The organism is Litchfieldia stipae (genome assembly GCF_014837155.1).
In the GTDB taxonomy this organism is placed as follows: domain Bacteria; phylum Bacillota; class Bacilli; order Bacillales; family Bacillaceae_L; genus Litchfieldia.
This window is the reverse complement of sequence record NZ_JACYHA010000028.1, coordinates 1-42,914: the sequence shown is the minus strand read 5'-3', so window position 1 is coordinate 42,914 and position 42,914 is coordinate 1. Positions and strand designations below refer to the sequence as shown.

The following is a 42,914-nucleotide window of genomic DNA, read 5'->3' as shown; positions in this document are numbered from 1 at the left end:
ATATAGAACAACTACTAAAGAAGGGTATCGTCAGTACATCTCCAATCCTACTCAATGTAAGGATTGCCCACTTCTATCTCAATGTACTCAGAGTCAAAATCATCAAAAACTCATCCAACGACATGTCTGGGAAGGGTATCTTGAGGAAGCTGAACACCTTCGACACACAGAAGAGAATAAAACTATTTATGCACGTCGTAAAGAAACGATTGAACGAGTATTTGCGGATGCGAAAGAAAAGCATGGTATGCGATGGACAACCTTAAGAGGTCTTAAAAAATTGTCCATGCAGGCGATGCTTACTTTTGCTGCCATGAATTTAAAGAAGATGGCAAACTGGACTTGGATTAGTCCAAAAATGGCATAAAAATTGACCCGGAGGGGTCTAATTCGAGAAAAGGTTAACGGAAAAATGCTTTAAAATGGAAAAAGGCAACCGAATTGGATCATTCGGAATGCCTTTTGTCTACAATCTGAGGCAAGTGTTGAATCACACTTGCCTTTTTACTTACCTATTATTCTATTTTATTAGCATACATTATTTTTTCACTCTTTGTAACTTATTAATAATCAATTCTTTACCGACCAGGTAGTACATCCATAGGATTGAGAAGTCTCCCGTCTTTATAAACTTCAAAATCAAGATGTATTCCTGTTGAACGCCCAGTTGTCCCCATGATACCTATTACATTTCCTTGTGAAACTGTATCTCCTGCCTGTACATTGTATGATGCTAAATGAGCGTATTGTGTCCTATATCCATTGTTGTGATCAATGATAACAGTATTCCCATACCCATTTCGCCATCCTGAGAATGTAATTTCCCCACTATCTGCTGCCAGGATGGAATAATCTGAAGGACCTGCTATATCAATCCCTTTATGGAATGCTCCCCAACGCATTCCTTGATATGATGTGATGACCCCACCGATGGTAGGCCAAATAAATGAGCTATTATTGGAAGAACTTTTCTTTATTTTGACAGAAGTCGATTTCGCTTGTTCAATTTTTACGGTATTTTCTATTAATTTACTTTTTTCATTCTGTAATACTTTTATCTCGTTTTGAATCTTTTCTTTATTTTCTTCCATTTGAACGATTGACCTTTCTTGCTCCTCCTTCTTAATCTTTAATTCCTTTTCCAAGTTTTGTAACTCGTTAAGCATTTCTTGTAACAATACAATTTTATTATTTAATTTAGAACGTGACTCTTCTAGAGCATCCCAATCAGCTTGATGGTTGCTAAGAATATCCTGGTCAGCTTCCATTATGATTGACACCGCTCTAGCCCTGTCAAGAAATTCATCAAAACTATTCGCACCAACCAAGACGTTAATATAACTTATCACTCCTCCAGATTCATGAAGTGTACGTATACGACTATTTACAATATCATTACGTTGTTCAATTTGTTCCTCCAATCTAGTAATCTCCTCCTGAAGGACCTTAACTTCCTCTTCCGTTTCTACTACTTGTTTCTTCCTACTTATTATTTTTTGTTGTACATCTGTTACAGATTTGTTTAATTTTTCAATTTCCTTCATCGCTTTCTTCTGTTTATCTTGTATCTTTCCGAGGTCGGTATTTGCTGCTTTTAATTTGTTTTCAATCTCTGCTCTTGTAAGTCCGCCACTTCCCTTATCGTTCACATTTGCTGATGCCGACACTTCGCTTATAAGGAATGAAGGAAATCCTCCCCCCACCCCTGCAGATAATATAAGTAACAAGGTTATAATCACTTTCTTCAAAGATATATTGCTCCTCTCAAATTTCGAACTCTATGTATTTTTTATTCTCTACTATTTTTCTTTAAAATGTACAAACCAAATTGATAGCCTATGTGAATTTATACTACTAAAGTTATCTTCCGCTATCCGTTTCCTCCCTTACTACCGATCTAAAGAAAAGATCTCATTTGAAATCCTTTTCTTTGTATTTCCTAAAATACTATCAAAATATGGAGAAATTTAGCGTTTTTTTTGTCAAAAATAGTAACAATTAGTAAAAATCAAGAGTGTGGTTACCATTCATATTAATCATTTTCGACTTCGATTTCTTTGCACTATTACATTCATTTAATAATTTGAATAATTTGTGAATACATCATTTCTCCACATTTGTAGTTTAAACTGAATTTGTATATAAAAAGGCACATTATCTAAGGGGAGGTTTATGATGGGTTGCTGTGGGGGACATTCCCACAAAAATGATAAAAACCACCAACATTCAAATAAGAATCATTCTAATACTGCTGCCTGGATCTGGATATTTACTGTTGGTGTCATGGCAGGACTTATTTATTTCATTAACTTTTAAATTAATAGCTCTGTTAAAGAATAATGTTGATTTTTCACAGAAATATAGCTGTTGATTGGAGCGAAAGGCGATGACTCCTGCGGGAGGTAGCGCTTTGTGGAGACCCCACAGGCGTAGCCGAGGAGGCTCCACATGTGCCCCGCGGAAAGCGAAGCCTTTTGCGGAAATCAACAGCGGTGTTTAACAGAGCAAAATTAATAAAAGGAGAATTAATATGACAAATTTACTTACTCGACCAAAAATCGCAAAAAATCTAACAGAATTAATAGGTAATACACCACTTGTTTTATTAAATAAGATTAGTGATGAGACAGGTGCCGAAGTTCTAGCGAAATTGGAATACTTTAATCCTCTTGGTAGTGTAAAAGACCGCATTGGGTTTGCAATGATAGACACTGCAGAACAACTAGGATTAATCACCAAAGATACGGTGATCATAGAGCCCACAAGTGGAAATACAGGAATTGCTCTCGCTTATGTCTCTGCAGTAAAAGGATACCAGTGTATGTTAGTGATGCCTGAAACAATGAGCGTAGAACGACGAAAACTCTTAAAAGCATTTGGAGCAAAACTAGTTCTTACAGATGGTGCTAAAGGAATGAAAGGAGCGATTGAAAAAGCTCAACAATTAGCAAGTGAATACCCGAATGCATTTATTCCACAACAATTTGATAATCCTGCAAATCCTGAGATTCATCGAAAAACCACTGCCGAAGAGATATGGAATGATACAGATGGATTAGTAGATATCCTTATAAGTGGGATAGGAACTGGCGGAACAATCACTGGGGTTTCCGAGGTATTAAAAGAAAGGAAATCAACATTCACATCAATAGCTGTTGAACCTGAGGCTTCACCAATACTCTCAGGTGGAAATCCTGGACCACATAAAATTCAAGGCATTGGCGCTGGATTTATTCCTTCTGTCTTAAATGAAGCTGTCTATGACGATGTGTATAAGATTTCTAACGAGGAAGCTTTCCAAGCATCTAGGGAAGTTGCGAGAGATGAGGGTATACTTGTTGGAATCTCTTCAGGAGCTGCAATCGCTGCAGCTAAAAGAGCAGCACATCTACCAGAAAACAACGGAAAAATGATTGTTGCAATTTTACCAGATACAGGTGAAAGATATTTATCTACAACACTGTTCGGGGAAGAATAAATAACTCAATAGAGGTAGCTGAATATCTGTACGTTTTCAGTTGCCTCTCTATTTTTTATTCATTCTACTAATAAAAAGGAAAAAGAAACGTTATCTGAGCAATTTCCTATTAATCATTCTCATCCATACAAGGAGTCACTAAGAATGACAAATTTCTTTGAAACCCTCATACAAGAATACTATGTTGACAAGGAATCAGTATATCATACATGGTTTATCAATAATGAAGAACGTTTAAAAGCTTTTCGAACAATTCGTAATGGGATAAAGGTTGTAATAGCAGACATTGAACAAGATCAATTTGGTGTTGATTTTAAAGGTTCTTCTTTAGAAACCGTTATCACTGCAATCTCTGAACAAAAACAACTATTCGAAGGCGCGGCTCATGCATTTTATTGGAAACCAAAATTAAGAATTCCGGATATTTATGAAAATACAGCTAATAAAAAAACATTTGGTCGTTTCTTAAAAAAATGCCTTCAATATTCCAATGAAAAACAACTTATTGACGAAATCCTAAAGCTTAACAATGAACAAATTAAAGGTCTCGGTCCAGCAGTCGCGAATATATTGTATTTTCTCCATCCCACTACCTTCCCCCCATTTAACACAGCTATTGTAAAAGGTTTTAATTTACTATTTAATCAAAAAGTCAAATTAGGGTCTTGGTTGGAGTATCTAAGAATGAGAGATGATATACTTGCTTTCAACTCAAAACACAGTACCATTTTATCTAAGGATCTTGGGGCTATTGGTGGGCTCTTATATGAAATTGGAGTTGGTAGAATCGTAATCAATGAAAATTTTAAAAATGTTTTAAACGATATCGAAAAGCGTGAAAAGACTAACTTAAAGAGGCATTTAGAGGTGATAAATGATAAGAAAGAGGATCATAGCCATACTGAAATGCAATTCTATCTAGCAAAGGTGGGGGTTGCAGTTGGTTATAAGGTATGGATTGCAAAAAATGACCATAATAGATGTTGGAATAATCATTTACTTGGGGAACTGTCGCTTAAAAATTTAGAGCTAGAGGGTGATATCTCTCCTGGGGTCAGAGAAACAATATCACTTATTGACGTACTTTGGATTAATGATAGCAATAAAATTGTATGTGCGTTCGAAGTTGAAAAAAGCACATCAATATACTCAGGTATCTTAAGGCTTTTTGACTTATCTCTTGTTATGGACAATGATTGCAGGTTTATTCTCATTGCACCTGATAAAAGGGAAAGGGAAATAAAAGCACAACTACTTAGACCTTCTTTCCAGCATAACCATATGTGTAGCATCGCCTATATACTTTTTTCTGACCTCCGTTGTGATTGTGAAGCAATGTGTAAATATGGTACAAACGCTAGTGTTATAGATAAAATCTCTAAGACTGTTGCTTCTCAATCCAGAGTAAAAAATTATGATTAACTAACTTTATATAAAAGCCGTGCTATTTTGCACGGCTTTGTGGTTCCCCTAACAATTTAATCCTTTACTGAAATTTCACTTGTAATTGTTAATCCCAATTTAGTTCTATTGGAGTATCACTCAATTTACCAATTTCCAATGTAACCTGTGAATCTTCGTTCTTTGGAAAAACCGCAATAAATTGGGGATGATGAGCATCCTTATTTTTAACTATCCATTCCGAAGGAGCTACTTTATTACCCTCTCCATTTACTAAGAATAACTCTTCTTCCAATGCTAAAGACAATAGATCTCCTGAATGTGTTTCTATTGAAATTTCAAACACTTCATTAGTTTCTAGATTATATTGACTGTCGTTTGTTGGATCCTCAGGAGATAAACGGAGTGCTTTTACAACAGCGAAATCCGCTTCGGCAATCCTTTTATTGTTATCTTCTGTTTTTTTATTACTATTGGTGTTATCAAATGAATATGTTATTTTTTTAAAATTGCTACTAACATAGTCCTCTAATGAAATTTCGTGTGGTTCATTCCCAACAGGAATACGTGTTACTTCTTCTTTCTTAATCGTATCAATTTTCACTACATCATTTGATTGCCTATTTGTTACATAGGCCCATTTTCCATCCTTCGAAAATGCTACATGATTCGCGTAGGAACCCGTAGGAATGGTCACTTTTGTGGTTAAGGTAGCCGTATCAACAACGGTCACATCATTTGAATTGTTATTTGACACCCAAAGCTCTTCCCCACTAGGTGAAACCGTCACCCCATGTGGACCATCCCCAGCCTTTATCGTCTTAACCGTTTGTAATAAGGTTGTATCAATAACTGATACAATGTCAGATTCTACATTTGCCACATACGCCCATTTTCCATCAGGAGATATTGCTACTTCATTTGGAACATCCCCTACTTTAATAGTTGCAATTAGTTGCTTCGTGTTTGTATCAATAACGGATACACTATTCGCATTTACATTCGCAGACCAGACTTGACTCCCATCAGGGCTAACTGCTACATGTGCTGGTGCATCACCAGTATTGATATCGGTGACTACTTCCATTTTCTTGGTATCAATAATTACCAACTTACCTCCTGTTTGGCCTAATCCTGGATTTAATGATACATACAGAAATTCACCATCTGGACTTAAGTCGATGCCATGTACCCCTTCCTCAAATTTTATTTCATCCAAAATTTCTTTTGTCTCGGTATCTATTACTATAACTGATTTCCCATCAAAACCTGTACCAGTATATAGAACCTTTCCATCTAAGCTAAGTGCGATTCCGTGTGATGCTTGTTCTGTTCCTAAGCTAATGGTATCAACAGTCTCAGCGGTTGAAGCATCGATGACGGAAATCGTTCCATCTCCTGCGTTAGGCACATAGAATAGGGCAGTTTCATCATCAGTTATTTGGTTAGATAAATCTTGCTTATTATCATTTGAACAAGCTGATATGACAATCAAACTTATTATTAAAATGATTCCCCATAATGTTTTCTTCATTGTAATCATCTCCATGTCAATCAAATTTTAATTTCCACTGTATATATCGTAGAATGAAAGATTGGAGAAACTGTGGAGAAAATTTGGAGATTTAGTTACATATCAAATAATAATCCTTTCAATTTTGTACCAATTTGAATTACATTATCCATCTTGAAATATTTCAACCTAGTATTTTTGCTTTTATCTTATTTCATGTTTCCTTTCAAAGATATCACTTTAGGATCTTACAGGTATTATATTATTAATGATTCACAATTTAGTTTTTGATAATATAATAAATAAAGGGGGGCTAAATATGTGTGTCTCTAATCATGCAATTGAACAAATGGCTTGGGATATCAGTAAAAGGATACACGATCATTCAATTTATAGAGTTGTAAGGATTGATTTTACAGGCGGGAAAAGTAAAGATATTCAGTACACGGAAGAGAATCCATTTATCATTAATTCAGGGGAGGACATACCCTTAATTACAAATTTACTTTTAGAAGGGGAAGATGGAACGTTTTACTCAGTTGAGCCTAATTTACATGGTGAAAGATTTGCAAAGGGAGAATTTTCTTATACAGAGTACACTGCCATACAAAAAGAAGAAAAATCAAAAGGGCTTATTTATGTCTCTATTTCTATAATTGCCTTTCTATTTGTTGGCTGGTCAATGGTTGAGTATTTAACTTAAATGTAATATCTCACTGTATTTTGCCTCTGAAAGGATTTATCCAACAAAATTTCCATAAACGTTGATTTCCCAATAAAAATAAAAGCGTGAATCCCATTAGTGAATTCACGCTAAAAACCTTCTGTGATATACTTTTTTGCACTCCGACTAGAAACCCGATAAACATAATCAAACTCTAATTTGTCCTATTGCTAGCATTTTATTAATCAGAACTTCTTGATAGCTCACTTTCTGTTACCCACTTATGATTGGTCACTTCTTCTCCTTCAGTAGTTGTAGTGAAATCAATCATATAAACCGTTGTTTTTTCTGCAAAATCTATCTCTGCTGTTGCTCCTTCCATCCCTTCCATATGGGCTGCATCAACAGTTACTTCTGTTCCAGGTTCTAATGGTTCTTCACCAGCTTCTGGAATTTCTTCGTGGATTACCCACTTGTGATTGGTTACTCTTTCTCCTCCAGTCGTAGGATTATAAGATATAGCATACGCTACTGTATCATAGGCACCTACTATTGTTGCTTCTGCACCCTCCATCCCTTCCATATGGGCTTCTTTAATGATCGCTTTGCTTCCAACCGGATAGGTAGGATTTTCTGCTTCTTTTAACCCCTCAGGAACTTCACCAGAACTAGAGTGGTCCATCCCTGAATGATCTGTACCTGAATGGTCCGTTTCCGTATTTTCATTTTGAGTTATTTCATCATTTGGAGAAGTACTATCATCTTCGTTTGCACATCCAACTATGACAAATATAGATATGAATGATAGTATTACCATTACAAATTTTTTATACATCACATTTCCACCTCATTATCGTAATTTCACCTCATTACTTTATCATGTTTAACAAAATTATCCAATAAGGAACCTTGTTTGAAAATCATTCTATTTATTTTTTAACCGATTATCATGACTATTATATATAAGTATTAACTATTTTAAAAAATAATCATGGCCTGTCTTTCCTCAACATATTATTTAGCAAGTATAAGGAGGGAGACATCATGACTGTTTTTTACTATTTTGTCATTTCATCAATTGCTATTGTTACACTATTAGGAGGATTGTTTGCCTATATAAAAAGAAAACAATTAAGAAATATGCAAGGCATGGTACTTACGATGACTATCGGAATGAATGTGGGATTAACTTCTGGAGTACTATTCGGTGTACTTTTACAGGGAAATTTGTATGTTTCAACACTATTATCCATCATGGTAGGGACAATAGCTAGTATTGTCTGTGGAATAAGTTTGGGATTGCTCCCCTCCATAGAAGGATTTATGTCTGGTTTAATGGGAGGTATGATGGGGGCAATGCTCGGTGAAATGGTAACGAAAGATCAAGCTGATACACTAGTAAAGATACTACTTACACTTACGGTGTGCTCATTATTCCTTTTTATAATATTACCTAGTTCAAAAGATTGTAGCAATACAATTTTAAAAAAACGTTGGTATTTAAAACCCATATCAGCATTTATTTTGATTTTCACCTTTTTTATTTTAGGAAACAACCTGAACAATGATTTAACTTCAACAAACTTGAACCATAGTCATGGAGATTCAAGTTCACAGCATGAAGAAGAAATTACATTACATGTAAGTGAATCAACCTTCTCCTATGCCCCTTCTAAAATAATAATGAAAGAAAATAAACCAATCACTTTAATCTTAAAAAATAGGGACTCCATTGACCATGCTATCGTGATTAAGGAATTGCCTTTTAACAACCTTTCAGAAAGTGATAGTCATTCCCATGATAAACATAACCAAGGAGAAATTCATCTACACACTCCATCAAATTCTGAAGGTGAGTTGACATTTACTCCTTTAAAACAGGGAATTTATACCTTCTATTGCACAGTTCCTGGTCATTCAGAAAGAGGGATGATTGGCCAGTTGGTTGTAGAGGGATAACAACATTAGCGATTTCAGTCAATATATTTTAAAGACAGCCAGTATCTATACCGGCTGTTTTTAATTAGGATTCTTCTTCTCTTGATAAAAAGCAGCTAAAATAGGTTTACAAAATCTGACTGCAGGAACTCAAAAACCTTTTCCATTTAAGGAATTCATAACATCGCTATCACATTACTTCATAATACTTATACCGTTCGGAATCTCCCCTACTTCAAAGGTATTGATTGCTTCATTTCGTTCAATATCAATTACCGTCACTGTATTTTCGAACATATTTGTTACATAAAGACGTTTATTATCGGAACTTATGACAACTCCATGAGCACCTTTACCTGTTTCAATTGTTGCTGTTACTGTCAAAGAATCTAAGTCCACTACATTTACCGAACTAGAAGGTACTTCAGCTGTTCCTTGGTTAGCAACATATGCATATTGATTATTTCCATCAATATAAACCTGTGCAGGACCTTTTCCAACTTCTACTGTTTCGACTTGATCTGTTTCTAAGTCTATAATCGCAAGCATATTTTCAACATGTAATGTTGTGACAAGTGTTTTTCCATCCGATGTAATAGCCGTTGTTACTGGTGTAGAACCAACTGTAATTTTTCTCTCTTCTTTCATCGTTTCGAGATCAATGACACTAATCGTATCTTCATTCATATTTGCAACATAGGCCTTTTTACTATCAGCCGAAATTCGAAGACCATGCGGACCCTTACCAGTTTCAATTGTATGAGTAACGGATAAACTCTCCATTTCAATTACTGAAACGTTATTATCTTCAGCATTTGTTACAACCGCGTATTTCCCATCCTCTGTAAAAACAAAGTGAGCTGGATGGTTTCCTACTTCAACTGTGCGTAAGAGTTCATTTGTCTCGATATCGAAGAATAGTGCTTGCCCTATTGCCCCTTCACTATGTGAATCACCGTGTGAATCTTCTTGATGTGAATCATCACCATGTGTATCATCACCATGTGTATCATCATGAGAGTCCCCGCCCCCAGGAATCACAGTTGCACCAAGCATTTTCCCATCTGGAGAAACCTGTACATTGTGTACAACACCATCTACTTCAATTGTGTTTTCTACCTCATCTGTAGATGCATTGATTTTCGAAATACTCCCACCTTCATTTGCAGTAAAATAATAGTTAATGTTATCTTCCTCTGAAACAACAGTCTCTGAAAGTACCTCAGATGTCTGTGTCTTCTCATTACCCTTTACAACATTGGTTGAACTTTGATCGGTTTCAGAATTACAACCAGCTATGATTGCACCAGCTATCAACATAGAAATTAAACTTAAAGATGTTTTTTTCATGAATTACTTCCTCCTTTTTTTGAATCTATCGCTATTATAAGAACCTATCCATTGACAAATATGTGATGAACTACACTTTTAATTTAGCTATGTTAAATATCTATGTTGATATTTGAACGTTAGGAACAGTTGTTCTATAATAGATAAAAAAGCGAGAGCGAGTTGTTAAAGAATGGCATTGAAGGACATCATCATAGAAATCCAAAAATTAAGTACAGCAGACCAATACCGTTTGAAAGAGTTTTTTGCTAAATCCTTAGCTTCCTATACTGCGAGTGAGCCTGTATTTAAAGAGGTTTCAGAGCGGAAGCATAAGGATGGATTTACTTGTCCTCATTGCCATTCCAATAACGCAGTTCGTTTTGGTAAATATAATGTGAAAATGGGTACTCGCACTTTGGAACGTCAACGATACCGCTGCAAAGATTGTGGGAAAACATTTACTGATGTAACGAATACTCCTCTTCACGGTACTCACCTTCCTCACAAGTGGTTAGAGTTCGTTCAGTGTATGATAGAGGGTTACTCACTTCGTAAATCGGCAGAACTCTTAGGAGTTCACTATGTAACTTTGTTCTACTGGAGACACAAGCTCCTTTCAGCCATAAAACAGATGGACTTTGACCAATTCGAGGGTATCGTGGAAATGGACGAGACTTATTTTCTATACTCGGAAAAAGGGAAACGCAAGGTGGAAGGTCGAAAAGCACGTAAACGTGGTGGTTCATCTTCGAAACGAGGCATTAGTAAAGAACAAGTTTGTGTTCTTGTTGCAAGAGACCGCCAGAAGGCAACATACTCGAAAGTTGTTGGTCAGGGTCGGATTGTAAAAGAAAAGTTGGACGAAGCTATCGGTTCAAAATTGTCTCCTACCAATGTTCTTTGTACAGATGCTTGGCGGGCATTTATGACTTATGCAAAGGAAAAAGGACTTGAACATTATAGATTTAAATCAGATGGCAAGGAACGTGTAAGAGGGGTTTATCACATTCAAAATGTGAATAGTTATCACAGTCGTTTAAAGGGCTGGATAAATCGGTTTAATGGAGTGGCAACAAAGTACCTCGACCATTATTTGAGTTGGTTTCAATTTCTAGACCAAATCAGACATCGAAATGACGACACAACGATAAGTAAGATGATTGTTGAGAGCTGCTTGTTCTCAACTGATGCGACCTATGATAAACTTAGATTATCAGGATTTTCCAAATAGAGGAAATTGATGAAGCGAAGATATAGAAAAAGGGGGAAAATGAATGATATTACACACAGATATTTTTGGGGATGGAGAACCAATAATCTTCCTGCATTCAGGTTTACAAACTGGAATGACTGATTTTGAAGAACAAAGAGATTACTTCCAAACAACCCATAAAGTAATTCTTCCTGACTTAAGGGGACACGGTAAATCTAAATCAAATGATGTTTCAAACTATTATTTGGAATCTGCCAATGACTTGGGCGAAACTTTACGTTACCTTGGGATCCCATCTGCTCATATAGTGGGATGCTCACTCGGTGCTCTTGTAGGGTTATTCTTTGCAAAAAAATTTCCCGACAAAGTAAAAACATTGACTATTTCAGGGGTTTTGCCAGAAAAACCTTCTAATTGGTCAGAAATTCAAAAAAACGAATATGAACGACAATCTTACATCCTTGAGAATGAGAATATGAAAAACTACTTTAATCAGCTACACGGTGAGGGATGGAAAGAATTTATACATATGGCAAGAAAAGAAGATTCTTATCCTTTTGAAGAAACATCAAACTTAGTAGGTTTAGGGATGCCTACATTATTTATGGTTGGTGAAGGAAATATAAATGAAACTAAGGGTGCTATTATTTATCCTGAAACAAATAAACTAATTCACGTTTCAATCATTCCTTTTGCTTCGCATTTAGTTCATTCCGAACAGCCACAAATATACAATGAAATACTAAAAGAATTCTTATCTAGAACAAACCGTGACTAGACTTTTACATAGAAATAGGGAACTCCAATTAAGGGGTTCCCTGTTTTATTGATAAAAACAACATTATTCTTTAACATAGCTTTTAATTTAAAAAGAGTCAACTTAGTAATATTGTGTGAAAATCCATTAAACCTGCACATATTACTATTAAAATATTACTTTTGGTTGTAACTCAAACTGAATTTATAGAAATTAGAAAGACCATGAGAAGTATCTAATAGAACATGTAGAGTTTAAACTTAACCGATTTTTAAAATCAGTACGATAACAAAAACAGCATGTTACTTTTTATAAAAACTCCATTATTTCTGCAAAATTATTTATTATTATCAACTTGATAAACTAGTAGGAGGGAAACTAATGAAACTAAAATTAACGTTAATTTTGGCAGCTACCCTGTTCATCCTAACTGCATGTTCCTCAAACCAAAGTGGAGAAATGAACAGTAAGGAACATGGGGATATGGATCAAGAAAATATAGGTGAAGAAATTGAATCAGAAGAACCAAAAGAGGGATTTGAAACGACATCTATTGAAACGTTAACAGGTAATGAAATCAACATTGTAGCGAAAGAAGTGTCTCATCAAATAAATAATGAAGTAACTATAAATGCTTGGACTTTCAACGGTTCTGTTCCTGGGTCGCAGATTCGTGTCAAGGAAGGTGAAAAGGTAAAGATTCATTTAAAAAATGAACTATCCGATCCTGTTACCATTCACTGGCACGGAATTCCTTTACCAAATGAAATGGACGGAATTCCAGGTGTCACACAAAATGCGGTTCAGCCTGGTGAGACGTTTACGTATGAATTCATAGCCACTCACCCTGGTACCTATATGTACCATACACATCAAGAGGCGGTTAATCAAATGGATAAAGGTCTCTATGGTTCTTTTATTGTAGAACCTAAGGAAGCAACATATGATAGAGATTTTACTCTTATGTTAGATGAATGGATAAGTAACTCAGAAGATGCTGAATCTATGAGTGGCGGTATGGATGGAATGGACCATAGCAATATGAGCAGTGACATGGACGGAATGGATCATAATGAAATGGGTTCAAGTGATTCAGAAGATCAAGAACATAGTGAAGGTATGGGTCATGACATGTCAATTTATGACATTTTTACGATCAATGGAAAAAGTGGAGATGCAATTGAACCTTTAAAAGTTAAAGAAGGAGAAACCGTTCGTTTACGACTAGCGAATGTCGGCTATATGTCCCACAATATGCACCTTCATGGTCATGAATTTAAAGTTGTAGCTATTGATGGGCAGGAGTTAAACGAACCAGAGGTAATCAAGGATCAGCTGATTTCAATTGCACCAGGTGAGCGCTATGACATTGAATTTACTGCAAATAATCCTGGAGAATGGTACCTTGAGTGTCACGGAGATATGGAAGGAACTGATGGAATGAAAGCATTGATTCAATACGAAGGAAATAGTGAATCGATTGACCAATCGGACCAAAGTGAAAGTTTACCAGTTTTTAATTTTACCAATTATGGTGGTTCAATAGCTGGAGAATTCACTTTAGATCAACAGTATGACATTGAATACTCGATGGATCTTAACGGAAATAATATGGAAAATGTTTGGACAATAAATGACAAATCCTTTCCTGATATTAGTGGACTTTCTGTCAAGGAAGGCGATTTAATTAAAGTTAAACTTACAAACAATTCTCCAATGGGCGTTGATCACCCGATGCATTTACATGGACATTTCTTCCAAGTTCTAAGCAAAAATGGTAAGCCATTAGAAGGTTCACCGATTATAAAGGATACACTAAATGTAAAATCTGGGGAAGAATATGTGGTCGCCTTTAAAGCAGATAATCCAGGGAATTGGTTGTTCCATTGTCATGACTTACATCATGCAACAGCAGGAATGGTAGACCTCATAAAGTATGAAGGATTCCAGCCAAACTTTACACCAGATCCAAATGCAAACAATAAGCCAGAGTGATCTCTTAGTCTTATATAGAGTTAAAAATGCGGCCTGAATATAGCCGCATTTTTTGTATCTTATCTAATTTAGATAGTATATACCCAATTTCCCCTTCATCATAACACTAAGCAAGTGAAAGTTATTGTGCCATTACTTTTTCTGCTGCCCAATAATACTCACTTATGACTTCTGCTAATGCCTCAGTTGTCCGTTCTAATTCTTCCATAGTATTATCAACTCCCCCAATTTCAATAATAATTGAATTTGAAGATAGATCTTGGTTATAGACCCCATTCCCTTGGTTTTTTCCTTTTTCAAAAATACCTCTTGAAAGACCATAGTATTTCTCTTCTATCGCTTCATTAATCTCTTTAGCAAAATTTAAGTTTTTTCATAATTATGATGATCAGTACCAATAATGAAAAAGAGCCTAGCGTAAGATTTACCATCTATTGAAATTGTTGTAACATCCTTTCTTTGAGAATCACGATTAATATCAAATATATAATTCAAATCTTTGTTTGTTGCCAAAGCAGAGGTAACAACTTCCCGAGACACCTTATATGAACTGTAATAGTTTAATCCTCTATTATTTTGCATTTTTACAACATCCGTAGTGTCAACCTCCACTCCTATCCCTTTACTTTCTAAGGCTTCTCCTAGCTTCTTTCCAACCATTGTTATATTGACCTTTGAATCATGGGCTCTGTCTGGATCTGTTTCACCTTCTAAATAAGGTAAAAAGGACTCTCTACTATGTAAATGATGAATGTAAACTACTTTTTTCCATTCGTTGAATTAATAAATAAGCATTCTCAGTTCCTATTAGATATAGTAGAAATTGCTCGAAATAATGAACCTTATTGTGCAGAAAAAGTATATCCTTTGGCACCTTTAGCAGCATAAGTTAATTACCTTATAACTGAACATATATCATCAAAAGTTGCTTTATTGAATGTTTACTTATTCATAGGATATCCAAGAAAGCAGGGAGTACTGGAATACTTAAACACATGGGCACAGACTCATTCCATTAGCAAAACCGGTCTCCACCCCTTGGATAGGCATGAGGAAGGAACGAGAGGGCAAAAGACCCCGTAGAGACATGGGAGGGAAAGCTTCCAGGGGCATCGTGTAGAATGCTTGCAGTATATGGAATAAGTGGAGTTATGATTCACTCCTCTATTCCCACATGCCTTCGTGTAGCCTTATTTCTATTACTTATTCCATATAAAGTCGTTATTCTTATATGTGGATTTGGAATCCTGCGAATAAGCGAGTATTTAAGAGTAAATTGAATCAAACTGAGGGAGCTTAAGTACATTCTTACAAAAAGTCACATGAAAATGTATACTTTTGTTGCACAGTAATGGTCTTCTATGTAATACAAAAGTTACTCCATAATCTTGCAGATTGTTGAGGATTACGCAAAAAGTGCAGAGACCCTTATTTAATCTCTGCATCATTACTATGAGTGGTTATCAGACATTTACGATGTAATAGTGTTTACCTTTTAAACTTGCCATTGTATTTATTATCTTATTACAGCAATAGAGTCAGGTCAAAATTATGAATTCAATATTTAACTGTCTAATTCATCAAGTTGTTTTGTTTTGTTTTAAAAAAATTCTTCATTATCACGGTAAGTAGTTTTTTTGATACTAATGTTACACACGACCTAAAGAATGTCGTGATTGCCCACTTTTTCAATAAGTTGGGCTATTTTTTTATTCACTTATTCTAAAGGTGAAAGTTCTTCTTCTGTGACCCACATATGATTTGTTATTTCTTCTCCAGTTTCATCATCAGTATAATCCACCATATAAACAGTTGTTTGTTCAGCAGTGTCAATGGTTGAGGTGGCATCATCCATTCCTTCCATATGTTCTGCATTTAAAACCACTTCATCACCTGGTTTATACGGTTCAACACCAGCATTTTTAAGTTCTTCGTAAACCACCCATTTATGATTTTCTACAGGTTCACCGCCATTTGTAGGAGTATATGTAACCGAATAAACTTTAGTATCAAAAGCTCCTGAAACAGTTGCTTCAGCTCCATTCATCCCTGGCATATGATCCGCATTTATAACAACTTTACTACCAACTGGATAGGTAGGATTTTCTGACTCCAAAATACCTTCTGGAATCTCTCCTGAACCTGAGTGATTCATACCTGAATGATCCATTCCATCCATAGAATCTGATTCCCCTTCATTTTCATCCATATTTTCAAGGGTATCAGATTCAGAGTCTGCATTTTCATTTGGAGCAGATTTATCATTACCAGCACATGCAGCTAAAAGGAATACCAGCAATAATGAAGCTAATCCTAGCAATACTTTTTTATTTTTCACTATTTTCATCCTCTCTAACTCATTTAGCCTATATTAATTATCAATAAAATGTGCAGATTTTATGCAAATATCTGGGACTTATTGAGTAATTTTCCCTAGTTTATTTACAAAAAAATGCAACTGTTTCAGATGCATGTAAGAATGAGTTTAATTTTTATGAAAATAACATGTATTTAAATCATAATGGTCAACATTATTATGATTAGTATCGTATACCAAATGACATTCAACTTGTAAATGCTATTCTGAAAGCCATAAATGCAGTGTATAGCGCTTTTGCTTGTTAAATGAAGTTAGCCAAGATGGGACCTCCAATGGATGAAAGGAACAGAATTCTTGAGATACAAAAGGATGACGAACGCCGTCATCTCGAAGAATTCAGTAGAATTTATACAAATTTAACAGAAAAAAATCCATTTTATCAAATTATTGAGTAATGTTCAGAAAATTATAGAGCCAGAATAGAATTTGCTTTTAAAGATAAACAAGTAGCTGTGATTTTTATTTAGATATAGCAGATAAAGCGAAGGATCAACTTATTAAAGAAAGGGTTCTACAAGCAGCTGCAGACGAACAAAATCACGCTGTATGGTCAGATAATATAAAGGTAACACACATCAACCGGCAAATTAACAATTACGGTGCTAAGGGGGCATTAAGTGTCTCAACATTAACTTTACTTCAAATGTTGACTTTTGCCCTTCAAGACGAATACCTAGTTCAAGCAAGATATGACAATATTCTAAGAAACTTTGGATATATATATATTTGCACAAATAATAGAAGCTGAATTGAGGCATATAAATGCTTATTACCACTTTTGGAACGTTATCAGGTACCGTTACCTGAAGATAAATCGCAGTCATTAGTTACAACTCCAGAAAGAATTAAGACAGCTTATGCTGCTGGCGTTCAAGGGGAAATAGACAATAATACTATATACGAAAGGTTTCTATCACTCGCGCAGTATTTAGTCTACTGCGTAATACAAGAGTCAACCTGGATCGTTTGCAGAAGACCGATCTTATTGAAAATCAATCATTTTTTATAACATTTTTGCTTCTCAAAACTATGGTTTTATATCTTTTATTACTAGCTCGATTGCAGTGGTAAACAGTCTGTCATTCTTTGGTACACTGTTTTGTCATTTGGTGGTAAATGCTATGTCAGAGGTGGTACATTTTAATGTCTGTAATCATTATCTGCTTTTTTTGTTTTCCGAATGTCTTTAACAGCTTCTTCAAAAAGAGCTTTTATTTTTTCATCTTCTATGATGGATAACATATATTTGTTTACAGTATCAACGGCTGTTCCGTTTACATATTCGCCCCACAATGTCCCTATTTCGGCAGATGTAAGTTTTAAACCCTCTTTATCCATTGGTATCCAACCCTTCATAATGATTAGGTATTCATGTGTAGAAGAGAATAAATTATATTGAAAATTTCAGGAGAATTAATAAGAAATGAGGATTGAATAGCATGAGGCTTTACTATGGAGCATAACTTAATATGAGAGGGAGCCTCACCAATACAGGGTTCCCTCTTGTCCGCAGACACCTTCGATGTCGGTTGAATTGCCAGTGGCGGTGACGTGGCAACTCACTAATAGTCACCCTCAATGCCACTGGCATTTATGAAAGACAAATTCGTTGTCGTAGTTTAAAACGGAAAATCCTCAAGCTGTTCATTCAACTCTTTTTTTAGTAAACCATTCAATTGATTTAAAGCATTTTTCATCTCTGTTAACTCATGTATCTCCGTTCTTAATCGCTCAACAGTTGCTTCCATCTCCGCAATCCCTTTTTTCAATTGGTCATAATACTGGATATTTTCTCTTCTACAACTCATTCATCACTCGATGGATATGGGATTCTCCCACAATCTTATTGCCTTGAATAAAGGCATCTAATAAGCTTTGACTACAAAGTGTATTGATTTTCCTTGGAATCCCTTGGCTAAAGTTATAGATGGATTGGATCGCTTCTTCAGAAAAGATCTCATGGGGTGTTTCAACCACTTTTAACTGATGACAGATATAAGCATTTGTTTCTTCTTCCGTTAACCCACTCAATTGGTACCGCATTTGAATGCGTTGGTCAATCGCCTCGAGATGTTTCACCTTAAGTAGATTTCGTAAACTTGGCTGTCCGACCACCACTAATGATAATGGAGACATTGAATCTTCTTTGAAATTGAGAATGAAGCGTAATTCCTGAAGCATAGATTCGGAAAAGTGATGAGCTTCATCTAATATAATGACAGGTAATTTCTTATCATTTTCATAAATATCTAACATCAAGGACTGGTATTGGCGCTTAACATCTGTAGACCTGAAAGCAGGTTGGATGCCGAAGTTCTGCAGAACTTCTCGATAAAAGAGTTTTGGAGTCAGAGAAGAATCACATATATAAAGGTAGTGATAATGAATCGGATCCAATTGATGAACTAGCGACCGGATGGCCGTTGACTTTCCCATCCCAGCTTCCCCCGTCAAAAGGCAAAATTGACGGTGTTTAACAGCGTATTCTAATCGAGCTGCAGCCTCCTTTTGGCAGGAAGAATGAAACAAGTGCTTCGGCATGATTTCACGAGTAAAAGGAACATCTTTCATTTCAAAAAAATCTAACATTTTTCATTCCCCCTTGATTGTTTTTCTTTTAACTTGGTAAAACTAGTTGTACCAACTTGTTTTCGTTTTTCCTCTTCTTGCTTTTTCTTCAATTGTTCCAAAAAACTAGAGGCAGCAACAGGGCCATGATCATGATCTGTATCGTTCGGTAATTTGGAATGTCTTTGGTTGCGAAATTCTGCAGGCTGCGCATCCTCAAAGCGTTCATTATCCTTCCATACTTGAATCGTGGATAAATCAAAAGGATTATAGCGGATTTGAATTCGTTTCCCACGTAAGGAGGAATCTACATCATATAAATTTCCGTCAACATCAATAACTGCTGTTTTTCGAACGGTTCTCTCTTCTTCCCAAAGGAAAATCTCTTTTAAGATTTCAGCCGAAAGGTGACGGGTATGTTCTGATTTTGCTTCATATCGTTTTTTAGGTGTTTGTTTCGTACTACGATGAACTCGGTTATCATACGCCTCTAACCAAGACCGTAAGAAATCATTCAATTGTTTTAATGTCGTAAGTTTACCTTGATTAATTAATAGATTCGCCTCTCCAGTAAAGCTACTATCTATGAATTGGAAAAATTTTTCAATTTTTCCTTTCTTACGTAAATCTTTACATAAGAAAGGTTACGTTAAGACCTCCGTTATGTAAAGATTGCCCTCCAACATGGCGTTAACAACGAAAGCCTTAACAATATTTCTTTACATAATTATCTACGATTGAAACTCTTAAGCCAGTCTTTCAGATTTGAATCATTATCCCAATCGGCTTCTTCTGAAGGCACGATTTCCTTGCTTGCCGCCTCGATGGCTAGTCTTTTATGCATTGCATCTGCCCTTGCATACATTTCTGTCGTTTTCACGCTTACATGCCCAAGCAAATCCCGAATATAAATTAAATCTACACCCGATTCGACCAACCCCATAGCTGTTGTGTGTCTCATTTTATGCGGACTAAAGTCTGCAGAAATCATATCTGGGGCAATTCTTCGGGCCATTTTTGTATATTTTCCTACGATATAATTAATTCCTTGTCTAGTGAATGGTTCATTCATGTGGTTTTTAAACAGCCATTCATCCAGCTTCTCGTGTCTGTCGTATCTTTTTTGAACTAGATATTTATGAATAAAAGGGATTGTATTGCGCATTAGCGGTACATATCTACTTTTTTGCCCTTTCCCGCGAACCAATAATGTGAAGGGCTCCTGTAACGACAGATCTTTTACGCGGATTTTTGTTAATTCACTGACACGGATTCCAGTTGTATACAGAAGGGATAAAATAAGGTAATCCCGCAACCCGTTCTGCCGGCTCAAATCCACTTGGTCGATTAATAACGCCACACCATCAGTTTTAAGATAAGAAATTTCCTTTTGCGGTGCCTTCTTGACCGGTATGCCAAGAATTTTCTGGTATTCATCTATGTGCTCAGGAAATTCGTACATAAGGAAGCGGATAAAGCTGTTCAAAGCTGCTTGTCTTTGGTTTCTTGTCGATATTCCATTTGACCGCGTTACCTGAAGCCAGTTTAGGTAATCAACCATATTTTTGCGAGTAAGGTCAGATATATCTACCCTATCGGCAGAAATTCGATGTTCATCCTGCATATATGTTAGAAAAAGGATAAAGGAATATCTATACGAATCAATCGTCTGAGGGGTGCTTCCGCAATTGTTCGGAAGGTAACCTGTAAAATATTTGTTCAAATATACGGCGAAATTGGTTTTTTTCATAATGTGGTTACCTCCCCGAACACCTTATCTAGTTTTGATTTAAACTTTTCCTCAATATATGGATAAATACCCATGGTTAGCCTGATATAACGTTCTGTTGCAAATATTGTTTTATGCCCCAAATAGGTGGACAGGATTGGAAGGGCGACATACATATCCATGCCAGCATCAACCATCTTCTTGAAGGAGTATACGGCCATCGTATGCCTCCAATCGTGGATTCTAGGCCCCTTCCCATCCCCAAGATAAGGAATTTCAGCCTGCTGGAGGAATAACCTGTGCACATCATAAATGGTATCCCCACTCATTCTACCGCCGGTAGAAGTGGTGAAAATATAGTCTCTGTCATCCAGCAAGTAAAAGCATTTTTCCGCAAATTGTTTCACGAGTACCCTTAGATCTTCCCCTAATACGATATAGCGCTCGCAGTCGTTTTTGGTTTCAAACAGCTTGACAATCCCATTCTCCAAATCCACATCCTGTTTTCGTATCCCCAGAGTCTCATTGATTCTTGTACCGCAACAATACAACAGGCGGAATAAGACTGGGTATTGGATTGCGGCCTTTCGGTTTCGGGCAGATTCGTAGGTATCCACTGCGTGGAAATACCTTCTTATTTCATCCTTTGTATAAATATAGGGTTGGAATTCCGTCGGTTTAAATTTGATATCCCTGGTAACATATACACTGTAGCCCTTCTGGCTGAGGAACATAAGAAAACGCTTGACTCCATTAATCCGAGAATAATGTGTAGTTGTGGCTTCAGCATCTTTTTTTTGTAGCCACTTTACAGCATCTTCTGCAGTGAATATAGGTTTTTTAATCCCTTGTCGGATGCAGAAACTGTCAAAATGACGCAGATGGGTACAAAAACTAGCAGCCTTATAGCCCGAAGCCACTTTATATTCAAGATAGGCATTCATTTCATCGGCAAATACAGAGTGGAATACTGGTCTGGTCATTCATTGCACCTCCCATCTAAAATGTGCTGAATGCAGTTCGGGCATGGGAAGGGGGCATTGCTTCAGTTTCTTTACATCGACAGCTAGATATATTTTGGTTGTTTCCGTATTTTGATGCCCCATGACGGTGCTAATGACGGGCATGGATACGTTTCTTTTTAGCATGTTGGTCGCAAGACTATGCCGCAAGGAATGGGCACCATGCTTCTTTTCCTTCCAATTTTTAATGTTCGCCTTGCCCATATATTTTGAAACAATGGAGTGGACGGTCGGGGAGGAAAGCGGCTGTCCTTTTTTGACAGTATCAGCAGCTACAATAATTTCCTAAGCGTTCGTTTTCGGGCGGCCATGCTTTAGATAATCGATGATGGCATTTCCGACAGATGAAAGCAGGGGATATTCTACCGGTATATCAGTCTTACTTTGGTTAAATCTAATGACATTATTATCCCAGTCAATCTGAGTGAACCGGAAGCTCACGATATCCTTTGTACGCCAGCCATATTCCGCAGCTAAAAGTAAAATAAGGTAATCCCTTTTTCCGATCGAAGATGAACGCTCCACGGTAGAAATCACGCTGCTTATTTCTTGTTCTTCGTATGTTGTGGGGATTTTACAATGCTTTTTATAATTATCAGCGAGAACAAAAATGGAACAGTCCCTTTTTGTCAGTCCGTTATCGTAAGTATGTCGTAGAAAAATCCGTAAAGTTGATCCGCCGTTATGTCTTGAGGCAAGGGAGTAATCCATAGATTTAAAAAAGTTTTCTACTATGTCTACATTCAATTCTTCCAGGGCCAAGGCACGCTCGTTGATGAACATATGAAATTCGTATAAATACTGTTTCTTATTTCTTATCGTTTCATCGGATAGATGGAGGACGTTTCTAGCATATGAAAGATATGATTCTATGGTTTTACCAATTTCACCTTCAAAAATCCGTTCAACCCGAGGGGTGCGGAATTCAAAATCTCCATCCTTTAGGTAAGAAATCAACATTCGTACTGCCCTTAGTTTTACCTGATCCTTTTTGTTTTCAATTTCCGTTAGGATGTGACCCCCAAAAACCTCATTACAGTATGCAAGTCCGATAGACTCGGAGAAATTCGTGTGTTGATGTTCTTTCATCCATTGATGTAGCCTGTCCCATTCTGCTTTGATTTTCTGGTAATGCATATCGCCATATTCACGGCTGATTAATTCATCTTCACACAGGGAAACCAGCTCTTTAAAATCCATGACCATAACCAAACCCTCCTAATATGTTTGGTTACTTCGTAACACAGGTGGTTTGTTATGTAAAGAAATATGAAACAAGTATAGGGTTATCCTTGAAGAAAGACCTATTTTTTTACATAACGAAAGTCTTAACGTAACCTTTTGACTCTGGCGAGTATGGCTTAGCGTGAACGAGTTTCGTACCCATTCTTGCGCACATAATTTTAAATTGTTTGGTACTATATACCGAACCATTATCGCAAAAGAAAAGATTTGGAACGCCATATTTTATAACAGCTTTTTGAACACAACGTTCTAGGCGAGGATATCTCTCCTCCATAAAAAATTCTGCGTGCATAATTTTTCTACTATGATCATCAATTATGGCGATAAGGTAAGCTTTTTTTCGTTTTTCTGGGTTCTTTGGGTCAGGTAAATACAGAGTGTGCTGGGTATCTGCTTGCCAACAATCATTTGGTGTATCATGTTCAAAGTGGCGGAACTCTTTCTTTACCGCGCGGTAAAGGTCTTTTTTACTCCAACCCATTTCTTGAAAGTATCGAGATAGAGTTCGTGGTTTTATCACACCTATTGGAACCGTTCCTTCCATTTCAAGAATTCGAATCACCTGTTCAACGCTTCTGCTAGGTAATTCCCTTCGTAGTTCTATTGCCCGTTTCAGTATCTCAGGATTTTGGTTCCGCAAGCTTCCTCTTTTTTCTCTAGTTTGGGGTTTGAGACCTTCAAATCCATCTTTTTCATACGCTTGAAGATATCTTTCTAAGGAGCGAATACTCACTGTATTCTTCTCACTACCCGGGATTGTGTATCTTTGTTTCGCAATTTCCTTCAAAAGGGCATACCTCTCCCCAGGTTGTAGTTGTCGTTGAACGATTGGTGCAATTAACCCAAATCGAAAGGCAGCTACTTCGTTTCTTAACGTATCATTCATCTCTTTTTCTCCTCTCACTCCGCAAAATAGTAAACAACTCTCATTTTCCTCAAATTTTGTACTCTGAGGTAGGGACATATTTTGTGGAGCAAGTAATTGGAAAAAATGATATATTCTGTTAAATGGTCCGACATGTCAACTATCTTTCCTTATGGAAAATGGTTGGCGGAGATTGAGCATAGAAAAAAGCCTTCCTTTACAAGGAACTTGAGTATTTTTCCCAAAAAAGAAGGTGAGAAGAAGTTGTAGCTCTTCATTAGAACTCATCCCCCCACGATAAACGGATAAGACTCCATCGCCTTCTTGAAAATCAAATACCAATCTCTTTCGTTGTTCAATCCACCAACTCCCCCAGAAGTCCTGAAATTGATGTTTCCAACGATATAATGTTTTAAGAGAGATCACTGAAACGGAAGAGGTCGTTAACCAATCACTCAATCGGAATACAGGCACACCCTCCATTAACCACCTTCCTAAAAATTCGTAAATATGATTCGCAAACCTTCCCCATGGGAAAGTAAAACAGGGCATTAGAGTAAAGGTTTTATTACAATCTGGACATCTCCTACGCATGATAGGAATCCGAAAGGATTGATGCTTAAAATGAATCGTCTTGTCATATTGTCCGTGTCTTCTAGTTAACCTTCCACAACATGGACAAAAAACATCTTCATCAAAGGTTTCGATGAATTTCATATACTTCTTGAAGGTAAGGGGACATTCTAGTAAAATAGACATTATAGTGTGAGGTTATTTGTTCTCTGGCCGCCAAGCAAAGAGGAACAAATAACCTTTTCCTTTTCTAGATTAAGAGCCGTCAGCTCTACAGACCATTATACTATGGTCAACAGGGCTGACGGCTCTTTCTTTTCATATTCTCCGACAAAAATAAAGACCAAACATTACTAAATAGCGACATTAGGGCTGGCCCCGAACACCCTCTCTATTTGCATAAAAATCAACAATATTATTTAACATATCTTTTTTAAAAGAAGTAGGTTATTCAACTTCAATTAAAGAATAAATGTACTTAGGTTTTAATTAAGAATTAAAAGTCAATATCATCAAAAGCACTTTTCTGTTTTCCATCTTTAATCGAAACTAAATTATGTCTTTGTTTTTGAAATTCTTCAAATTTATATGCAGCAGTAGGTTCACTAAAAATTGTATCAAATAATTTATTTACAGGTTTACTTCTAGATTTTCCGGTAGTCATCATATTTACAAGAGGTACATCAGAATCCACGCTGTAATCCATCAAAGCAAAAAGCACTTGTTCTAGATTCTCAGCAACACCTTTCCATTCCTGAGTCTTGTCTTTTTGTTCCGCTAAGCTTACTTCAAGATTCCGAACTTTTGTTTGCAGTACTTTATTTTTATTCATATATCGCTTGGCTTTAGATTCATTCATTTTTAAAAGGCTGATTAATTTATTTTTATCTTCTTGCTTACCTGTAAAATGCTTATTAATGGCATCTTGTGTATCGATAATTCTCTCTATTTCATCAGTTCCACTTTCAACGGTATGTTCAAGGACTTGATTAAATTTAGCGATAGTAACAGTACCTTGCCGATTAGGCTTTCTCCAATAATCCTCAGACAGTTTATATTCGATTTCGTTGTTATTATAAAGTTCTACTGAAAATCGATAAACTTCCATAGGCTTAACTATTCCATCAATCCGTTTTTCATTGACAAATCGTTGAACTATCTGGTCGATTTCAGATTGTGGGAATAACTTAGCTTTTCTACCTCTATTACTTTTCTTCATCAGTCTTCGACCCTCTCACTGATTGATAGCATTTTAGCATAATTGTTAATGGCTTCCTCAAGCTCCTTAGAAGCAAGAGTTAAATCCTGATTAATTTGCATATTGTGTTCTTGAAATTCTAAATCACTTGAATTAGAGAGTGCTAATTTATAAAGATTTAGTAGCGTAGAAGTTAATCGATCAACATCTCTCTTGCTTTCTTTAATTATCTCTTCTATTTGTCTAGTTTTTTCAAGATACTCATCTGTTGAAATTCGCCAGTCGTCACACAACATACAATGCTTTACTCTACATAATTGTAGAGGGTCTGTACAATATCCGATCTTCATTTTTCGTTTCGTTTTCTCACAAGTGGGTGGTTTGAAAATAAACTTCTTTTTAAATTCATCACTAAGAGCAGATGGAATCTCATTTAGTGATGACCTGTCGCCTACACTCTGTTTTTTCTTCTGTTCATCTAAATTGAAACGGATCATCAGTTTTAAAACATCTGTATCGACCCAATACTCAGTATGTTGATGATAATGGTATTGCGCTCTAACTGTCGTATGCCCCCCTAGACGCGCAATTTCTACCGGGTGGTATCCCTGCCTCATTAGATTTAAAAATGCGAAATGACGAGTATCTCCGGGTCTTATTTGTTGATCTATATCATAGAAATCTTCCCTATCATCTTTTCTATCTAGAATAGATATTTCCTTATCAACTTTTGCATAAGGTTTGATTGTTTTACCATATATATTGGTGATTATATATTTGTAAAAATTCTTCAATATTTTCCCTAAAATATCAAGCGTGAAGTAATCAGGATCAACTTTATTTCGCATTTGATTTTGGGTTCCATTATGAGCTACAGAACGATACGAAATTAGTGTTTTTGATTCTCCAAACATTGTCGTTTGTTCAATATATTCTTCAATTTCTTGATACATATTACTTGGTATCCTTATTTTGTCAATCACTTGGATTTGACTTTTGTATTTTGGTTGCTTATATCGAGGTAATCGTATATATGTTTTTTTGTTTTCAATAAATAAACAATCTCGGTGAATCTTACAAAATTCAGAAGGGCGCATCGGTATTAAGTTAGTGAGGTTCCACCAAATATATAAAGGATAGTAATAATAATACTCATTGGATCTGGGTTCCACCTGCCTAAAGAAATCATCCAGAAACCAAGAGAACATTAAAATATCCTTTGATTTGGGTAATTTTCGCACAGCCCTATTTCCCGTTACGTTTAATTCTTCTTTTACATCTATTAATATCTGAGTATAAATACTATCCGAATCCAACTCTTCATAAAAGTCAAAAAAGTTTAGCATAGTATAGGCAATCAAATATCTATTTTCCTCGTTTTCTCTTTTTAATATATTACGTATTTTTTCCTCATCTTTAATCAAGAAACATTCAGTTATCTCAATAAACTCTATAATTTTATTAAGGTATTTCTTTACCAAAGGAGCGCTACGAGTTTTTATGATATTTGCAGTCCAACATTTTACAATTAGTATAAAATCTTTTTTGGCTATTAAGTCACTGTTAGTGAATGTATTATTAAAGTCTATAAAGTTAAGGTTAATTCTTGTCTTTGTAACCGGATTTTCCATTGTCCATATACTTTTTTCAAAATAACATTCCGTTATGTCACTTTTATTGTTCTCATCTTTTAATATCTCTTTTGCTTGTTCGATACTGTAAGTTATATCAAATTTCTCATCCGAAAATTCATCTAATAATTCAATTTCTTGATTAATCTTAAAGGAAACCGTCATGAATAATCACCCACTTGAATGTATGGCTTTAGACTAGGTATTGCTTTTGTCTCTGTTCTCAATTGGTCAATACCACCTTTAATAAAGAAACTTACTTCTTTTTCACCAAAACGTGTTACTGCTTGTCTCATCAATGCTAATTCTGAATACAATAACTTAGCAATTCTAGACTTTTCAGCAGGTAAGTTAGTCGAATAGAACTCATTATGAAATTCTTTCACTTTTATTGCTATGCTATCACCTAATGAAGATAGAGCATAAAAGTTAGGTATTGATAATGGACATTGTTGACAGTCTCTCCCCTTAAATATACATCCATCTTCTCCTAATAAACACTGATAGTTTTCTTGTTTAGCTGGCATTTGATTTAATTTAATTAAGTTAAATCTATCTCCTAATTCCTCATTTGATAATCCTATAATTATTTCGCCTACAACATCTTTTTCCTTTTCTAGAGCCTCGATATATCCCGCTAACTCTTCAATTTTGTAAATGCTACCAAATAAATCTCTCATCACCAACGCTTGTTTAGTACGCTCTTCACGATCTTCTGGAGCTTCTCCTAAGACTAAAACAGACATCATATCGTAGATATATCCAAAGTTTCCTAAACCAAATAATTGTGTTGTTATAAAGTCGAGATGTTCTTGTGGAATTTCTACATAAACATTTGTTATTTCTACATCAGAATGGCTTCTGATATATTTCGTAATTTCAAGAGGGTTACGGTTTGTCATTTTTTTAATAACATCATACATATAACTAATGAGTGTACGATTAGCCTTTAATGATTGAAACTCTATTGATTTTGGAAAATCCTTAAAAAATGCATTATGAGAGCCTATTGTAAAGTCATGATTTGTACCCTCGAAATCTATTAAACAATCACTGCTAGGTGTAAATTCTTTACATCTTAATTCACAAATAGCAGCAGCTGTAGCAAAAGCTTCTTTTAATTCTCTTGAACAAATGAACCTTCTATCCTTTTTGTTTTTACCATGTTTAAAACGCTTTCTTTTTAACTGATTTACAATCATATCCACATCATCATCTGATAAGGTATTTTCTTTGAACCAATCAAGGTCTTTTACTGAAGTATTTGTTAAATCGATACGTGGTAATAACGTAACATCAAAATGTCTCCAAGCATTATTAAGATGAATCACGACGTATAACCATGTAGAAGCATACCTGTCATATTTAATGTCTCCTGAGATGTTCTGGATATCTTTTAAAGAATTCTCTTTATGTTTTGATATGTTTCTTACATAATCCATAAGTGATAAGTACTGTTCCACAGGATAAATACTTTTTTCTTTATTTGAAGGGTTTTCTCGATACTTTACTTTCGGATTATTTATCAATGACAGATTAAAACACTTATATCCCTTTTTTCTAAAGGCTTCATGTTTTTCGATTTGTGTGCTATTAGTAGGTTAGTTCTTTAACTTAATTCTTTATCTAAGAATGTGTAGAAATCCGCCCATTCTTCAATTAATTTAGATGTAGGTTTTCCTAATCCATGCCCAGCCTTTGATTCAAGTCGAAGGATAATCGTAGAACCTGATTCTGCCTTTTCCTTCAAAGTAGCTGTGAATTTCTTTGCATGGGCAGGCACCACTCTATCATCACTATCTGCTGTTGCGATCAATATGGAAGGATATTTCTCTCCTTCTTTCACATTATGTAATGGAGAATAAGCATATAGGTACGGAAAGTCCTCAGGCTTTTCTGCATTACCATACTCAGGAATCCAGTACCTGCCAATGGTGAATTTATGATAACGCAACATATCGATCACAGGCACCCTACAAATGACAGCTCCAAATAAATCAGGACGTTGAACCATGCATGCTGCCACTAATAATCCACCATTTGAACCTCCCATGATTGATAATTTCTCTTTTGAAGTATAGTTACTACTAATTAACCATTCTCCTGCAGCAATAAAATCATCAAATACATTTTGTTTGTTCTCCAGCATCCCCGCTTTGTGCCATTCTTCCCCGTATTCAGCTCCACCACGTAGGTTTGCTACCGCATAGATTCCGCCTTTTTCAAGCCACCTGAGAATAGCCGGATTAAAGGAAGGAGTAAGACTTACATTAAATCCCCCATAACCATACAAAATCACAGGATGTTGTCCATTCAAATCTATCCCTTTTTTATGTGTTAAAAACATCGGAACCTTTGTGCCATCTTTTGAAGGATAGAAAATTTGTGTTGTCTCATATTCTGAGACATCGAATGCTAAATTAGACTGTGCGAAAACACTTATTTCAGCACTTTTCAAGCTGTATTGATACACACTAGTTGGATGTAAAAATGACGTTAAACCGAAGAATATTTCTGCTTCATCTTTATTAACAGTTAATTCAGTGAGAGAGCCTATAAATGGAACAGGAATCTCACGTTCAAACTGACCTTCTTTATTAAACAGTTGGAGTGTGTTTTGCGCATCCTTTAAGAACACCACCACAAATTTCTCATCTACATATTTAATACGATCAATAACATTTTCTTGTTCTGAAATCACTTCTTTCCAGTTATCTCTACTTGGATTATTAATATCAATTGATATAACACGCCCCTTTGGAGCATTTAGATTCGTTTGGAAATAAAAAATATGATTTTCATTTGTAAGATAAGAATACTCAGCATCCTGCTCATCTAGCAACTTTGTAAATTTATCATCTGAGCCAATATGCTTTATATAAAATCTGTTTTCAGACGCCGTTCCAAAGCTTACATGTAAGCAGAGAAATTGTTTGTCCTCTGAAAGGTATGGAGAAAACATTAATTCTTTTTCTTCCGGCTGTTCATGAATCAAGATATCATCTTGCTGGTCAGTATTTAATAGATGAAAGTATACCTTATTGTGATTACTTTCATCTTCTTTACTAACTGTTCCAGGCTGTGGAAATCTACTATAGAAAAATCCTGTATGATCAGGATTCCAAACGATGGAAGAAAACTTAACCCAGTTAATCACATCGCTTAAATCCTTACCCGTTTCAACTTCACGAACACGAATTTCTTGCCAATCACTACCATTAGCTGAAGCTGCATAAGCAACATAACGACCATCGCTACTAAATGAATAATTCGTTACGGCAACAGTCCCATCCTCTGAAAGAGAATTGGGATCAATTACTACCTCCTCAGTGGAATCTTCTTTCTTATACAGTACGGCTTGGTTCTTTAATCCGTCATTTTTTTGGTAGAATAATATATTATTAATCTTTTTAGGTACGAAATATTTCGGAAAGTTCCACAGCTCTTTTAGTCGCTCTTGATCAAGAGTATGTGTATTTGATTGAGAAAAATAATTATTACTTTCTGCTTTCATTTCTTTTTCCCACTCAAGTGTCTCTTTTAGATTTGTATCCTCGAGCCAACGATATGGATCAGCCACTTTCGTGCCATGAAAGTCTTCAATCACATTACTTTTCATTTGAATTGCCATCTAATTTCCTCCAATCAGCATGATTATTAATATTTCGACATTCGAAAGATAGAATCCTTCTTAAAGTTCTAAAATAAAGGCTGTTTTCGTATATATTGTTGCTTTTGATACCGCAGCCTGAATACACTCCGCGTCCTATGGGAGCCAACTAGTCCCACGGGAGTCCCACGTGTATTCAGTCTGCTAGAAATCTATTCTCAATTAATTCACCTCAAAAAACAACAAACATTGAGAAAACAGCCAAAATAAAAAAAGATCTCCCTATGTAGAGAAATCAATGTAAAAAAGCTTATTCAATGAGACTTTGCTCAATACTCTCTAATTCAGTAATTAACTGATTCGCTTCATCATTGGTTAATCTAATTGGTAATTGATCATTGATGGTTATGATATGATGCTCATCATGATGAACGGCCTTGGCGAGGTAATCTGATAATGATTGAATTTGTTGTTTCTTCATGATTGATTGTGTTGGAATTTGTTTCACCTGTTTTAATATATACTCGTTATTAGATACTTCTCCTAAAAATATATGCTCCACATTTATCACCACTTCTTATTAGAGTAATGATAGTGTCCCCTGTCTTCTTTTATTTATGATTAGTTTACATAATATTATTATAGTAACCAAATTAAAATTCAAAAAAATCTCTAAGTTTAATTTCCTAGAGATGATTTCTTTTCTTAAATTGTTCGCGTTCACTAGTTGATTGAAGATATTTTTCGTCTATAAGTTCTTCTAATAGCTGTGCTTTTAAGCCTTGGTCAGTTAATTCTTTTAGTGATAATCTACATTCATTAAGAAAATCAAGATATTCCTCATAGGATTCATCATATGTATTCATTAACTTGTTACGAATTTTCTTGGCTAAATGGGGACTAGCGCCAGAGGTTGATACACTAATTTGTAGTTTTCCACGTGAAAAAGAGGCTGGTATATGAACATTACCTAATTCGTGTTTATTCACTACACATATTAACTGGTTCGATTTTACGTTAGAGACGATTTCCTGGTTCACTTCAAACGAATCGGTTGCAGCAATCACTAAAAAAGCATCCTTATAATCCTCATTAAGAACTTCTCTTTCTAATACCACTAGTTTTTGTTCATTTGCTAATTCTTTAATCTCGTCAGAAATAAAAGGACTGATGACAACAATTTTAGCACCTGTATTTAATAGTTTTTTTATTTTTCTCGCTGCAATTTTTCCACCGCCAATAACCACACACTGCCTATCCAACAAATCAAGCATAATCGGTAACATTAGACAATCTCCTTGCTATAGGCTGTTTCATCTATTATCTCAAGCACCCTTTTTATAATAACTTCTTGAAGAATTTGATGATATCCTAGGTAAGGACAGAGAATAAATTCCTTATCACTTTCTTTATTGATGTTCTTAATCTTTCTCTCCATTGTTTTCATTAAGATACCTGTAAATAAAAGATAAGGAACAACAAATATTCTTTTCGCTTCTCTTTGTTGAGCAATTTGTAATCCTTCTTCAAAGCTCGGTTCACAAGCAGCTAAATAACAAACATCAACCGTTACCTTTGTTTGATCCTTTAAAAGATGCGCAATATCAGTAAAGTCACGCTGTACATCTGGATCACTTGATCCTCTGCCTACTAAAAGAATATTTGATTCATTCGTTAACGGTACATTTGAATCTAAGATTCTTTCGTTAACGATATCAATCATTTGTGGATGAACACCAATTGGGCGCCCATATCGAATATCTACATGTGGAAATTTCCTCTTCATTTTTACGAGCTCATCTGGAATATCAATCTTTGCATGTCCTGCAGTAAGTAACAATACAGGTAAAGCTGATATTTTGGTTGCTCCCATTTCAACACATCGAGTGAAAGCCTCTTCAATACTTGGTTCAGCCAACTCAAGGAAACAGCACTCTTGATAACCCACTTGATTTAATAGCTTTTCCATACATTTTTCAATAAAAAAACGCGCTTCCTCACTCGCTTTCGGGACTCGACTTCCATGACAAATATATAGAACTGCTTCCATTAATCAATTACCTCACTTAACCCCTTTGGATTTAGTTCTTCAAACCACTTTATTTTTTCCCTCATCCGTACCACTTCACCGACAATGATCATACAAGGATTTTCAATTCCTTCTTCTTTTACTATATCACTGATATTATCCAAGGTACCAACAACAGTTCTTTGGACAGGAGTAGTTCCCCAATTAATGACTGCTACTGGTGTCTCCTTTGCCTTACCAAATTCAACTAGCTTTTTTTGGATAAAAGGAAGGTTTCTCACACCCATATAGATGGCAAATGTATCAACACCTTTTGCAAGTGCCTCCCATCGAATATTATCCTCTTCAAAATCTTTCCGATGGCCAGCAACAAATGCAAAGGATGAACTTAGTTCTCTGTGGGTGACAGGAATACCTGCGTATGCTGCAGCTGCAATCCCAGAAGTAATACCTGGTACTATTTCAAATGGAATCCCATGTTTATATAATTCTTCCGCTTCTTCCCCACCACGCCCGAATACAAAGGGATCTCCACCTTTTAATCTTGTAACAATTTTCCCATTTATCGCATGCTCAACTAATAATTCATTAATTCTTTCTTGTTGAAGTGTATGACACTCAGGAGATTTCCCACAGAAAATAAGCTCTGCATCATCCTTTGCATAACTTAACAATTCTTCATTCACTAAGCGATCGTATAAAATCACATCCGCTTCCTTAATACAACGTAATCCCTTTAGGGTGATTAACTCAGGTTCACCAGGTCCAGCACCAACTAAATACACTTTCCCCATGGAATCGCCCCTCTCTATGTTCACATCATTTATGTCTACTTAGCATTTCCTATTCTAAAAAAACAAATGAAACCATAAGAATTTCTCTTCGGTCTCATTTGTTATTTCATCATACCATAAAGTTTTGTTAATAAAATAATTTAAACTTTTTTTTACAATGAAAATGTTTTTTCTTTTACAGTTTAAATGAGTTCTTTCGTCTTTAAATAAGTAATCACTTGGTCAACACATTCTTCAACTGTATATTTATTAGTTTCAATTGTTAATTCAGGCTCTGTTGGTTCCTCATATGGAGAACTGATTCCTGTAAATTCAGGAATGATTCCTTGTCGAGCTTTCACATAAAGACCCTTTGGATCACGCTTCTCACAATCCTCAATCGGACATTTGACAAAAACCTCAATGAATTCACCTGTATCTAATAATTCTCTAACAACCGCGCGATCTTCTTGAAATGGTGAAATAAATGCAGTTAATACGACTTGACCACTATCAACAAATAGCTTTGAAACCTCACCAATTCGACGAATATTTTCTTTTCGATCATTGTCATTAAAGCCTAAATCTTTATTTAAACCATGGCGGATATTATCACCATCAAGAACATATGTCCTTACAGACAATTCATACAGCTTACTAGCCACAGCATTAGCCACTGTTGATTTTCCAGAACCTGATAATCCAGTAAACCATAATACAAAGCTTTGATGGTTATTCAATTTCTGACGATCTTGTTTAGTTAATGAAGCTTGATGCCAAACAATGTTTTCGTTTTTAGACATGAATCTATACTCTCCTTTAGTTAACTCCAACCGACTCTCGTTGTAATCCATTAATAAGAACCTCTACAACTTCTTTGCGGCTGAATGTACTTGGTGGAACCTCACCGTTTCGTAACATCTCTCTTACTTTAGTTCCTGATAAAATCATATGCTCACTTTTATCATGTGGGCATGTTTTTGTTGAAGCCATGCTCTCACATTTTTTGCAATAAAAGCTATGTTCAAAGAATAGGAGTGAAATACCAAGTTCATCCTCTGTGAAATTGTCAAAAATGAGTTGTGCGTCGTACGTGCCATAATAATCGCCAACTCCTGCATGATCACGGCCAACAATGAAATGAGTACAACCGTAATTCTTACGTACCATTGCATGGAAAATCGCTTCTCTTGGACCTGCATAACGCATTGCAGCAGGGAATACCGCTAAATAAACACGATCTTCTGGATAATAGTTTTTCAGTAACACTTGATAGCTCTCCATTCTCACTTCGGCTGAGATATCATCAGACTTGGTTTCACCCACTAAAGGATTTAAAAACAGACCATCTACTGTTTCTAGTGCTGTTTTTTGAATGTACTCATGAGCACGATGTACTGGATTTCTTGTTTGGAATCCAACAACTGAATTCCATCCCTTTGATTTGAATATTTCTCTTGTTTCAACTGGGTCTAAATAAAAGCTTTCAAACTTTGTACGTTTTATTCTTTTTACAAGAGTAATTGGCCCACCTACATATACTGTTCCTCTTTCAAAAAGTTTACTAACACCAGGATGAGCAAGATCTGCGGTACGATAGACATTCAGTGCTTCTTTTTCCTTATTCGGAGAATACAAATCTGTAATGGTAATAATCCCATACACGTCCCCGTCTTTCACCAATTTAACCGTATCACCAACAGAATAGTGACTAGAAAGTGATTCACTAATTGGAAGGGTAATTGGAATACTCCAGACAACCCCATTTGATAATCTCATATGATCAACAACTGATTCATAGTCTGCTTGACTTAGAAATCCTTCAATCGGACTATATGCACCAGTTCCAATCAAATCTAAATCACTTAAAGCAATTGTATCTAATTCTATTTCCTTTTCAACCTGTACGAAATTATATGTTGGGTTCCAGCGATTAACTAGAGTTCCGCCATGAGGTATACTTAATGACATTTTTTATTCCTCCTAATTTTATTATTCATATCATTTTAGTTGGTTTTAAAGTTATATTCCCCCACCATTTTCTTGATACTGTCGTTGGTCTTCTCGAATCGTCTTTATTAAACTAATCGTTCCTAAAGTGGCAGCACAAACACCTAGTAAGATTATTAATGTATATAAATCCCCATCAATGAACATCTTAAACAGTCCAAATGAGATGACCATTGAGAATATTGGGGAGACCACCCAAACTTTTAATATTTTCACGATAACTTGTTTTTTCCAAATATCCATTCCATCTTTGGCCATTCCAATCCCAATAATGGCTGAACTTGTCACCTGAGTAAGTGGAACTGGTAATCCAAATACTGAAGCAATCATTACTAGAATTGCTCCTGTTCCAGAAATTGCTCCACCTTCTAGCAAAGAAATACTTGTAATCTTCTTTGCATTGGTTTGAAGCACTTTACCACCCAAGAACAGTACTCCTATTGCGATAAAAAAGCCACCGATAAGGATTCCATGCTGAATTGAAACGATTCCTGCTCCAACAAGTGGTCCGACGGCATTAGCCACATTATTCATTCCTGCTGAGAAGGCTTCAAAAAATCCAATCACAATTACAAAAATGGTAAGAATAGGCTTATACTTTGAACTGTTCACTTGTGGATACTTTAACTCAATTCGTTGGATCACTTTTCCTAAGATAAGCGCTAATGTAAAGCCTATGATTGGGACAATTACCCAAAAGCTTACAATGACCAAGATTTTTTGAACATATAATGATTGTAATGCAATTCCAACCCCAATGACTGACCCAACTGTAATTTCACTGGTAGATAACGGAATCCCCAATAAATTAGCGATAAATAATGATGATGTAGCTGAAATGAGAATGATTAAAACAACCTTTACTGTAAGCATTGATTGTGGAACGATCCCAGAACCAATTGTTTTAACTACTTCACTTCCTCCGATAAATGCACCTAGGAAAATCGCAATCGCACATATAATAAGAGCATTTCTACGCTTAGCGATTGCTCCAGAACCATAGGCAATACTAATGGAGGCTGCAGCACCACTCGCTCCTATATTCATCGCAAAAAATAACGCAATTATGCAAGCGGCTATTGTATATGTCATGTTTGTTTACCCTCTTTTAATTTCATGTGTGTAATCCGCATTCTACTTTATTTGTTCCAGTCCATCTTCCTGAACGTAGATCATCTGCATTAAAGGCTGGTTTCGTACATGTTTTACAGCCAATACTCGGATACCCATTATCATGTAATGTATTATAATCAAGCTCATTCTTATGAGCATATCTCCAAATATCCTTCCATGACCAATGGATCAATGGACAAACCTTAATAGATTCAAAACGTTTATCTAAATTGATAAATTCTGTATTCTTTCTTGATTCCGATTGTTCACGTCTCAAGCCAGAAATCCAAGCTGTCACCCCTGAAAGTACTTCGTTTAAAGGTTGGATTTTTCTAATATTACAGCATTGATTTGGATTACTCTTCCACAGTTCTGCTCCAAATTGCTCTGCTTGTTCTTCAAGAGTAAGCTTAGGCTTCTTTAATTCGATCGTTAAGGTTGGATATCTTTTTTTGACCTTATCAATTAACTCATAAGTTTCATCAAAGTGAACACCTGTATCAAGGAAGACAATTCTTGCTTTGTCAGTGACCTTTGATAGTAAATCAATCATCACGATTCCCTCAATCCCAAAGCTACAAGCATAAACAATTTCATCTTGATATTGACTGTATGCCCACTCTAATACCTCTAATGCCCCTTTTGTATTGTTATCTATATTGAACTCTTTTTTTTCAACTTCGTTAAAGTTCTTGAAGGTTACTAATTGACTCATATAATACTCTCCTCTCTCATGTAAATCAGTTAACAGGTAAATTAGCCAATAATATGTATCTATTTACCTAGTAAGTTGATTATCTACATTTCCATTTATTTCTCATTTGTTTTTTTAAATTTTATCACATCGAATTGTAAAGTCAACCTTTTTTATCGGATTAGTATGGTTAAAATTTTTGATTATTTTTTCAATAATCATTTTTGCGATTTTGACATGTTTATGTACAATAAGATTAGATGGATATTATTCAGCAAAAAGGAGAGTCAAATGACAAAGAAATTATTTTACACATATCCAACGTGTACTAATTGGACAGCAAGAGTAACAAATATTATTGAAAAGGAGGATTATTTTTTAATTACCTTAGATGAAACTGCTTTTTATCCTGAAGGTGGAGGACAACCAGCTGATCAAGGATTTATCAATCAACTTGAAGTGCTTGATGTCATCGAGGAAGAAAATGAAATTTACCATAAGTTAGCTTCAAAACCTGATACACCAGAGGTCAGTTGTGAGATTGACTGGAATCTGCGCTTTGATCATTCGCAGCAGCATACTGGTCAACACCTCTTATCTGCAAGTATCATCGAACGATTTGGATACGTGACAAAAAGCTTTCATCTTGGAACTGACAATGTCACGATTGATATTGAAACAACCCAGCTTAGTGAAACAGATATAATAGAAATTGAACAAAGAGTAAATCAATATATCTACCAAAATAGAGAAATTAAAACCTATTTTGTAACAGAGGAAGAATTATCCTCCCTCCCATTAAGAAAGGTTCCTGAAGTAACTGACGATATCCGAATTGTTGAAATTGACGGAATTGATGTTTCGGCTTGTTGTGGAACACATGTAAATCACACCGGTCAACTCGGAATGATTCGAATTGTCAAAACTGAAAAACAAAAAGGAATGGTTCGAGTTTATTTTAAATGTGGGTATCGTGCATTAGTGGATTATCAACAATCAGGAAGTATATTAAATAAAATTTCATCACATCTGAGTAGTAACAGAGAATCTGTGCTAGCAAAAATCGAGAAATTAGAAGCTGAAAATAAAAGCTTTCAAAAAGAAATGGAAGGTTTGAAAGAAGAAATGGATCAGCACTTTGCCCAAGAATTGGTTAATAAAACCACTTCAAATGTGATTAGCTTTACTTTTAATAATCGTACTTTAAAAGATATGCAAAGGCTCGCACGTCTTGTTATTGAACAGAATTACCTCGTTATCTTCCAATCAGAGCTTGAAAAAAAGTTGTTTATTGCTCATAATGGTTCCTTTGACTTTCACCCTGGACAGTTTTTGAAAGATCATGTTAAGAATTTTCAAGGAAAAGGTGGCGGAAACGCTACAAGTGCTCAGGCAAGCTTTGAAACGAACGACGACATGGCTAGATTATCCACTCATATCGAAAATAATATAAAGTCAAAGACTCTCTAAGAATCACAAACATTGTTAATAGTTAAAACCATTATTAACAATGTTTGTATACTGCTCAATTATCCAACATAGTTCATTCAATTCTAACCCGAAATATCAAAGCATTTTCTACTATGGTACAATATAATTATAGGAAAATTGAAGGGATGGATAGAAATGAAAAATACAACCTATATTACGATTACAGATGAAAATCGAAAAGTCGAATTAGAAATCAATGGTCTTTATCTTTTTCAAGGTTATCAAGTTTTGGAATCCTACAATCAAAAAAATGACGAATGTTACTATTTATTCTTTTATAAAAACAATTTCCTTACTGGTAAGAGAACAACTAAAATAAAAAGAACATCGACCCTTCAACAGATTCTAACCAAAGGTATTTATCTTGCTTCTCCTCATCCAATTATACAGTCTCTACTCACTTTGAATTCTTTTCATTTACTCACCAATTTGAATACGCTTTGGAAACAAATAAAAACAAAATATAATGAAGTTGAATCTGCATTTATCTTAACTGCATTTGACACCTATTTTAAGAAAGACGACTTAACTTCTCTTTTTAAAAAAATGTGCTTACAAGCCAGAAGAGATGGTAAATTCCTACAAGCATACCGCATACTTAATCTTATTATTGAAAGATACCCAACCAACAATTGGGCCCATTCCCTGATTTCCCACATAGATTACCAGAAATACTCCCTCAAATATCAATCAGATCTTAAGAAATTATGTAAGTTTGACCCATTATTTGTAGAAACTCATGCTTTTTTACAATTGAACACACAAAAAGGCTTCGAGCTCCTTTTGGAAACCATCCGAACAGATTCCAGACCTCTCGAAATTCTTGCACTATACTTTTATAAATTAACTTCACCAGATACGAAACGGTTCGATCTCTATTTCCAGCAATTATTAGAAATTCTTCCTACTTATTATTCTGAGAATGACTCTAAAGCTTATCTCTTAAAGCTCCATGACCAAGCGACATCAACTATAAACAAAGAAAAAATTCGCAATCATATTGTTTCCGAATTATTACATGAGAATCATTATGAAGATGCCTATTTGCTTCTAACAAAGACTGAAATACAATTAACATCAAGACAAATAGATGTTTTAATTGGCATTTTTGATGTTCTAGAACCTTCTCACGCTCTAGCTTTCGAAGACATAAACGCTGAGATTTTTACAAATGCAAGCACTAGCCAACTTGAACAGCTGATGAATCTTCTTATTCCTCGACTATTTGAATCTCACGATTTAACCTATGTTTATCAGTGGATGAGTCCCCTGCTACATTTACCCTTTAGTTACGCCACTCAAATAAACACATTATATAAGATAAGAGAAGAACCAGAGCAACAGCATATTATGGGGGAACTATATTACTATTTAAATCAACTGCCTCAAGCTATTGAATGTTTTCTCTGGGATATTGAACTAAATCCTACAAACCCAAGACCGATTAAATGGCTAACAAAATTATATCGAGAATTAGGTATGGTTGAAGAAGCTAATTCTTATCAATATTTATATAAACAAATTCAGAAAAGTTCTTAATAGCTTACAAAAGAAAATAAGTGCTAAGACGTATCGACGTTTAGCACTTATTTATATTTAATTAAAAACTTTTTTCTAGTTCATCTACAATGGATCCAACATACTTAATGGCCTCACTGAAAAGCTGTGTGTTGGATAAATCAAGTCCTGCCATATTAAATAAATCTAAACCTTTCTTTGCTCCACCCTGTTTAAGTACTTCAGTCCAATGCTCGCCAGCAGTTATTCCTTCTTCTTTGATTCGATTGGCAATGACCGTTGATGCAGACAAACCAACTGAATACGTGTATGGATATAGTCCCATATAGTAATGTGGTTGTCTCATCCAGGTTAATTTGGCTCCTTCATCAATTTCAACTGTGTCACCCCAAAATTCAGACAGAATCGCCCCCTTTGTTTCACTTATTGTTGTAGTTGTTAAAGGCTGCTTAGCTTCCGCCATTTTATAAAGTCTTCTAAGTAACTCAGCTTCTAACACATGTGTAACAAAATTATGATGATAACTCATCATCAAATACATATTAAGCCAACGATGCAAGCGAGGATCATCTCTAGTTTCGCGTAAATACTGAACAATTAGATGCTCTATTAAAGTTGATGGGGACTCTATGAAAAAGAGTGGCATCGAATTATTGATGATTCGTTGATTCTCATGGGCTAAATGAAAATGCAGGGCATGACCTAATTCATGACCTAAGAGAATCATATCAAATAGATTTCCTCCCCATGGATAGAATACATATCCGTGTACCCCATGCACTCCACCACCAAAAGCAATCATATTTCTCCCAACATTATCTCCACGGTATACCCAGCGTTCTTTGATTGCCTTTCTCATTAACTCTTTGTATTCCTCACCTAAAACACCAACAGCTTCAATAATGATTTCACCAGCTTCTTCAAAGCTAATTTCAGGATCGAAGTCTGGGTCGAGTGGTGCTTTTACATCAGAGAATAATAGTTTGTCAAGACCAAGCTCGCGCTGACGCAATTTTGCATAGCGCTGCATATGTGGCGATAACTCTAAACGAATCGTATCTAATATTTGTTCAAAATGCTGTGATGTGATACCATCTGCATCCAAAAAGAAGTTTGTTGGCGATGAATGCTGAAGAAGCATATCAAAAGTAGATGGATACCCACGCAATTTTGCAAGTGAAATGTTCTTATGTATTTCTGTTGCTAATGTGTGGGCTAACCCGTGCTTATAATTATTTAAACCGCTAGTCAACGATTTGTACGCATTTCTACGTAAAGTCGTATCTGGAGATGTTTCGATTTGAGTCATATACATAAACAATGACACAGGTACTTCTTTCCCATTTCGATTAGAAACAGGCTCAAATTTCATATCAGAAGAAGTAATACTGTCATAAATTCCTTCTGCTGATTTCAGGGTTGAATCTAGTGATGCAAGTGCATCCTCTAATTCAGGACTTAATGTATGCTTTCGAGCTTCTTCTAGCTTATTTAAAAACTTATTATATTCTTCTAGCCTTCTTTCTTCTTCACGATAAGTATTTAATTCTTCACTTGAAAGGCTAAGGAAAGCGTTCATAAAAGTGGTTTTTACGTTTGCTGCTTTTTCCATTAGAAATTGAGTGCGTCCCATTCTCGTTTGATTCGTTTGGTCTGTCCCATCCTCAGAGAACTTGTACCTTGCATAGCTTGTTGTTAATTCTAATTTTTCCAGTAAACTCTCTAAATCTTGCACGGCAGTTAACACATCTTTTGAGTTCTCTAACTTTATAGAAGATTTCAGAAAATGATCAAGTACCCCTTCTATTTCAACATAAGAATGTTCCCAAAGCTCTTCTGTTGAAAAAATATCCTCGAGATTCCATGTTTCATCAACAGGAACTTCCGCTCTTTTCTTTTGAACCATACGATATTACCTCCACATCTATTTTTTAAATTTTAAAAATACTTTCCATCACCTTTTATTCTATATCGAAAGTCTTTTTCCTGCATATTGTATTTTTCACTCTTAACCTCCTATGAATTTGCAATTATCTGTTATATTATGAAAATATCTTTTAACCGGTAGTGTCAAAAGTTCTATGAAAACTATGTAAAGTATAAGTTCATTTCCATTTTGGGGGGACGTGAGGCCCCGCAATCGCTCTTGACAAACAGTCGAAAAAGGTTGCGAT

General features: G+C 35.5%; 33 protein-coding genes and 7 pseudogenes. 11 read left to right on the top strand and 29 right to left on the bottom strand.

What is annotated here, in order from left to right:
• Positions 1–367, top strand: a 367-nt coding sequence (locus tag F7888_RS20495; RefSeq protein WP_191782909.1) for a transposase, incomplete at its 5' end; no start/stop codon positions are given.
• A 211-nt stretch (positions 368–578) separates the two neighbouring features.
• Here F7888_RS20495 and F7888_RS20490 read toward each other — a convergent pair.
• A complete protein-coding gene (locus F7888_RS20490; RefSeq protein ID WP_318246334.1) occupies positions 579–1,739 on the bottom strand; it encodes a murein hydrolase activator EnvC family protein in 1,161 nt (386 codons plus the stop codon).
• Between the two features lie 791 nt (positions 1,740–2,530).
• Here F7888_RS20490 and cysK point away from each other — a divergent pair.
• Positions 2,531–3,478, top strand: a complete 948-nt coding sequence (cysK, locus tag F7888_RS20485; protein WP_191782905.1) for a cysteine synthase A — start codon at positions 2,531–2,533, stop codon at positions 3,476–3,478.
• Between the two features lie 144 nt (positions 3,479–3,622).
• Complete coding sequence (locus tag F7888_RS20480; RefSeq protein ID WP_191782903.1) at positions 3,623–4,900, top strand: hypothetical protein; 1,278 nt, start codon at positions 3,623–3,625, stop codon at positions 4,898–4,900.
• Between the two features lie 88 nt (positions 4,901–4,988).
• Here F7888_RS20480 and F7888_RS20475 read toward each other — a convergent pair whose 3' ends face one another.
• Positions 4,989–6,413, bottom strand: coding sequence for a YVTN family beta-propeller repeat protein (locus F7888_RS20475; protein ID WP_191782900.1), 1,425 nt, complete (start codon positions 6,411–6,413; stop codon positions 4,989–4,991).
• Positions 6,414–6,711: 298 nt separating this feature from the next.
• On the opposite strand from F7888_RS20475, the gene F7888_RS20470 reads away from it, so the two are divergent.
• Positions 6,712–7,095, top strand: a complete 384-nt coding sequence (locus F7888_RS20470; protein ID WP_191782898.1) for a hypothetical protein — start codon at positions 6,712–6,714, stop codon at positions 7,093–7,095.
• A gap of 202 nt (positions 7,096–7,297) precedes the next feature.
• Here F7888_RS20470 and F7888_RS20465 read toward each other — a convergent pair whose 3' ends face one another.
• On the bottom strand, positions 7,298–7,891 hold the full coding sequence (locus tag F7888_RS20465; protein WP_191782896.1) for a YdhK family protein: 594 nt from the start codon (positions 7,889–7,891) through the stop codon (positions 7,298–7,300).
• Between the two features lie 209 nt (positions 7,892–8,100).
• Here F7888_RS20465 and F7888_RS20460 point away from each other — a divergent pair, with 209 nt between their 5' ends.
• Entirely contained in the window at positions 8,101–9,015 is a 915-nt protein-coding gene (locus F7888_RS20460) for a cupredoxin domain-containing protein (protein ID WP_225228932.1), read from the top strand.
• A 174-nt stretch (positions 9,016–9,189) separates the two neighbouring features.
• Here the strand turns inward: F7888_RS20460 and F7888_RS20455 are convergent, their stop codons facing one another.
• A complete protein-coding gene (locus tag F7888_RS20455) occupies positions 9,190–10,344 on the bottom strand; it encodes a YVTN family beta-propeller repeat protein (protein ID WP_191782894.1) in 1,155 nt (384 codons plus the stop codon).
• A 172-nt stretch (positions 10,345–10,516) separates the two neighbouring features.
• On the opposite strand from F7888_RS20455, the gene F7888_RS20450 reads away from it, so the two are divergent.
• The 3 genes from F7888_RS20450 to F7888_RS20440 all read left to right on the top strand — a co-directional run bounded on the left by F7888_RS20450 (position 10,517) and on the right by F7888_RS20440 (position 14,291).
• Positions 10,517–11,557 carry an IS1595 family transposase gene (locus F7888_RS20450; RefSeq protein ID WP_191782892.1) on the top strand — a complete coding sequence of 347 codons (1,041 nt, stop codon included), beginning with the start codon at positions 10,517–10,519 and terminating at the stop codon, positions 11,555–11,557.
• Positions 11,558–11,600: 43 nt separating this feature from the next.
• The gene (locus F7888_RS20445; RefSeq protein WP_191782890.1) at positions 11,601–12,317 is read left to right on the top strand and encodes an alpha/beta fold hydrolase; all 717 of its coding nucleotides are present in this window, start codon (positions 11,601–11,603) and stop codon (positions 12,315–12,317) included.
• 360 nt (positions 12,318–12,677) lie between these two features.
• On the top strand, positions 12,678–14,291 hold the full coding sequence (locus F7888_RS20440) for a multicopper oxidase family protein (RefSeq protein WP_191782889.1): 1,614 nt from the start codon (positions 12,678–12,680) through the stop codon (positions 14,289–14,291).
• Between the two features lie 121 nt (positions 14,292–14,412).
• On the opposite strand, the pseudogene F7888_RS23140 reads toward F7888_RS20440, so the two are convergent.
• A pseudogene (locus tag F7888_RS23140) lies at positions 14,413–15,044 on the bottom strand (stage II sporulation protein P).
• A 964-nt stretch (positions 15,045–16,008) separates the two neighbouring features.
• A complete protein-coding gene (locus F7888_RS20425) occupies positions 16,009–16,629 on the bottom strand; it encodes a YdhK family protein (RefSeq protein WP_191782887.1) in 621 nt (206 codons plus the stop codon).
• Positions 16,630–16,841: 212 nt separating this feature from the next.
• Between F7888_RS20425 and F7888_RS22760 the strand changes: the two are divergent.
• A pseudogene (locus F7888_RS22760) lies at positions 16,842–17,221 on the top strand (ferritin-like domain-containing protein); the annotation flags it as partial.
• Positions 17,222–17,825: 604 nt separating this feature from the next.
• On the opposite strand, the pseudogene F7888_RS20420 reads toward F7888_RS22760, so the two are convergent.
• The 22 genes and pseudogenes from F7888_RS20420 to F7888_RS20320 form a co-directional block, all read right to left on the bottom strand.
• Positions 17,826–18,009: pseudogene (locus F7888_RS20420) on the bottom strand (DUF3231 family protein); the annotation flags it as partial.
• Positions 18,010–18,290: 281 nt separating this feature from the next.
• A complete protein-coding gene (locus F7888_RS20415; RefSeq protein ID WP_191782885.1) occupies positions 18,291–18,479 on the bottom strand; it encodes a hypothetical protein in 189 nt (62 codons plus the stop codon).
• Positions 18,469–19,260, bottom strand: a complete 792-nt coding sequence (locus tag F7888_RS20410; RefSeq protein WP_191782884.1) for an ExeA family protein — start codon at positions 19,258–19,260, stop codon at positions 18,469–18,471. Before F7888_RS20410 ends, F7888_RS20415 begins: the two co-directional genes overlap by 11 nt.
• Positions 19,254–19,856: pseudogene (locus F7888_RS20405) on the bottom strand (Mu transposase C-terminal domain-containing protein); the annotation flags it as partial. The pseudogene F7888_RS20405 and the gene F7888_RS20410, both read right to left, overlap by 7 nt.
• Before the next feature lie 110 nt (positions 19,857–19,966).
• Positions 19,967–20,989, bottom strand: coding sequence for a tyrosine-type recombinase/integrase (locus F7888_RS20400; protein ID WP_191782882.1), 1,023 nt, complete (start codon positions 20,987–20,989; stop codon positions 19,967–19,969).
• On the bottom strand, positions 20,986–21,951 hold the full coding sequence (locus F7888_RS20395) for a tyrosine-type recombinase/integrase (protein WP_191782880.1): 966 nt from the start codon (positions 21,949–21,951) through the stop codon (positions 20,986–20,988). The genes F7888_RS20400 and F7888_RS20395 overlap by 4 nt, the downstream gene beginning before the upstream one ends.
• Positions 21,952–22,950, bottom strand: a pseudogene (locus F7888_RS20390) (site-specific integrase).
• A 361-nt stretch (positions 22,951–23,311) separates the two neighbouring features.
• A pseudogene (locus F7888_RS20385) lies at positions 23,312–24,121 on the bottom strand (DDE-type integrase/transposase/recombinase); the annotation flags it as partial.
• A 135-nt stretch (positions 24,122–24,256) separates the two neighbouring features.
• Positions 24,257–24,583, bottom strand: coding sequence for a hypothetical protein (locus tag F7888_RS20380; RefSeq protein WP_191782878.1), 327 nt, complete (start codon positions 24,581–24,583; stop codon positions 24,257–24,259).
• Positions 24,584–24,619: 36 nt separating this feature from the next.
• Positions 24,620–24,817 (bottom strand): annotated as a pseudogene (locus F7888_RS23135) (DUF6431 domain-containing protein); the annotation flags it as partial.
• Between the two features lie 352 nt (positions 24,818–25,169).
• Positions 25,170–25,892, bottom strand: a complete 723-nt coding sequence (locus F7888_RS20375) for a hypothetical protein (protein ID WP_191782876.1) — start codon at positions 25,890–25,892, stop codon at positions 25,170–25,172.
• Positions 25,892–27,667: a site-specific integrase gene (locus F7888_RS20370; RefSeq protein WP_191782874.1), complete on the bottom strand. Its 1,776-nt coding sequence runs from the start codon at positions 27,665–27,667 to the stop codon at positions 25,892–25,894. Before F7888_RS20370 ends, F7888_RS20375 begins: the two co-directional genes overlap by 1 nt.
• On the bottom strand, positions 27,664–29,031 hold the full coding sequence (locus F7888_RS20365; RefSeq protein ID WP_191782872.1) for a hypothetical protein: 1,368 nt from the start codon (positions 29,029–29,031) through the stop codon (positions 27,664–27,666). Before F7888_RS20365 ends, F7888_RS20370 begins: the two co-directional genes overlap by 4 nt.
• A gap of 80 nt (positions 29,032–29,111) precedes the next feature.
• A complete protein-coding gene (locus F7888_RS20360; protein WP_191782870.1) occupies positions 29,112–31,133 on the bottom strand; it encodes a prolyl oligopeptidase family serine peptidase in 2,022 nt (673 codons plus the stop codon).
• A 289-nt stretch (positions 31,134–31,422) separates the two neighbouring features.
• Positions 31,423–31,674, bottom strand: a complete 252-nt coding sequence (locus tag F7888_RS20355) for a hypothetical protein (protein ID WP_191782868.1) — start codon at positions 31,672–31,674, stop codon at positions 31,423–31,425.
• A gap of 124 nt (positions 31,675–31,798) precedes the next feature.
• The gene (locus tag F7888_RS20350; RefSeq protein ID WP_191782866.1) at positions 31,799–32,398 is read right to left on the bottom strand and encodes an NAD(P)-binding protein; all 600 of its coding nucleotides are present in this window, start codon (positions 32,396–32,398) and stop codon (positions 31,799–31,801) included.
• Positions 32,398–33,162, bottom strand: coding sequence for a sirohydrochlorin chelatase (locus tag F7888_RS20345; protein ID WP_191782864.1), 765 nt, complete (start codon positions 33,160–33,162; stop codon positions 32,398–32,400). The genes F7888_RS20350 and F7888_RS20345 overlap by 1 nt, the downstream gene beginning before the upstream one ends.
• Positions 33,162–33,935 carry a uroporphyrinogen-III C-methyltransferase gene (gene cobA / locus F7888_RS20340; RefSeq protein ID WP_191782862.1) on the bottom strand — a complete coding sequence of 258 codons (774 nt, stop codon included), beginning with the start codon at positions 33,933–33,935 and terminating at the stop codon, positions 33,162–33,164. The genes F7888_RS20345 and cobA overlap by 1 nt, the downstream gene beginning before the upstream one ends.
• Positions 33,936–34,117: 182 nt before the next feature.
• Positions 34,118–34,717, bottom strand: a complete 600-nt coding sequence (gene cysC / locus F7888_RS20335) for an adenylyl-sulfate kinase (RefSeq protein ID WP_191782860.1) — start codon at positions 34,715–34,717, stop codon at positions 34,118–34,120.
• A gap of 16 nt (positions 34,718–34,733) precedes the next feature.
• Positions 34,734–35,885, bottom strand: coding sequence for a sulfate adenylyltransferase (gene sat / locus F7888_RS20330; RefSeq protein ID WP_191782858.1), 1,152 nt, complete (start codon positions 35,883–35,885; stop codon positions 34,734–34,736).
• Between the two features lie 51 nt (positions 35,886–35,936).
• Positions 35,937–37,016 (bottom strand): inorganic phosphate transporter, encoded by a 1,080-nt coding sequence (locus tag F7888_RS20325; protein ID WP_191782856.1) that lies wholly within the window; start codon positions 37,014–37,016, stop codon positions 35,937–35,939.
• A gap of 22 nt (positions 37,017–37,038) precedes the next feature.
• Positions 37,039–37,752, bottom strand: a complete 714-nt coding sequence (locus F7888_RS20320; RefSeq protein WP_191782854.1) for a phosphoadenylyl-sulfate reductase — start codon at positions 37,750–37,752, stop codon at positions 37,039–37,041.
• 270 nt (positions 37,753–38,022) lie between these two features.
• On the opposite strand from F7888_RS20320, the gene F7888_RS20315 reads away from it, so the two are divergent.
• Together F7888_RS20315 and F7888_RS20310 are read left to right on the top strand one after the other, a co-directional pair.
• Positions 38,023–39,201 (top strand): alanyl-tRNA editing protein, encoded by a 1,179-nt coding sequence (locus F7888_RS20315; protein WP_191782852.1) that lies wholly within the window; start codon positions 38,023–38,025, stop codon positions 39,199–39,201.
• Between the two features lie 156 nt (positions 39,202–39,357).
• Positions 39,358–40,761: a serpin family protein gene (locus tag F7888_RS20310; protein WP_191782850.1), complete on the top strand. Its 1,404-nt coding sequence runs from the start codon at positions 39,358–39,360 to the stop codon at positions 40,759–40,761.
• Positions 40,762–40,822: 61 nt separating this feature from the next.
• On the opposite strand, the gene F7888_RS20305 is transcribed toward F7888_RS20310, so the two are convergent.
• Positions 40,823–42,646: a M3 family metallopeptidase gene (locus F7888_RS20305; RefSeq protein WP_191782848.1), complete on the bottom strand. Its 1,824-nt coding sequence runs from the start codon at positions 42,644–42,646 to the stop codon at positions 40,823–40,825.
• Between the last annotated feature and the right edge of the window lie 268 nt (positions 42,647–42,914).

Excerpts from the sequence above, each read along its gene's own strand:
- cysC (WP_191782860.1), bottom strand. The coding sequence starts at position 34,717 with ATGTCTAAAAACGAAAACATTGTTTGGCATCAAGCTTCATTAACTAAA.
- F7888_RS20305 (WP_191782848.1), bottom strand. The coding sequence starts at position 42,646 with ATGGTTCAAAAGAAAAGAGCGGAAGTTCCTGTTGATGAAACATGGAAT.
- F7888_RS20395 (WP_191782880.1), bottom strand. The coding sequence starts at position 21,951 with ATGACCAGACCAGTATTCCACTCTGTATTTGCCGATGAAATGAATGCC.
- F7888_RS20455 (WP_191782894.1), bottom strand. The coding sequence starts at position 10,344 with ATGAAAAAAACATCTTTAAGTTTAATTTCTATGTTGATAGCTGGTGCA.
- F7888_RS20320 (WP_191782854.1), bottom strand. The coding sequence starts at position 37,752 with ATGAGTCAATTAGTAACCTTCAAGAACTTTAACGAAGTTGAAAAAAAA.
- F7888_RS20315 (WP_191782852.1), top strand. The coding sequence starts at position 38,023 with ATGACAAAGAAATTATTTTACACATATCCAACGTGTACTAATTGGACA.
- F7888_RS20410 (WP_191782884.1), bottom strand. The coding sequence starts at position 19,260 with ATGTTAGATTTTTTTGAAATGAAAGATGTTCCTTTTACTCGTGAAATC.
- F7888_RS20310 (WP_191782850.1), top strand. The coding sequence starts at position 39,358 with ATGAAAAATACAACCTATATTACGATTACAGATGAAAATCGAAAAGTC.
- F7888_RS20380 (WP_191782878.1), bottom strand. The coding sequence starts at position 24,583 with ATGGAGGGTGTGCCTGTATTCCGATTGAGTGATTGGTTAACGACCTCT.
- F7888_RS20345 (WP_191782864.1), bottom strand. The coding sequence starts at position 33,162 with ATGGAAGCAGTTCTATATATTTGTCATGGAAGTCGAGTCCCGAAAGCG.
- F7888_RS20375 (WP_191782876.1), bottom strand. The coding sequence starts at position 25,892 with ATGAAGAAAAGTAATAGAGGTAGAAAAGCTAAGTTATTCCCACAATCT.
- F7888_RS20440 (WP_191782889.1), top strand. The coding sequence starts at position 12,678 with ATGAAACTAAAATTAACGTTAATTTTGGCAGCTACCCTGTTCATCCTA.
- F7888_RS20465 (WP_191782896.1), bottom strand. The coding sequence starts at position 7,891 with ATGTATAAAAAATTTGTAATGGTAATACTATCATTCATATCTATATTT.
- F7888_RS20460 (WP_225228932.1), top strand. The coding sequence starts at position 8,101 with ATGACTGTTTTTTACTATTTTGTCATTTCATCAATTGCTATTGTTACA.
- sat (WP_191782858.1), bottom strand. The coding sequence starts at position 35,885 with ATGTCATTAAGTATACCTCATGGCGGAACTCTAGTTAATCGCTGGAAC.
- F7888_RS20475 (WP_191782900.1), bottom strand. The coding sequence starts at position 6,413 with ATGAAGAAAACATTATGGGGAATCATTTTAATAATAAGTTTGATTGTC.
- F7888_RS20415 (WP_191782885.1), bottom strand. The coding sequence starts at position 18,479 with ATGAGTTGTAGAAGAGAAAATATCCAGTATTATGACCAATTGAAAAAA.
- F7888_RS20445 (WP_191782890.1), top strand. The coding sequence starts at position 11,601 with ATGATATTACACACAGATATTTTTGGGGATGGAGAACCAATAATCTTC.
- F7888_RS20470 (WP_191782898.1), top strand. The coding sequence starts at position 6,712 with ATGTGTGTCTCTAATCATGCAATTGAACAAATGGCTTGGGATATCAGT.
- F7888_RS20360 (WP_191782870.1), bottom strand. The coding sequence starts at position 31,133 with ATGGCAATTCAAATGAAAAGTAATGTGATTGAAGACTTTCATGGCACG.
- cobA (WP_191782862.1), bottom strand. The coding sequence starts at position 33,935 with ATGGGGAAAGTGTATTTAGTTGGTGCTGGACCTGGTGAACCTGAGTTA.
- F7888_RS20480 (WP_191782903.1), top strand. The coding sequence starts at position 3,623 with ATGACAAATTTCTTTGAAACCCTCATACAAGAATACTATGTTGACAAG.
- F7888_RS20325 (WP_191782856.1), bottom strand. The coding sequence starts at position 37,016 with ATGACATATACAATAGCCGCTTGCATAATTGCGTTATTTTTTGCGATG.
- cysK (WP_191782905.1), top strand. The coding sequence starts at position 2,531 with ATGACAAATTTACTTACTCGACCAAAAATCGCAAAAAATCTAACAGAA.
- F7888_RS20350 (WP_191782866.1), bottom strand. The coding sequence starts at position 32,398 with ATGTTACCGATTATGCTTGATTTGTTGGATAGGCAGTGTGTGGTTATT.
- F7888_RS20400 (WP_191782882.1), bottom strand. The coding sequence starts at position 20,989 with ATGAAAAAAACCAATTTCGCCGTATATTTGAACAAATATTTTACAGGT.
- F7888_RS20370 (WP_191782874.1), bottom strand. The coding sequence starts at position 27,667 with ATGACGGTTTCCTTTAAGATTAATCAAGAAATTGAATTATTAGATGAA.
- F7888_RS20450 (WP_191782892.1), top strand. The coding sequence starts at position 10,517 with ATGGCATTGAAGGACATCATCATAGAAATCCAAAAATTAAGTACAGCA.